Consider the following 57,671-nt stretch of genomic DNA (forward strand, 5'->3'; position numbering starts at 1 on the left):
TTAGGGCGGATTTCCCTAGTGCTGCCTGACCGAGTATAGCCCATGCGCGAAGCGATTCCAATGCGTACGCACAGAACTAGCGAGCCATTTTTTCGCGATGGGGCCAATTTGTGAAATCAGCCCACCGGGGCGACGGCGCCTTGCCAAGCAACCACTTACATGATGGTGAAATAGACGCTGGCCGCGTAGTCGAAAAGCTCCGGCGAGAGCCTTCGTTCCTGACCCAGATAAAGGCAGCGGTTTCGCACCTGCAACATCAGATCGCGCGGCTGGCAGCATCGGAAGGGCCGCTTGTCGATGTAGTGCGTCGCCACCAGGTAGTCGATCGCCGCCTTGGACTCTGCGTTCATCTCAAAGCCCATTGCCGGAGCGACAAAATCGAACAGCTTTCTGAATTGCTCTTCCGTCGGGTCCGGCACGTTGATCTTGTAGGGAATTCGGCGAAGAAACGCGTCGTCACAAAGGTCCTTGGGCTCAAGATTCGTCGAGAAAATAATGAGCTGATCGAACGGGACCTGCACCTTCTTGCCGTTCGGAAGGGCCAGGTAGTCATATCGCTTTTCGAGCGGGACGATCCATCGGTTAAGCAGCTCGATCGGCTTCATGCGCTGGCGGCCGAAGTCGTCGATCACCAGCGTGCCGCCGTTGCTCTTGAGCTGCGTCGGCGCCTCGCAGGTCTTGCTGGTGGCGTTGTACTGAACTTCGAGCGACTCCATGGTCAATTCACCACCAACCACGATGGTCGGTCGCTTGATCTTGACCCAGCGAGGGTCGAACTTGTCCTTCTTCAGGATGCTGTCCCGGTTGACTGCAATCTCCTCGTGGTTGGCGGCATCGAAGACCTTGATCACCAGCCCGTCCACGATGAGGCACCGCGGAATGTAGATTTCATCGCCGAAGCATCGCGTGATGCGCTCGGCAATACTGGTCTTTCCATTCCCCGGGTATCCATAGAGAAACATACCGCGGCCGGAGTTGATCGCCGGACCAAGTATCTGAAACATCTCCTCGGAAATAAGCAGATCGCGAAACGCCTGCTTCAGTTCCTCGTAACGCGGCGTCATGGTCGTAATGGTCTGAGCTTTGACACTCGCGATGTATTGATCGAGCGGAACCGGTGCGGGGCCTACATAGAGCGATTCGAGTTGGAATCGCCGTGCCCGGTCCCGTCCGGTGTCGGTCAGCGTGTAGTTGAAGTCGCCCATGGTCGCAGCGCCGACGTAAACGACGATCTGCTGCTGCTTGAGCGAAGCCAGCATCTGGACGACCGACTCCGCCGGAAGGCAGAGATCGGCCGAGATTGTTGCACCGGTCGCTGATCCAATCGAGGCGATGTACTTAAGAATGAGGGCCTCGACGATTCCGGGATCCAGGCCGGCCTCCTTGAAGTTCCTCGGAGGAATCGGGACGAACTTCGCTGCCGGTGCATCTTGGGAAGGCAAGCCCAGTGAACTTTGATGGCCGACCGACTGAGTCTGCGGCGACGATTGAAGCGCAGGCATGTGTGATTCTCCCAAAAGTCGACTAATTGGCGGTGATCCCCAGGGAATCGTCTCATAGGTTTGATCGGCTGACACCTCCAGCGGCTTGTGGAATGGAGGGGGTCGCCGGGCGGGTGTCCAATAATCGCGGCGTGTGCCGCCGACGCATATAATCGCGGCATGACTCAACTTGATTATCGCACTGCGGGCGAATCACATGGGCAGGCGCTGATCGTCCTCGTCGAGGGACTACCGGCTGGAATCACAATCGACGAGCCGGCCGTGAACAACGCCCTACGCCGTCGGCAGGGCGGATTCGGCCGCGGCGGACGGATGAAGATTGAGCACGACACGATCAACATCCTTTCCGGCGTGCGAAGTGGTGTAAGCATCGCCTCTCCTTTGGCCATGCAAATCGCCAACAAGGATTGGCGAATCGATCAGGCCCCGCCCATTCACCGGCCACGACCCGGACATGCAGACTTCGCCGGATCGATGAAGTGGCTGACCACCGATTGCCGGGCGACGCTGGAACGGGCAAGTGCCCGAGAAACGGCCTCGCGCGTGGCGGCAGGGGCTGTCGCCGCACTGCTTCTCAAAGAGTTCGGCATCGAATTGGCGGGATTCGTTGCCCAGATCGGCGCCGTACGAGCCTCAGTCGGCGTCAATTTGACCGTCGCGGAACTGCGATCCACTCGAGACGCGAGCGAGGTGTACTGCCCGGATGCCGCAGCGTCCGCCGCGATGATCGACGCGATCAAAAAAGCCAAGGCCGACAAGGATACACTTGGTGGTATCGTCGAGGTCCGGGCATTCGGCCTGCCGCCCGGGCTGGGAAGCTGCGCTCGATGGCAGGACAAACTTGATGGGCGCATCATAGGTGCAGTGGGGGCCATTCAGGCATTCAAGGGCGTTGAAATCGGCCTTGGCTTCGGCTGTGCGGAGCGGCCGGGCAGCCAGGTGCACGATGAGATGGACTACGACGCCGCCCAGAGACAGTCGCCGAATCTCGGCTTTGTTCGGCGATCCAACAACGCCGGTGGTCTGGAGGGCGGCATGACCAACGGAATGCCGCTCATCGTGCGTGGAGTGATGAAGCCGATCAGCACGCTGCTCAAAGGGCTGGATAGCGTGAATCTGGAGTCACTCACGGCCGAACGAAGCGACTACGAGCGCAGCGACATCTGTGCCGTTCCCGCCGCCAGTGTTGTCGCGGAAAACGTGGTGGCCTTCGAAATCGCCCGGGCATTCCTGGACAAGTTTGCCGGTGACACCCTTGCAGAAGTGAAGGCCGCGTACGAGTTCTACCTCGCCGCTGCGCGCCGCTTAGCCAGTAGCGGAAAGTAACTGACTTACTGCAGCTCTCCGGCAAAAAAAGAGAGGGTGCAGGCGACTTGCCCGCACCCTCGTGATTGTTTCAATCTTGGAACCTCGATCAGACCTACGGGGCGATCGTCACCGTCACGGTCGGCCGCATCGTCTCATCGTTCTGTTCGGCGAAGAAGAACACCTGATCAAACGTCCCGTCCAGCGACGGACCGTTGTTGAACTGGAACCGGAACGAGGAGATCGGGCGTCCCGCCGCGAGGTCCGCTTTCACCTGAGCCGTTACATCCAGTTCCAGGTTCGCATTCGCATTTACGCCCGCCGCCGGATTGATGGTCGCGATCGAGGACGCCAGCGTGCTGCCAAGGAAATTGCCCGCGCTGATGCTTGAAACGGCGTTGATGTGATCGACCGTCATGGCGCCAAACTTTCCGAACGGGTTGCCTTCCGAAATAAATCGGCGAACCTTAAGAACAGCCTTGGTCACGTTCGCGCCGGCCGGAACCTGATTCAGCACCACACTCATGATGGCCCGCTGTCCGAGGTTCGTATTGCCTTCATCGCCGGCAATGACGAAGTTGGATCCCACCATCGACAAGAACAATCCGTCGCTTCGCAGCGTGCCCGTTCGATCGAAGGCCGCATCAGCCTTAACAGTGGTGCCGACCGGTGCAGGATTGCCGCCGCCGGGAGGCGGGTTCCCCTTGTTGTTTCCGGGGGCATCCGGAGGAAGGACACTCGTTCCACATGCTCCGACGCAGAAAAGGACGCAACTGAGTGAAAGGCTCGTGAACAGGTTTTTTGAAAATCCGCGCTTCATCGAAACACCATCCCTTAACAAGAACGCGAGGAGACCCGCTGCTTGGCCGCCGGCGACTGAATGCCTGGTACCGGGCTCGTCGCCAAGGACTCGCAAAAAGGTCTGAGTCTTAGTGCGGGATGCGCGTGGTCACATACACGCGTCGTTCAAAAAAAAATCAGGGAAATTTACGCACCCCATAATTGGGGACTGGAAAAGGCTTGCCCCTTCGGCCGGATTGGCGAATGCCCCATCAAAGGAATGCGGTCAGAATAGCTCTAATCGACTGAGATCAATCATCGTCCAGGTCGTCATCGCCGTCGATCTTCGTTTCCTCGATCACCACGCGGTTGTCGTCTTCGTCCAATTTCACGCGGAGTCGCTTGCCCGGCGGAAGGGAATAGACAGTCCGAGACGTGGGATTGTTCCTAAGCTCAAACCATGCCTCCACCCGGGCATCAGACTCGCTGACACGCTCGTCAAACGAGAAAACCGTGTCATTCGCGGTGAGCTCCGTGTAGTAAATCCGCTCAGGCGGCAGACCGGGGCGGAGCTTCATGATGCTGACGGCGATCGCGTCGTCCGTGTCCGACTCGCCAACAATGCGGTACTGATGCCCGCAGCCGGCAAAGACTATCGCAAGGAGTGCTGTCCCGGTAAGTCGCCGCATGGGGGTTGTAGCCATAGTAGTTATCCGTCGCCCTAAGAATTGCCAAGTTCGTGACCCGAGTTCGTACGCCTTTCCATGTTGGGCCGTGCTTTATCAATCGCCTGCAGAAACTCAATCGTTTGCAAGAGCAGCCGGTATTTCTGAGTGGGTGTCAACGCAGCAAACTCGCGCAGCTCAGCCTCTTCCTGTTCAGTCCACTTGCGGACCGGAAGTTGAAGGTGATTGCTGTCTCGAGGTTCAATTGTCATCGAAAGCTACCGACGAATTCGTACTGCACCCCGCGTGCATTGAGCCCGTCAATGTTTCGAATAAACGAGTTCATTAGTGCCTTCACTCGCGGCGAACGAACGACCTAAGCGACTACCTTGGGCGTGGTAATTACGCCCAGTTCTTCTCCACCCACGCGACCAGTTCCTTCACGTGCGTCACGCTGGCGTCGAAGAGCTTCCGCTCATCCGCATCCAGCTTGACCTCAATCACCTTCTCCACGCCGCCGGCGCCCAGCATGCACGGCACGCCGACAAAGTAGCCGCCGACGCCGTACTCGCTCTTGCAGTACGCCGCGCAGGGCAGGATGCGTTTCTTGTCCTTGATGATCGCCTCGGCCATTTGCACCGTCGCCGCGGCGGGGGCGTAATACGCGCTGCCCGTCTTGAGGAGGCCGACAATCTCCGCGCCGCCGTCGCGCGTGCGCTTGACGATGGCGTCCAGACGATCCTTGGGGATCAACTCCGTCACCGGAATGCCCGCGACGCTGGTATAGCGCGGCAGCGGCACCATGTCGTCGCCGTGGCCGCCCATCAGCACCGCGACGATATCCTCGACGCTGCACCCGAGCTCCATCGATAGAAAAGTGCGATACCTCGCCGTGTCCAGCACGCCCGCCTGCCCGACAATCTGCTTGGTCGGAAGGCCCGTCGCCTTCCAGCAGGTCTGCACCATCGCGTCGAGCGGATTGGAGACGAGAATGTAAACGGCGTTGGGGCTCTGCTTGACCGCCTCCTCACTGACCGTGCGGACGATCTTCATGTTGGTGGACATCAAATCGTCGCGGCTCATACCCGGCTTGCGCGCGATGCCACTGGTAATGATGACGATGTCCGAGTTCTTCGTATCGTCGTAGCTGTTCGTTCCGATGATGTTCGCGTCGAACCGTTCCACAGGGCTGGCCTGCCTCAGATCGAGGCCTTTCCCCTGAGGCATCCCTTCAACGATGTCGAGAAGGACAATGTCGCCCAATTCCTTGGCGGCGGCCCAGTGGGCGCAGGTGGATCCAACGTTTCCGGCTCCGATGACGGTAATCTTCGCGCGTCGCATGGTGATGACTCCTCATAAGATGAATCTGCTTGCAACCGAAAGGCATGATACTACTCGGCGCGGGCATGGGAAAGCCGCCCGCAATTGCTGCCTAAAGGAGTGGGGTCGTGGCCGTCGAAAGCCTACACCGATTCCATTTCGTGCTGCACCCATCGCCGCGTGAGCAAGACGGTGGAGACGGTAAAGGCGATTAGCAATCCCAGAAGTGCCCAGGCCATCGCCGCCGCATATCCGAACTGACCCCGCTCAAATGCGCACTGATAGAGATAGAGTGAATAGAAAAGCAGGCTCTCCTGCTGCTGAAAGTTACTCAGCAGCATGGGCTCGCTGAAGCTCTGCATGGAGAAAATCACCCCCGTCAACGTATTGAACAGCAGCGCCGGCGAAACCTGCGGCAGCGTGATGCTCATGAATCGACTGAAACGGCCGGCGCCATCCACCATCGCCGCCTCCTCGATCGCCGGGTCTGTTCGCATGAGCGCGGCGAGGATGATCAACATGCCGCCGCCGCACTGCCAAACATTCATCAGCACCAGTGAAGGCTTGGCCCATCCGGGATCGTAAAGCCATGGAGGAGGCGACCAGGCGCCCAGTCCGCTCCCGCCCAGCGCGCGAGCAGCGCGGTCAACAATGTCGTGGAGCGCCTCAAGCCACGAATTGATCGGGCCGATCTGCGGATTGAGCAGCCACCACCAGACAAGGATCGTCGCGACGCCGCCCAGAACGTGCGGCAGATAGTAAATCGTCGCCCAGAGACCGACTTGCCTTGATCGACGTATGACCAGGGCCAAAATGAGTCCGGCCAAGAGCTGAGCCGGCACGTTCATCGCCGTATACGTCACACTGTTTAAGACAGCCTTGCGAAGACCAGGATCGGTCAACAGCCGCTTAAAATTCTCAGCCCCGACCCATTGCATCGTCGAAAGCGACCGTCCATCCCATCGCGTGCAGCTTACAACGGCGAGCACCAGCATCGGCACCGCATAAAGGAGCATCACCCCCGTCATCCACGGCGCGGCAAATCGAGCCGAGCGAGACGCTTCTAATTGCGGCAGGTGAGACATGATTTATCTCCCGAAACACCGCTGAATGTCCACATCGGTCCGAAGCGCGTCAACGACCTGCTCAGGCGTGCGTCGTGCCGGTCCGTCAAACAGCAGCGACGTCACGTGTCGCGCGATCGGTCGAGACATGGTCTCCCAATGTTCGGTGATGGGTTGCATTCGGCCGGAGCTCATCGCGTCGACAAACATGGCTGCCGGGCTTCCCGGTCCGCCGCCGGCATGAACAAATCGCTCGGCCGCGGACTTCCTCGCCGGAACGGCCCGCAGTCGTCGAGCAATTGAAGCCTGTGCCTCATCGCTCATCGCGGTCTTCAGGAATCGCCATGCAGCTTCCCTTTTTCTCGCGGAACTTTTCGTGTAAACGCACAGGGCATCCCAGGTGACGCGCGTTGCCGAGCCGCCCGGTCCCCGCGGAATCGGAGCCACGCTGTGGCGAAGCTTCAATCCTGTCTGCATGAGAAACTGCTCGAACCACGGCCCATTGATGCACATGGCCACGCGCCCCGAGAGAAATGCAGTGTCAAAGTTTTGCCCAGCGTATTCCGAGGGCAGCGGCGTCACGTGCCAACGGTGCCGAAGGTCGGCGAACATGCTCAGCGAGGCGATCGCCTCCGGCCCGGTGAAGGTCCATCGGGTCAGCGATTCATCGAGCAGCGCGGCGCCATGCGACCAGATAAAGGGCAGATAGTAAACCCATTGCGGCTGCATGAATCCGAATTGGTCGATCCGTCCGTCACCGTCGAGATCGACCGTGAGCTTGATCGCCAGCTCAACGAAGTCGTCGAGTGTCCAGTCGTTCGCGGGCAGTGCAATCGCCTCGCCTCGCGACCGGGCTGCACGATCGAAGGCGTCGAGATTACAGAACACCAGGACATTTCCGCCCATGATCGGAAAGCCGCGCAGGCTTCCATTGTGCATGAATGATGCCCTTGCAGTCGGCCGGCAGTCCTCCAGCAAGCGCTGCGCGGTTGCGTCGTTGTCCAGGAACTCATCGAGGTCGGCAAACTGCTCGCCCGCGCGCCGAGGGAATGGCTCATCCTGAAAGAGGATAATGTCCGGCGCCCCCCCGGCGACGAATTGCTGATCCAACTTGGTCGCATATCCGTAGAGCGGCAGCCACTCCCCGTGAATTCTCCATTGCGGCTCGGCCGACTCAAAACGCGCGATGATCTCATCCCACATTTGTTTGTCATCGATGGATCCCCAATAGCTGAATCTGAGAATGTCCCTGCTGGACTCCGCGGGAACATAGCGACGATATGTGTCGGCGAAGAGCCACCATGCGATCGCCGCGGAAAGCAGAACGACTGCCCATCGTCCCCAGCTCTCTTGCAGCTTCATCGCCGGCGCCTCACTGCCGTGCGGCAACTTGGGGGGGCTTGGTGGAGGCCCGCCCACCTGAGCGAGGACGAATGCGCTTGCCGGCACTGTCCGCACCCTTCGGACGCTTGGGCCTGGGCTTGGCCGGTTCGCGCTCAAGCGCGGCCCGCAAGACCTCTCCCACGTCCTTACAGCAGACAAACTTGATCTGCTTGCGGAAGTCGGCGGGAATCTCCGTGAGGTCCTTCTTGTTTCGGAGAGGTATGATGATGGTCTTGATTCCGGCGCGGTGCGCGGCAAGGGTCTTTTCCTTGAGCCCTCCGATCGGCAAAACCAGCCCGCGAAGCGTAATTTCGCCGGTCATGGCCACGTCGCTTCGGCAGGGGCGGCCGGTCAAAAGCGATACCAAGGCCGTGAACATGGCGATGCCCGCGGAGGGGCCATCCTTCGGGACCGCCCCAGCCGGCACGTGGACGTGTATGTCTATCTCGGTGAGGTGTTTGCTGTCGATGCCGTATTTCTCGGCGTTGGATCGCAGGACGCTGAAGGCCGCCTGCACGCTCTCCTTCATCACATCGCCGAGTTGTCCCGTGAGCTGAAAAGCCCCCTTACCGGGCATACTCGTGGCTTCGACAAAAAGGATTTCGCCGCCGACCGGCGTCCAGGCAAGGCCGGTGACGACGCCGGGGGAGCTCGTCCTCAGGGCAACTTCCGGTTCGTACTTGATGGGGCCGAGGAAGTCGGAAATGTCTTTCGCCTTGACGAGCTTCGGGTACTTTTTGGATCGGGCAATCAGCGCCGCCACTCCGCGGCACACGCCGCCGATCTCGCGGTCCAGATTGCGAACGCCTGCCTCGGCCGTGTAGGACTCGATGATCAATTCCAGGGCGTCGTCTGAGAACTTCAACTGACTCGCGGTGATGCCCGCATGCTCGAGTTGCCGCGGCACGAGATATTTCTTGGCGATGAACATTTTGTCGTGGCTCGTGTAGCCGGGAATCCGGATGACCTCCATTCGGTCCTTCAACGCCGGCGGAACAGCTTCCATGTAGTTGGCCGTGCAAATGAAGAACACCTTGGACAAGTCGAACGGCACGCCGAGATAGTGATCCTGAAATGTGTGGTTCTGTTCAGGGTCGAGCACTTCCAGCAGGGCCGAGGAAGGATCACCCCGGAAGTCGCTTCCGATCTTGTCAACCTCGTCGATCATAAACACCGGATTGTTCGCCCCGACCTTACGAATCTCCTGAATGATTCGGCCTGGCAGCGAGCCAATGTAGGTCCGGCGATGGCCGCGAATGTCCGCCTCGTCGCGTACCCCGCCGACGGACATGCGAATGAATTCTCGACCCAATGCCCGGGCAATTGATCGGCCCAGCGACGTCTTACCCACCCCCGGCGGACCGGCAAGACAGAGTATCGGCCCACGCCCGCCAGGGTTGAGCTTGCGCACCGAGAGATACTCGAGGATGCGCTTCTTGACCTTGTCCAGGCCGAAGTGATCTTGATTCAGAATCTTCTGGGCCTGGCTGAGATCGAGCTTGTCCTTGGAGGACTTGGACCACGGAAGTTCGCAGAGCCAGCGAAGATAATCCACCGAGCCGCTGTACTCCGGCGACGCCTGGTTCGTCCGCGCAAGCCGTTCCAGTTCCCGGTCGGCCTCCTTCTGCACCACCTCCGGCATCTTGGCCTCGGCGACGGCCTTGCGCAGCTCATCGAGTTCCACCTGGCGGCTGTCAGTCTCGCCAAGCTCCTTTTGGATGGCCCGCATCTGCTCCTGGAGGTAGTACTCCCGCTGAGTTTTGTCGATCTCGCTTTTGACTTGCTCCTGAATCTTCGATGAGAGTTCGAGAATCTCGATCTGATGGGCAATCGCTCGATTAATCTTTCGCAGCCGGTCGCGCACGTCAAATGTCTCGAGGATCTCCTGCTTCTCGATCGCGTTGAGAGATAGGTTCGCCGCGAGAAAGTCCGCCAGGCTGCTCGGCTTGGTGATGCTGTTCAGTATGACCAGGGCTTCTTCGGGTACGCCCGGCGTCAGTTCGATGACCCGCCCAGCCTGGGACTTCGCCGATTCGATCAGGGCGTCCATCTCCGTGTTGGCTGGGTAAGTGTCCTCCCTCGTATGTGCCCGGGCGATGAGGTAGGGGTCGGTCTGGGTGAATTCCTCAATGCCGAATCTAAGCAGGCCGTGGACAATGATGGACTGCTGCCCCTCGGGGACATTGATCAACTTGAGTATCGTGACGACCGTGCCGACACGGTATACATCGCCAATCCCCGGGTCTTCTTTGGTTGCGTCACGCTGGGTAACGACGCCGAGAATCTTTGACCCGGTAATCACCGCATCGATCAGTTTACGCGACTTGTCGCGCCCCACGGTCAGCGGAACGATGGTCCCCGGAAAGACGACCATGTCTCGAATCGGCAAGACGGGAAGGAGCTCGGGAATCTCGATCGGTCGATCGGCGCCGGGCAAGTCGGCCGTGCCGTCGGCAACCGCGCCGATCGCCACGTTGATCGCATCTGACTGCGATTCAGGGTCGCTCAGCAGCCGATCCAGTTCGTCGTTATCCACGCTCATCAATTTGCCTCAGTCCCCTTCCCATGACGGACCGCCAGCCTGCGACATCCGCAGCCGGAAAGCAGGTGCAGTTCACGCCCTCTTGGGAAGCGTCACCCACAGCAGTCCTTCACGGTATTGGGCGCTAATCTCGTCCCGATTCACCGCGGCGGGAAGCTCGACCTGGCGACAGAATACGCCCATGTCGATTTCCATCAGGTGAACGCCGCTGACCTTCTGGCCGTGAGGCGGCATGGGTGCAGTACGTTCTCCACGGATAACGAGGGCCTTGTCCTGTACGTCAACGTGGATGCCGTCGACTTTCATCCCCGCCAGATCAATACACACAAGAAACGAGTCGGCTGACTCGTAAATGTTGAGATTGGGTCGCCAAGCGTCGGTGGGGCAGTAACGAATGTACTGTCCGCTGTAAAGCTCTTCAGCGGTGATGCTCCCGCGAATAATGAGGCGACCGAAGTGGCTGCTGTCGCTGGTACTCTGCGTCATCGCCGGCCTCAGTGAGAAAAGATTCAACTGGGATCGAGTCTAAGTTGGATACGTCGATCGGTCAATAATCGGAATGGTCTCGGCATGAGCCGCCGTCACGTGGCAGCGTTCAAACCGACTATTCTGCCCAACTCGGCTCGCAGCGCCCCCGAATCCGCTCCGCCGACGGAGATGACACCGTCAAATTGAGCCGCGCCCAGCGCGACAAACGCGGCGCTCAAATCTTTTGACGTCGTCTCAACCGAGACGTGCTTCACGCGGTGCCCGAGCAGCGCAATCCACTCCGTCGCGGTCTCCGGCCCTTGGTCCTCGGAGGTCGTCATTGAGACGCCGACAAATGGCGAATTCACCCAATCGACAAAGTTCCTCGCTTCGCCCGCCGATGTGAACGCCGGCGATCGGCAGAAGTCGCAGGCGACGGTAACGCCGCGATGAAGCGCGCAAAACCTGATCTGTGAGAACGCATCCAGTAACTTTGCATAGGCCTCATCTCGTGGAAGCCGGGAGGCATCCTTGCGACGAAACAACTCAGGCGGAACGACAACAACCGAGGCGCCACACACAACCGCGGCATCAATCGCCCCACGAATCATCGCCGCTGCCGACCTGCGTGATTCTTCGGATGGATCACCAAACGAGACAACACCGTCGCAGTCGATACGTAGGGCGCCGATCCGAATAACTGCCCGGTCGGCCGCTTCGCGTAGAGCGTGCAGCTCATGATCAGGGGAGCGCTCTTCCTGCGAACCCTTGCCTGCGAAAGGGAATTCTACCGCCTGGAATTGCGCCGCCGCGGCCCTTTCAAACAACGCTGCTGCTGGCTCACCGTCGGATGCGCGAAGGCAAATTGTTAACATCGATTACTTCACCTTCGCAGACAAGTTCCCGGGTTGCCTCGGCTCGCGTCGCGCGACAGACTCGGCCGACACCCTCATTTCCATCCAAGTGCCCGGGCGACGCCGTCATAATAGAACGCCGCCGCCCCGATTGTCCCGGCCAATGTAAGAACGGCCAGGCCGATCTTGATCCGCCGCAGGCTGCGATCAAAACGCGCACACTCCGACGGGCTGGCCGCAAGTTTCTCCAGAAGCCTGCAGCGTGATTCAATGCTTCCGTGTCGCCAGCTCGGCGCGCTGCGCGGAATGCCGTTCAGCGCGGCGATCTTCAAGAGCGTCTTTCCAAATAGGTGCGCGGCGGAAATGCAAATCCCGCTGGTCTTCGCATCGCCATGCACGGGACACCATGCACGGCAACTCGTCACGTCAGGCGTGACGCAGCGAACCCCGAACAAGTCCGCCTGACGCTCGAATCGCCGGGACAGCCAGCCAAAACCGAATAGCCAGGTAATCATGAGCACCACAAGTCCCGCCATCTGAAGAGCGCCCGAATCCCTGACAATGTTCGTGACCTGAAGGAGTATCACGAATCCGCCGGAGACATACATCGAGAGTGCGGCAAACGCTCCGAAAAAGGGCAGATGCAAATGCTTGACGTGGCCTGCCTCATGACCGAAGACCGCCTCGATCTCCTCGTCCTTCATCGACTCCACCAGTGCGTCGGAGACCAGCACGTAGCGAAGCTGCGGGATAAACCCCATCACCGCGGCATTGACCGTCAATCCATGCGTCCGCCAAAGGAGTATCTCGCGATAGCGAAGTCCGATCCGCTCGCAGATTTGCTCAAAACGATCCCGAAGCGGCCCCGCTGCCAGCGGCTCCGTGGACCACAGGTACCGAAGCATCACCGGCGCAGCTACGAGAACCACAATCGACGCCGCGCCGAGAATCGCATCCGAAAGCCACGGCAATCCCGTCGACTTAAACAGGCTCATGCGATATTGCTCGGTGTAATGCTTGGCGAACACGATGAATATCATCGGCGCCGCGATGACCAGTATCTGATGTCGATATTTGTCGAACAAATACGACCCAAGAGATTCGTCCGGCGTTCCTTTCCGCTCTCGATCCATGGTCTGCTCGCTCGACCCAGGCGACAGTGACGCGTACTTCAACCGCAGCTCCGCCGAGTACCAAATAGTCCACACCAGCGTCAACGATGAGAAGAACGGCATGAGCAGAAGCAAGTCCCCGACGAGCGGAAACCGGTCGAGGTTCCAGGTATCTCGGATGAGTCTGGCCCAGGGCGTGCATACCATGGTTACAACGAGGGCGACGGAGATCATCCCCATCAGCCAGGTCTGCGCCCGAGAGAATCGCCGAACGGCCTCGTCATGGTCGGCCGAAGGTCCACTTAACCGATTCATCACTTCGCGGCGAAGCAGTAGGGCGGCTCCGGCGACCAATAACACCTGACCCAGCGCAACAGCCAGAACGGCCAAAGTCACGGGCCAATCCGCGGGATTGCGGCCCGAAAACAGGTCCAGCCCCGGCGTCGGGAGGTCGTTGCTGAGCACCAGGGCAAACGCCATAATGACGACAAAGTACATTGAAACCTGATCTTATATAGCGGGGTATGATACATCGTGGGGACAGGCACGCGCCTGAGCCGGCCTCGGCCATTGAAAGTCGAAAACGACGACGGCCAATGGCGAATCATAGCCCCGGACGGAACCATGGTATGATGTCGCCTCGCGCGAAAAACTCCAGCGCATTGACCTAAGGAGACTTTGCATGTTTCATCGAATCACCCTTCTTGTCCTTCTGCCGTTGACCTTCTCGACGCTCTTACACGCACAGTCAACGGGTGTCGAGCAGCAGGAGCAGGACGCGCAGAAGGCTGAGGAACTCAATCAGAAGAGACTCATGCGGTCAAGAAACGACCCCATGGCGCTACTCGACCTGTTCACCGAGGAGCTTAACCTCGACGAGCCCCAGCGGCAGGAGACGAATCGACTGCTGGGCGAGAATAGACGGAAATTGCTGGAGGTTCGCGCCTCGTTCAAGCCGCCGGCCGAGGGCATGGACCAAACCCGTGCTCTTGTCGAGAGGCTTCGACTGGCCAAGCAGGCCGGCGATGCCGAGGCGGTTCGGGTGGCGACCGATCAACTACGCGAGATTCAAAAGCAGCGAGAGTCCGAACTCGCGCCCATGCGAGAAAAGATGGCCGACATCCAGCAGGAGCTGCACGATCAGATTGCTGCATTACTGCGTGACGATCAGAAGCAGAAGTTCGAGAAGTTGTGGATGGAGCGCATGGGCCAGAATGCCGCCTTCCGCGGTCGGGTCCGTTCGCCCCAGGCCCTCAAGGCCATGGTCGATCGACTACCGGGGTTGACCGAAGACCAGAAGACCCAAATCGACCAGCAATTCCGAAATTATCATGAGTCCGTCAAGGACCAGCCGAGTTCCAGCCAGGCAAGAGAGCAGTCCACCAAATTGCTCTACGACTCAGTGATGGAGCTGCTGACGACGGAACAGCGTGAAACGATCACCCAACAGATGGCCGGCCGAAATCCCAATTCGCCCGACGGCGACGAATCGCAGCCGTCCACCGAGACCGGCGAAAAGAAGCCAGACTAGCAGTTGCGACTCGGCCTAAGCCCCCGAGCGAAACGCCTCAATGGCTTCGATGACGCCGGGGCGATTCTGCACCTGAAATGTCTGCCCATCGATTTGCCATTTGCCCGTCGGTGGTTCTGCGCGAGTTGATAGGTAGGCGTATTCCGTCGAGCCCAACCCTCCGCCGGGGACATAGGTTCCAACTGAGTTGACGTCAGCCCAGCGAAGTTCGCGCCGAGTAAGCAATGTACGCCATCGCACGCCTTCTTCGTGAAGTTCGATTCGGCGGACATAGCCTCGTAGGAATGCGATGAGCGTGATCAGAAGAACGCCGCCCGCCGTGATGCGAATCCAGTTCGGCGTGTCGGTGACGAGAAGAAACACCTCCAGCAGACAAATCGGTGACATCACTAGCCAATAGACGCCGACCGGCGTCCGGAGGTAGGGCCAGCTTCGACGGTGCGTGTTCACGCTCCTCCTAATGTTCGTAATAGGTATGCGAGGGCCGGCCCATCAGGATTTGCTCCTTGCCCCAGTTGGCCACGGCACGAAAGGCGTCCGAGGCGATAAAGGCGTCAAAGGCCTCGCGGTCGTTCCATTCCGAGAGGATCACGTAAAGCTGCGGATCGTCAATGTCGCGACACATCCTCGAATGCGTGTGCCCGGGCAGGTCCTTCATAACCGTGATGACTTTGCGGAAGGCGGTCTCAAAAGTCGCCTCCTTGCCCGGAATCACCTTGTAGTTCATACCGATTGTGACCATGGCTCTCCTCACTGCTTCCCGCGAATATGGAACGCGATCCTTCATGGTAGGGCCGGCCGACCGATCCGCAAGGCATGAGGCGTCCGTCGCCCGCCCGCCCTTGACGCCGGTCATTCGCCTTGCAGAATGCGACTTGCTTTCGAATGCGGCGCTCCTTCATGATTCCCCCTGACCCCATGGCGACTCATCTCATCTCCTTCGCGGCCGTTAAGTGGGACTTCCCGCTCATGGGCCGCACGCGAATGCTGACCGAGGCCTGGAGCAGATCCGGACAGCCCACCACATTCGTTGAACCGCCGCATTCCTATCGTAGCTATCTTGCAAAGCTGCTTCGAATGCCCGGCACGCGGCCCCCGCCGTTTGTGATACGGCCGGGCCCTGCGAGATACCCCGTCCGCTGGTGGACGAGGATGTCGCCGACGCGATTGCGGAAGATGATGCGCGATGGTGGAGTCAGTCTGCGCCGTCAGCTTGATCGGCGATTGAGCGTGGCGGACGCTGCCGCGATTCTGATATCACCCGTCTGGACACCGATGATCGAGGCAGTCGGGTTCGGCAAAGTGATCTACGATTGCATTGACAGCCTGTCAGTGCACGCGCCCGATCCTGCGATGCGGCGGATTCTCGTGGACTGGGAACGAGACCTGGTCAATCGGTGCGATGCCGCTGTCGTGACCGCCGAGGTTCTCGCCGACGGCCTGCGAGCCATACGTCCCGACCTGCCGATCGAGTTGATCCGTAACGGCGTCGATGCCCAGGCGTTTATTGAACGCGCTGCCGAATTGCCCCGCCCGCAGGATGTACCGCGGGCCCAATCGCCGACGGTCGGTTTTGTCGGGGCCCTTTACGAATGGATCGACTGGGAGCTGATCGGCCGCGCGGCGGATGCCCTGCCCAATCTGCAATTCGTCTTCGTCGGGCCTCACAATAATGCGTCGGCGGTGTCCGACCTCTCGAAACGCCCGAATGTCCGCGTCCTCGGACCTCGTCCATATGAAGTCATCCCAGCATACGTCGCCGCCTTTGATGTTTGTTGGGTGCCCTTCAAAGTGGGGGAGATCACCGCCGCCGCCAATCCAGTAAAGATTTATGAGTACCTCGCGCTATCCAAGCCCGTCGTGACCACCACCGTCGCAGATCATGATTCATTCGCTGGACTGGTCCGCGTCGGCCGCGATCATGACCAGGTCATCCAACAGTTGCGCGATGCGATTGCCTCAGGCCAGCCTGATTCTGACGCATGCAAGGAATTTGTCCGCCAGAATTCATGGGATGTCCGTGCGGGACGATTCCAGCAATTTGTCAAGGAACTCCGGCATGCCCGCTAGGCGCCGGCGGAGTTGCCGCCCGGGCAATCTTCCGCGAAGATTGGGGGCGCGCCGAGAATTCGGCAGACATTGGGAGAGGTGTCCGAGTGGCTGAAGGTGCATGCTTGGAAAGCATGTGTACGTGTAAAAGCGTACCGGGGGTTCGAATCCCCCCCTCTCCGATACATCAAGTTGGTCCGACTGAGTAAGCCCAGCGTTCTGCTGGGCTTACATTCATTCCGCATGCTGTTTCTTGAACCTCCTGGTGCAAAGATGATGCACACCTCGTGCTGCGCTACTTGGCCGAAGACGTGGGCACGCGTTTGGATGAAGTCCTCGATGCGATTATGAGAATCTGTCACATCGACGGAGGAAGCAGTCAGGTTCTGAGTAACATCAGGATCTGAGTAGCATGCGCATGATGGTTGTCATCGCGTTTCCGGCTGGTGAGATTGCTGTCATGACCGGCTGACATTCGTCCTGCCGCGCCTCATCGGCGACGGCCCGCCTTCTGCGTCTGTAAAATTGTGCGGCCCTCCAGCTTGTCGAGGATCTCCATGAATCGGGGGCGGTTACGGTAGTTGGTCCGAATGTCGGTCAGCAGCTTGGTCCATTCGGTCTCGCGCCCCAGCGACTTCAGAATCGGACGCATTTTGCGAAGGTAGCCCGCACAGGCTTCGTACGCCGAGGTATTTGGCTGCTTCAGATTCGAGTCAAGTCCTCGGCGATAGATTTCCAACGCTCGATCCGGATAGGCAGACACAACCGCCACCGCCACACGGTCAGAATAGTGCGGGTACCCGTGCGCTGCCCATTCGCCCCAGCCATGGGCTGAGCCTCTCGCGGCAGCGCCCATTTTCTCGTACCACCTGAGCACGTCGTCGGGTCGCTTTCCGGCGATGGCCATTTCCAGCAGCACATCATAATGCGGGCGCGGCGTACCGCGCGGAATACGGTCCGACCCCAAAGGCGGCGTCAGATAATCGGGCGTCGGCAGCGGCCAAGCCGAATCAACGGCTCCCCTCGGTTTGCCCTTGTCACTGACCGACCAGCGAACCGGCGGTTGTCCTGATTCCAAGAATGCGACAGCGGCGGCGCGGACAGGTTCGCCACACTTAGCCCTGTCGGCGGCGGCGACGAGTTCTTGGAGCCCCGCCACGCTCGGGCGTTCGAAGAAATCGCGAGCAGCATGAGCGGCTACGATGTCCCACCTCTTTCGGCGGCGGGCCAGTTCACACAACGTCTTGAGCAGCGAAGAGGCGATGCCAGGCCATTTCTCCTGCGTTTTCTCAATGCCCTCACGGGCCCATCGTTCGGCATCTTCGAGGCGACCCTGTTTGAGCACGTACTTAACCAGCCGCTCATAGCTATGCGTCACCCGGGCTTCGGTTTCGTATAATGCCAGGAGTTCGTCATCTCGCCCGGCGCGCTCGAGCGCGCGACCCAACCAGCCACTGACATTGTCTCGCTGATAGTTGCGGGTGAAGTCGTCCCCACCCCTCCCGGCAGGCATCTTCCTCAACCGTTCAGCCAGCCGATCGGCGACGATGGACCAGTCCCCGGGTTGCCATTCGGCACCCAGAACCACGGCGGTGGTTTCGCCCACGATTCCATAATCGTCATGCAACTCAGCCTCTATCGCCTGGAGAATCTTGTCCGCTGCCGGGCGTTTCGATTTGACCAGGGCGTTAAACACGACCGCCAGACAATCAACAAGCTCCATCGACGTTTCGCCTTCGTCGTCCGACTGTTCCACCTGATCCATGCCCCGTTGGATGAGTTCGTCTGCCAGGTCTACCACCTCATCGTGATGCCCCAGTTCATTCAGCCGCTCCAGCTTATGTTTCAACCGGCTATAGTTAGGCGTGTGGCCTTCATTGCTCCAACGATTCCGCCAACCGATCTCTCCGGTCACGGCGTACAATTCGCGCCGGGCCTGATTCACCAACCGGCCGACATCGCCCTTCGCCAGCGCGATGCGCTCCTGAAATTCCTCCCGCAGTTCGGGAAAACGCTCCACAAACGACCAAACCAGCCTGGCGAGTTCAACCTGGCTCTTCGTTTGAATGTGTGACTGGATCATCTCATCCCACTGCGCCCGGGTTCGAGGCTTTTCGTCACCGCCGCGGCTGCTCTTGGAGGTTTTTCGGGCCGGACGGTCATGCTCCGGGGTCTCGAATTCGTCGTCGAAGTTGTCTTCCTCCTCGTCCAAGTCATCTCCGAATTCGTCCAGGCCTGCATCAGTTCCCGACAGCCGTTTCCATCGCGGATCATCGGGGTCGGCGACCGGTACCTGATTCCCGTGGGCCATCGCGTCGAGAATCGCGGTAACGACGGCAACGGCGTGTTTGCAGGCCACTCCGAGGGGACAAGTGCACTTCGATTCAATGCTGTGCGAACGACCCTTGCCCTGCGTGAGCCAGACCGCTGTGGTGTAGCGGTCGCTCCCTATGACGGATGCCAGGAGCCGTCCATCTTCTGCCCGGACCAGGTCTTTGACCCGACCCTGCCGCTGGTACGCCCGGCCACGGGACACGCTGCGACTGCCGGCCCAAAGATCCAGATCGTCCCAGGTTAGCGAACTCCACGTCGTCGTTGCTTCACGTGTCGCGACTCGATCCGTGTGAGTGTTCTTTCGTTGGCGCCCCATTGAAATCCCTTTCGCATCATCCAGGGAATCGCCACGGCGCTCGGCTGCTGACGGAGCGATCGCCACTGGTGCCCGGCAAGTCGCATAACACTCGCTTGTGCGACGGCACATCATCGTAAGGATGACCACAGACTTGTCCAGAAAGGATCAGATTGCCGGCTCCATGGCCATCTTCCTTTGGGATGGATCGCGAGCATGCGAAGAAACGGCGGTGCCCTATGAAAGCAGTTCCCGCGGTACCGTCGGTGCCCGATCGGAGCTTGCGCACGTTTTGTGCACACGAAAAACGCCGTTTGCGCGATTCGATCTCGCCTGTTATCTTGTAATCAGATGACTGGCGGTGCGTAACCTGCTGGTATCTGCGGTCTTATGCACGGCTTGATGGTTCGCTCGAAAACGCACGGAGAAGGACCCCAGAGAATGTCTCCCTATCCGATTCTATTTTGACACAGGTATAGACACTTCTAGTGGGGAACCTCACCCTCCAACCTCCCCGACGCCGACAGTTTTGTCCACTCCTGCTACAATACGCTGACCCCCGCCGGGTAAACCTCGTACCAGGGATGGCTACACCGATGCATACCACGACGCATTCACGATTCGCCACGATCCTCGTCCCAATGGTCACGTTTCTCGCCGGCGGCTGCGACGTCAATGTTACACCTCCCGCCGAGGCCGTCCTCTTCGGCACCTGGCTCCTCGGCTCCTCCGACTCCGGACAGAACGGCAAGGTCTACGTCTTTGACGCCGCCGGTAAACTCACGGAGATCCGCACGACCTCCGGCAATACCACGCTCGTGGAGCGCAACGTTCACGGCGCCACGCAGGTTGTCGGCATGAACGTCAGCATCCGCACCAAGGGAAATGTCATCTTCGAGGGAACCCTCAACGACACCTTGAATCTCATCTCCGGTATGCTGCGATCGGAGTTCACCATTCCCTTCACCAACAACGTTATCTCCACCGATTACGGCGCCGCCACATTGACCAAGCAATGACGCACCACGCCCTTGGCAGATTCGTCCTTCGCCGGATTTGCCTGCCCCTGTTCCGCCGGGCAATATACCCGCTCGGACGTAATGTCCGAGATAAGAGTGAACTCAGCCATGACCACATCGACCCTGCAGCCCGGCAAGAAAGTCCGCGTCATCCAAACGATTCGTACGCGCGAGGAATTGTGGCGGACCCAGGTCGAAGGGGAGGTTGTCACCTTCGATCCGCAGCCGACCGGCAGTTGGTTCGCCCACGGCAAGAACGACAAATACTGGCTGCCGCGGCTGCGCCTGAAGCGCGCCGACGGTGAGATCGTTGACCTCGTCATCGACGACGAGTCTGAGATCAGGCTCCTCGATTAGAGCCGCTCCTCCGATGCATCCGATCATATAATTCACAAGTCAAATAGCCGTTTAAACGCAATAGCCCCATGGCTTTGCGTTCGCTTTGGCGGTCGGCCGCCGCCCGGTTAGGATGGGTTTGTCTTAAACGTGAAATGAGGTCTCCCCAGCGTGAAGCTCCAGGTTTTCAACGAATACAGCCTCTTAGAGGTCGTCTTGGTCCACCGCCCCGGCGAGGAGATCGACCGGCTCACCCACGAGAACATGAAGGCCTTCCTTTTCGAGGACATCCCCTTTCTCGCGCGGATGCAGGACGAGCACGACGAGTTCGTCGATGAGATGCGCGAGCGCGGCGTGAAGGTTTTTCATTTGGCCAAGCTGCTCCGCGAACTGATCGACACCCAACCTGACGTTCGGCGAAAACTCATCGACCAGGTCTGCGCCGCCGAGCGGGCAGGCGGCATCGCCGCCGACCTCCACGATGTCGCGAAGTTTCCCACTGACCTACTCACGAGCATCCTCTTCCGGGGAGTGACGCACAGTGAGTATCAGGAAATCGTCGGAAAGCCCGCGGCCAGTGCAGCGATGGGCGGCCAGTTCATCCTTCGCCCCGTTCCCAATGCCTACTTCAGCCGCGATCCCGCCGTCGTCATCGGCAACTGCGCGGTCTCGTGCAAGATGCACTACGTCGAGCGCGTCCGCGAGACCATCATCACTCGCGCCGTTCTGGAGCATCATCCCGAATTCTCCGTCCACCGAATCGTCTATGGCGCCTCCGATTCTCCGCATGATGACCGTCCGTTCACGGTCGAGGGCGGCGATATCATCGTCCTCAATGAAGAGGCCGTCCTCGTCGGCGTCAGTGAGCGCACCCGGCTGGAGACGATCGACATCCTCGCCAAGCGCATATTCAGCGAGACGCGCGCCAAGCGGCTTTACGGCATCCCCATCCCCACCGAACGCACCTTCATGCACCTCGACACGGTCTTCACCATTGTCGATCGCGGCATGGTGGTCTGGTACGCAGGGGTTATGGATCAGATCAAGTTCATCAACCAGTTCCAGCCCGACGGCGGCGGCGGCGTGCTGCAAAAAGTGGAAGAGCGATCACTCCCGACCATTCTCAGTGACGAGTTCGGCTGCGAAGTGACCATCATCCGCACCGGAGGCGGCGACGCCCACTACGCCACGAGGGAACAGCGAACCGACGGCACCAACATTCTCGCCATTGCCCCGAGGGTCGCCTGCACCTACGAGCGCAACACCCGCACCATCGCCGCCATGGAAAAGGCCGGCGTTGAAGTGGTGAGGGTGGTCGGCTCGGAACTGGTCCGCGGCCTGGGCGGCCCGCGGTGCATGACCATGCCGCTTCGCCGCGCGGGAAGCTAGCGGTCTGTCTCGCTGGATGCCCCGAAACACACAATCCCCCCCGCGATTCGTAAAAATAACGATGCCCGGTTGGCGTCGTGCCAACCGGGCATGTTTAGCAGAAAAGGAGCAGGAGTAAGGACAGTATTCCATACGCCGACCGGTCTGGGCCGGTTCGGGGGAAAATCTCTTTTTTTCTACCTCTGGCTGCCGCCCACCCGGTAGCTGCGAAACTGACGCTGTGGATTGTTTCGCTCCAGGGCCTCGTTTCCGCCGAAGTAGTCGCGGTAGTACTCGACAAAATAGGTCTCTTCCGGGGCCTCGTAGGGCCCATCGGTCGCCGGCCAAGGGCTGCGGGCCAGGCGGGTCGCGCACGGGGCCGACGGCTCCCTCCCCAAAAGAAGCGTCGGACTCACCGAGGTCATTCTCGGACACTGCGGACTACTGGAGCACCCGGCGGCGATGATCATCGCGGCCAGGAGGGCCAGTGCTGACAGACATCCAATCGACCTTGCCATCTCTCAATCCCCCCATCGCTCTCGCCGGTACAGAGGGGCAACGACCGTGCCGCGGGGGTTTGGACGGTCGCGCGCATTCGTCGGAAATCATCGAATTGCGGACGTTCGAAGCGCAACTCGCGCGAAGTGCGGCGATTAGCTTTTTGGCGCCGATCGCGCCGGGTCCGCAAATGGGTTCCGGCTGTGACGCCTGGTGAAGGCCTGCTGCATGGGCCGACTTCGCGGCTCGTAGCGGACAACGCCTCTGGTGCAACGCCGTCGGCATCATGGGCCCGCCGCGTTGCCCGGCCGCATCAATTCCGCCGCTCTCTCCGCCGCCAGGCCCCGTTCTCAGACAGCGCCGGCGAGGTGAAGCATCAGCGCCTTCTGGGCGTGCATTCGATTTTCGGCCTCGTCGAAGATCGCCGAATTCCTGGTCCGCGTTGCGTCGTAGGCGATCTCGTCGCCGTAGTGCGCCGGCAGGCAGTGCAGCAGCACGCAGTCCGGGTCGGCCATGCCCAGCACCTTCATATCAATCTGATAGCCCTTGAAGATGCGCTTGCGCTCCTCGGCCTCGGCCTCCTGGCCCATGCTGGCCCACACGTCGGTGTAGAGCACGTCGGCCCCCTTCACCGCGCCGGGCATGTCGCCGCTGACGCTCACGCTGCCGCCCATCTTCTTCGCGATGGCCTGGCTCTCCTCCACCACCTTCGCCGCGGGCTTATACCCCTCGGGGCTGATGATGGTCACGTGCATGCCTGACATGGCGCCGCCGAACATGATCGAGTGGGCCACGTTGTTACCGTCGCCGCAATAGACGAACTTGAGCCCGGCGAGCTTGCCCTTGCGCTCGATGACGGTCTGCAAGTCGGCGAGAATCTGGCAGGGGTGCTCGTAGTCAGAGAGGCCGTTGATGACCGGGACGCGGGAGGACTTGGCGAGGTCGACGACGATGTCGTGGCCGAAGACGCGGGCCATGATCATGTCGGCCATGCGCGAGAGGACAATGGCGATGTCCTCGGTGATCTCGCGCTTGCCGATGCTGATGTCGCTCGGCGAGAGATAGATCGCGTGGCCGCCCATCTGGGTCATGCCGGCCTCGAAGGAGACGCGCGTGCGCAGGCTGGGCTTCTGGAAGATCATGGCGAGGGTCTTGCCGGTGAACTTGGTGGCGAACTCGCCGGGGCTTTTTTTCACCTTCGCGGCGGTCTGGAGGATGGTGGCCAGCTCATCCGGATTGATGTCGGTCATGTTCACGAAGTGTCGGCCTTTAAGCGGGCTGGGCATGGGTGGCTGTCTCCTGGTATGAGCCGTCGGGTGGCGGTGCTTTTTGTTTCTCCAACTTAGCGGCGGATATGCTACGAAAAGGGCGCCGGGCAGTCGAGCGGGGAGGGCAAATCGTCCGTCGGTGAACAGTTTCCGAAGGTGAAAAAAGGGGCCGAGGGGTCCAGGGGCCAAGGTGCCGAGGGTAAAGACCAGCGCGTTGCTCGCGCGCAAGTCGTGCAAAATCGAAGGTGACATAAGGTGACACAGTGCTCGGGGAAATCGTGCCAACGCTTGTGGCGGGCATGGGTTGGGGCGCTTGGAGTTTCCGGCGGTTTTTGGTGAAAACGTCGAAAAGTCGAAACGTCGAAAAGTCGAAATTTGGAGGATCTGACGTCCGAAGCTCGGGGACTGAGGCGCGAGGCTGCAGGCTGTAGGAGAATGCGTCGGAATATCGGCATGGGGCTTGGAGGGCGAAGGGGCCGAGAGGAATGCTGAGGCGGCGGCAGGGATTGCGTTGGCGCTTGGCGATGAATGCGCTGTGGCAACCGGCGTTGCTGGTACCGCTTGCTGACGCGCGCGGCTCGGATTGGGGGCGGGATGGGCGCTGGTCTATGCATAGCAAAGGAGACACTCATCGCTTGGTGCTCATCGCTTTATCATCATCGCTTTATGCTTGCGCACTCATCGCTTATGGCAGATTGCGCGTTGATGCAGCGTTGTATATCAGGAAATGTTCCTTGCGATTCACGTCCGGCAGAGGCGCCGGACGCTACGCAGATGCGCAAGCCGCTCTAATGCTCATAGCTTGATACTTGCTCACTGTCCGCGCCTTGGAAGGGAGGCTGGATTGTATGATTCATTGTGAGAGATGATCGGCGTGAAGTATTGTGGCAGATTGCGCGTTGATGCAGCGTTGTATATCAGGAAAAGTTCCTTGCGACTCACGTCCGGCAGAGGCGCCGGATGCTACACAGATGCTCAAGCCGCTTTAGCCTGTTTTTCACTCGGTCGTCTGGGTCCCTGGGGGTCGCCGCTTCCTGCGGGCGAGACGTCCGCACTGCCCGAGCGCTGCAGATACGGTACGATCGAACGAAATCCGCTTTAGAATCTGTTAGCCTGAACTCGATTCAATCTTTGGATCTCGCCGGCCTCGCCCCATTGAAGGCAGAGCAACCGCAAGGAATGATCGATTCGGTTTAGGCGAAAGAATGGCGCAGGACGAGGTCTATCGCCTGATCTTCGCACGGGCATCGCAAAGTCCGTCGAGAGGGCAACTCTATCCCATCCTCCTGACGAGAATATCGATCGGAATGATCATCAGTCCCGCGATAAGCAGCCACGACCAGAACGGCACCCAGGATGACGTGCGTCGTGCCGAGAGCGACAACCTGGCCGAACCTACATCCATGACTTCGCCGATGCGTCTGTCCTCAACGTGCCGAAAGAACTCAGCGGATGGGCCGAGGGTGCGGAACTCCGGCGAGTAGCTGTATACGAATCCATAGGTCGTCGGTTTCTGCTCTTGGGCGCCGGACAGCATGCACACAAACTGTTGATCGCGGCCATACTCAAGTTTGTCGAAGCGGGCCTCGTGTACGCCCGGTCCGACGCGGGCCGCTTCTACTTTGTGAGGGCGCCCGCTTGAGTCCATGGCGAATAGCTCGAGGTCCACGTCATTCACGAATGCCCCGGAAGCAGTATGCGCATCGATCTGTACGACGACCTGGTCATCTTCTAGTCGATGGGACATCTCGATCGAGATTTTTCTGGACAGATTCTCGCCGGTTATGCTGCGAACGAGTTGGCTCCAGAAGCGAGCGAATTCGTCCCATTGAATCCAGTCTTCGGCCCAACGGGGCTTGGTGTCTGAAGTGAACGCCGCCGTACGGCCGAGTCCGAATCGCCATTTGGCGAGGATCGGATCGCCCGAATCAGACGCGAGGAGCAGATTGGCTCCCGGTTTAGCTGTGGTCGCGACATAGCCCGAGAGCAGGGGGAGTTCGTCCGTGTCGATTTCGTCGAGGCATGCATCCTTGCCCACGGCGACCGGCTGGACGAGTTGCTCGACCAGCATGCTGTTGGATGCACGAAGCGCTTCGCGCGTGAAAATCTGGGGGATGCTGTAGAAGTCGTCGGTAAAGTAGGCGCGACCGCCTCCGGCAGCCGCGATGGCCTCCATGAGGCGCATATCGGCGTCCCCTCCGATACCAACTGACGACAGGGTGATGCCATCTGCGCTCATCGCCTGTACGAGTTCTTCGTACCCGTATCCCTGAGTCTGGCCGTCTGACAGGACAATGACGTGTTTTTTTCGAGCGTTGCTCTCGATGAGTCGCTGGTGAGCATCTTCGAGGGCGGGATAGAGAAATGTGCCGCCGCCGGCATCGAGACCGGCAATGCTCGAACCGATCGAGGTTCGATCTCCGGCGGATGTCAGTTCGAGGATGACGCGTGCTTCTCCATCGAAACCGATGACTCCGATCTGATCGCGTGGATTGATCGCCTCGGAAGTCGCCAATGCGGCGCGCTTGGCAAGTTCGATCTTGACGCCGGACATGCTTCCCGATTTGTCGATGACGAGCATGATCGCGAGTGACGGCCGGGTCATGTCCTTCTGGATCGGCATTTTTACGGGCAGCAATTCTTCGACGGGCGTTCCGTAGTAACCGCCGAGACCAAAGCTTTGATCGCCGCCGAGCATGATGAAGCCGCCGCCAAAATCGCGGACGTAGCTGCGGATGATCTTCATTTGCGGGTAGGTGAGGCGATCGGCCGGCACATTCGACAGAATGAAAGCATCGAAGCCGAGGAGTGAAGAAATGTCCTGCGGGATGCCTGTGGCGGGTCGGGCCTCGACTTCCATGCCTTCGAGCTCCAGGGCACTCTTGAGATACGGCATCTGGTTTTCGTTCGAGTCCACGTATAGAACCCGAGCCTGTCCGGGAACGACAACCAGAGCGCGGGCGGTGTTGTTCTGCAGTTTGGTGTCGTCGCTTGCCTTGATTGAGGCTTCAATCTTGTGAAAGCCCTTGTCGCGGAAAAACATTCGCGGGACCCGAACCGTGGCCTCGCCCGGCGAAACGACGATGTCCTGCTCGTGGACCGCGACGCCGTCCTTGAAGACGCTCAGCCGCGCCGTCGTCTCGACGCTTGAAGCAACGCGGACTTCAGCAGTGAACCCTTGATTCACCTTTACCGACTGCGGCAGAACAACTTCGGCAACAGCCACTTCGGGAGGAGGCAACTTCCCGAGCTTGACCGTGTTGATTTGAATCCCCGCCGTCGCAGCGACGTCCAGGGCGTTTTGCCAACGGCCGAGATTCGCCTGGCCGTCGGTGAAGGCGTAGATCGTCTTTCTCTCGCCCGTGACGCCGATATTCGCCGCCAGCGTGAGGGCGCTCTCCAGGTCTGTCTGTTCGCCGATCACCTCGTCGCGGAATTTTTCGATTGAAGCGATGCGGGCCTCAAGCTTCTCAAGGGGGACTTTGTCCGGCCCGGTCTGGCCTGAGATAAGGCGCGTCCGGTCTATGTAGAGTTGCGGCAGAAGGGTTGAATAATGGAGCTTGTCAGAGGCATCTTCCGGCCATTGCGACCAGCCTTGCTGGGAGAGAATGAGCGGTTGCGGCGTGCGCCCAAAGGCCACCATGGTGATGCGCGTGTCTTTGTCGGAAGACACGGCCTCCTTCGCGATGCGGTCGATGTCCTGAATGGCTGCGTCGAGGTTCTCCAATGTGACGCTCTGCGAATCATCCAGTAGGAATACAACGTGGTGGTGATTGGAGTGACTCAAATAGGATGGCCTTGTGATGGCCGCGAGGAGGCACAGCATACACAGGGTGCGCAGAAGCAAGCTTCCCCAGCGCGCGGCAGGCTCAAGCTGCGCGTAGCTTCTCCGCGATTGCCACGCAAGGTGGGCAAGCAGCGGGGCCAGCAGGAGCCAATACCATGCCGCTTCAAAACGCATTCTTATTCAGTCCAGCGATGGTGATAGGTCAGCCATTCGATGCCGATCAATGTCGTCGCCGCACAGGCGAGCGCCAACCAGGGCATGGCGCCAAGCAGGCGTCCGCTGAGCACGAGTTTTTGCTCGAAGGAGGAGTCCGGCCTGGCGGGGGCAATGCGACTCTCACTTTCGTCCGCCAGGTTTACCGCGGTGTAGGCATCGTCGCCGCCGATTTGAAAACGGATCGGTGCGGGACGGGCAGTGCCGGCAAAGGTGAACCGACGGTTGGTGACGTTCAGCTCCGACGAAGCGACGCCGCTCTGATCCAATTGAGTCGCCGTCACATGTGTGATTGCGTCCGGGAGTTCGCGCAGGGGTTCAATCGTCTGACCGATTCGGTACTGATCGAGGACCCAGGCGCTTCCTTCACCGCTGAGGAAGGAAATGGCATTTCGCAGCATGAGCGGGAAGGCGACGCGAAACGGGAGATCGCTCTCCATGACGTCAAAGGCGATGCACAGTGAGGTGCGGTCCGGCTCCGAGACCAGGAAAACGAGTGGGTCGCCGGTTTCGGATTGGGCGAGGACCTGTGCGCTTTCGGGGACGTCCACGCGAACGGCCCGAGCAAGGCCCACGGCTCCGAGGTCGAGGTATTTTGTAATCTGATGGTCACGATCGGTGATGGAGAGGGAAGGGCGTTCGAGCCGGCCGATCGACCTTGCGCCGAGCTGCTCAGGCCACTGATTTACAAAGACAAACCGCCCTCGATCCGGCAAGCGCGCGGGCTTGCAATTGTTGAAGATTGCGACGTCCGGCGAGAACGAGCTGGTGGCATCGTCGAATTCTTCCGGCGAGAGGACGCGGCTTTCGGCCTTATCAACCAGGGAGTCCATCGCCAGAATCGCCTGTTCGAAGAAGAACGACTCGTCGGGTGGGGCCACGAGCGCGACACTCGCCTCGCGTATCGGAGGCAGGACGGCGAACGCCTCATTATCGAGCGGCAGGGCGTCTTCGCGATCCAGATAGGCGCGCAGCACGCCGCCCTGCGGGGCATTGATTGTGATTGTTCGCTCGGAACTCGTTCCGGCGTCGATCGTCATCGGCTCGATGGAAGTGATTGAACCGTCCAGCTCGAAGACGATCTTGGTCTCCACACTTGCGGCGGATCCATTCGTCGCACGTACGAAGACATGATGCGTCAGCTCGTCTCTTTGGGGGCGTACCGCGAGTCGCGTAATGCCGAGATTGTCATTCGTCTCGCCGATCGGCCAGTGCACAATCTTGTCGTTACCGGCGATCAGCTTCTCGACGACGCCGGCGCCGCCATCCGAAATGACGACGATACAAGGTCGCTCCTTGCCGGTGAGCAATTGTGAAGCCAGCTCCACGGCGGTCTTGACATCGGAAGCGCCAAAGCAGGGCGCGATTTGCGTTGCCGCGTCGCGGACGGCCTTGCGATCGGTGGTCCACGGCTGTCGGACTCTGGGACGTATCGACGACTCGATCAGTAGCCATTCATCCATCACGGGTCGCCGGGTCGTCAGCTCGTCAACCGCCGCCAGCGCGAGCGACAGGCGCGTGGATGGGGGGTTGTCGCCCGAGGCTTCACGAGACTGCATGCTCGCGGAATTATCGACGATGATGACAATCGACTGCGGTTTGATTCGACCGAGTGACAGCACGGGGTTCGACACAGCGAGAATCAGGCACAACACAATGAGAAGCCACAAGGCGAGGGACAGCCAGCGTTTGAGTCGCTGAAAGAGCGATCGTACCTGCGTTTTTCCCGCCAGCTCGCGCCAGAATTCGATTGCGGGCACGGTCTGGCGGCGGCGTTTGATCTTCAACAGGTACATCGCCACGACGGCGGGGATGACCAGTGCAAGCCAGAGGCCGGAAGGCGCGAGGAGGTTCATGACAAGAGCCCTCCTCGTTGCAGAATATCACGGATAAAATTGTCGAATGCGGTATCGCTGCGCGTTTGGGCGTAGCCGATGGCGTGCCGCATGCTGTATGCGCGAAGATCCTTTCCAAACCGATCGTATTCCTGCTTGTATCTGCGAAGCATGGAATCGGTGATTGTCAGGTCCTCGATTTCTGACGATTCGCTGTCCTGAAGTCGCAGTTCGCCGCGGATGGGGGGGTCCAGTTCCCAGGCCGATGTCATTTGAATGACGTAAAGCTGGTGTTTGAAGAATCGCAACTGGTCGAGAGCCCGCCGCGCACTTTGAAGCCCGTAGAAATCCGAGAGGATCACGATCAAGCTGGGGCGTCGTACGCGGGAGACGAAGGCTCGGGACATGCTGACGAGATCGGTTCGACCGTCCGGTCGCAATTGTTGGAGATACTCCAGCAGGCCGAAGACTTTGCCGCGACCGCGCATTCTGGTGCGACCGGTCTTCAGATCGGCGGAAAACGGCACGACCCCGGCCGAGTCCATGTTTGACATGCCGATGTAGGCCAGCGCGGCGGCGATTCGCCGGGCATGGTCGAACTTACTCGGCTCGCCAAAGGTCATGGAGCCGCTGCCGTCAAGGAGTATCCAGAGATCGAGTTCCTCCTCCTGGCGATAGAGCTTGATGACCAGCTCCCCCAGTCGGGCGTAGACAGCCCAATCGACGGTGCGAGGATCATCCCCTGGGCTGTACTCACGGAAATCCTTGAACTCGATGCTGGCGCCTTTCTTGACGCTGGCGCGGAGGGCCTGTTGCCGGCCAAAGATCAGTCGCCGCGCAATCAGGTCGAGGTACTCGAGCTTCTTGAGGAAGTCCTTGTCGAACAAGGCGTCAGCCATGGTGTAACCGCCGGGATGAAGTCATCGCGCGGCCACAGCGGCCGGCTCGGAAACGAGTTCAAGGATGTCGAGGAGGATCGCGTCTGTTGAGACGTTTTCAGCCTCCGCTTCGAAGTTGCGAATGATCCGATGGCGCAAGGCGGGTCGGACGATTTCACGAATGTCCTCGCAACTGACGTTATACCGGTCGGCCATCAGGGCGCGGACCTTTCCGGCAAGGATCAGCGTCTGCACGCCGCGCGGACTGACGCCATAGCGAACGAACTGACGCACCATCGGCGTCGCCTTGTCGTTGTCAGGATGCGTCGCGAGGGCGACTCTTGCCGCATAGCGCTTCACGAAGTCCGCGACGAGAACCTGCCGAACCGTGTGCTGCATCTGTGAGATGTCATCGCGTGAGAGTGCCGGCTGAATTTCCACGAGATCGTCGCCGGTTGTGCGATCGATGATCCCCAGCAGTTCCTCCTCGCCCTGCGGCATTACATTCACTTTGAAGAAGAAGCGATCGACCTGGGCCTCGGGCAGAGGATACGTGCCTTCCATCTCGATGGGGTTTTGCGTGGCCAGCACCCAGAATGGGTCGGGCAGAACGTGCGTCGTTCCTCCGACGGTAACGCGCTGCTCCTGCATGGCTTCGAGAATGGCAGATTGTGTCTTCGGCGTGGCGCGATTGATTTCATCGGCCAGGACGAGATGGGCAAAGATCGGCCCGGGCTGAAAGCGAAATTGTCGGCCCCCGTGTTCGTCGTCGTGGATGATGTTGGTGCCGGTGATGTCGGCAGGCATGAGATCGGGCGTGAATTGTATCCGGCGAAACGAGAGATGCGTGGCTTCGCTGATGGTTCGGACCAGGAGCGTCTTGCCGAGACCCGGCACGCCTTCGAGCAGGACGTGGCCGCCGGCGAACATCGCCGTGAGAACCTGATCCACAACGTCGGCATATCCGACGATGCGCCGGCCGATTTCGGCTTTTAGCCGATCGAAGTTTTCTTGAAATAGCACAACGCTTTCGCGACTGATGTCATGTTCCATGCGTCACCCGGGAAACGGGGCCCAAGGGGGTTAACAGAATTCAAACGCGTTTTGGTTTAGTGCAAGATCGAGAGCGGTGTCTCCGGGGAGGGTCTAATCCTCCGAAGTCGGCTCGGAGGCACCATCCGCCGGTTGGATCCCCTCAAAGTATCGCCGCAGGTATTCACGGTAGGAATGCGGGACGGATTCGATGGCAAGGTCGGCTTCCGCCTTCTGAACAAACTCAGCGTAAACTTCCTTGTAGGGCATGGCGCTCTCGACCCGCTCATCCTTGGAGACGACGGAGAAACTCGTCTGGCGACCGCCTTGTTCCTTGATTTCCGCGAGGGCCGGCGTTCGCTGGCCGGCAGCGCGGTTCATCTGATTGGTGAGCCAGTTGTCGGCCGTACCCCAGCCCGCCTTACTGCCGCCCTGCTTGTTGCTGCGCCGGACAAAATTACCATTACTGCACGAGGCGCACTTGCCGCACTTGCCACTCTTGCAGGTGCTGCAACTCTTGCATTCATTAAGGCGGCGCTTCAGCGAATCGAGCATGCTGCAGGCTTTGCACGCCTTGTCGCACTCCCTCAGATTCTCGGCGTTCTTCCGTAGCATGCGCGACAGCTCATTCATCGTGTTGGAGAGCTTGCTGCTGTTCATCGACGATGCAGCCGTTGCGCACTGCTTACATGCATGACTGAGTTCATCGTGGGATTGGGTGGCTTCCGCCAGACGATCGAAATCTGAAGCGGTCGCTTCGAACTCTTCCGCGGAGAGCTTCCGGGAGCCGTCGCCGATCTGCTTCGAGAGCGATTTGAGCGCCTTGGCGGCCTTCGAGTAGTTGCCCGATTTCAACTCCTGGGCGAACTGCTGCAGGGCAGCGGATGATCGCACCGCCTTTGAAGCCTGGCGCATCGAAAGATTTCGGCCCGGCAAGTTCCGTCGGCGCTCGTCCAACTGTGTTTGCAGTTTGGCGATCTGCTCGAAGACCTCCTTGACCTGCGGCTTTTTCTCCAGCATGGAGGCCAGCTTTTCAAATTCGCGGCGGAGTTCCTCTTCTTCCGGCGTTTCGGGCTTCGGAAGCTGATCCAGCTCTTCTTTAAGCTCATTGTGCAGTTCGCTCCACTGGTCCGCCGTCACTTCCGGCGGGGTTGTCGGCGTCGCATCGGTTTTGGGAGCGGGAGCCAGCCAGAGGAACAACGCGAGTGCCGCGGCGGGCAGAGGGAGGAGTCTCAGTTCCCTCGGTGCGCGAATGGGCAGGGCGTTTTCGACGGGTACATCGTGAATCGAGGCAATGGCGTCCTGTGTCACCAGCTTCACACGCGCTGACCGGTGGTGCTCTCTTAGTTGAAGCGCGCTGGCGAAGCGATCCTCGCTGTTTGATGCGCGGTCCATTGCCCGGGCGATTCGGAGACTATCGACTCGGAATATGGCGCCCATGATCGCACCGACGGCGCAACCCAGCGGTGCGAAGGAGAGGACGGCCCATGGCGAGAGCCACGGCGCTTCCGCAGTGCCTAGAAATATGCGCGTCGCACCCAAGATTGCCGCCGCAGCGGCACCGTACAGCAAACCCAATGATGCGAACTCGACGACGTGAACAATTCGCTGCCGACGGCGCAGGGCTTCTAGTACCTGCTTTATTGAGTCTGTTGGTGTTTCGATAGGGCTCATTCAAGCAACTCCCCGGCCTCCTTGGCCAGTTTGTGATTCGGACTCCGCCAGATCGCCTGTCGCAGCAGCGATGCCGCCGCCAGCTTTTCGCCCGCGTGATGTGCAGAGATGCCGGCCTGAAACATTGTCATATTCGAGCTTACCAGAGACGGCACGCTGAAGTTCATTTGCCGCGAGCGATTGCGCGCAAGATCATTCAGTTCACCGCGAGCAATGATGCCGCTGTATAGCCTCCAGGCGTCGTCGTATTTCTTGAGCTTGAACAGATATCCGGCCTCCTTCAGACCTGCTGGGTCGATACTCGGGTCGCGCCGGCGCGCCTCGCAGAACGCAGCATAGGCGCGTTCCTTATCGCGGCCCATGGCTTTCGTATTGTACAGTCCCTCGAGCTTGAGATAGGGGTTGGCTGCGAGGGGCGAGTTCCGGGCTTCTTCCTGCCAGTATTGCTCGACTTGTCCGGCAATCTCGCGGCCTTCCGCCGTTTGACCGCTCCGGGTGAGATAATCCGCCTTGGTTGAAAGGAGCGCCATGCGTTCCGAGGCGGCGGCATCCTCTTTCAGCCGTTCGATGGATGCGTTCACAATGTGGGCCGCGCGGTCAAAGAGACGGTGGCGTGCATAGGCTTCTCGGATCTCATCGACCGTGACATCTTCGGGGCGAACCTGGGGATCGAAACGGACACCCAATGTCGTCGCGAGGGCGGAGATGGTGAAAGCATTTCGGATACCGGAACCGCCAGGAAGAAAGCTACGCTGTGGAAACATCATGGGGAAGTACATCCCGCTGTAACTCATCGAGCTATACGATCTTTGGATATTGCGGAAACCGCGTGAACCGAGAGGTTCCAGGAGTGCTTCATCAGGCCGAAGTTTGGTGGGCGCCTCCATACGACAATTCGCCAGCAACTCAGACTCAAGGGCATCCGCCTCGGTCGCCCTGCCCTGATGTGCGAGGAGCATGAGTCTCATGAGCTTGGCGTCGTTTTCGATCTGCGCTCCCATCGGTTCGATCAGCAAGAGCAATCGCTCGATGCGATCAAAATCCCCGATTTCGAAACACGAACGGAAGTAATCGGTGAGCAGCGGCGACTTGAGCAGATCCTCTCCGGTCGAGGCTTTTTCGATGAGTGTGATGATTTGCGTGGGTTCGCGCTTCGCTTTATGGAACGCGATCAGTTGTCTGATGGTATTGGACGCCTCCCAACCGGGGCCGATCTGGGCGGCGAGAGAAAGGAGCCTGTCCCTGGCCTCTGGATCGATCATCGCGAACCGCCAAAGTTCGTTCGGCGGGCCGACGAGTTCAGAGGTCAGTGCGTTATCATCGGATTCTTCATCTTTTTCCGGGAGGGTGAAGAACATGGCCGATCGAATGGTATTTGCGATTTGATCGCCCATGCGGTTGTAGCTGTACCATCTCCAGTTGTAGGAATTGCTGTTTCGGTTTGAGGTATTCGTCTGCTCCTTGCGCAGCTTCATGACAAGTTCGTCCACCGCCTTGTCTCGCCACTTTCGGGCTTCCGCCTCCTTTCCGACAGCCGCGTAGGCCTCGCTCAGCGGATACTGCATATCCGGTGAAATTCGACTTCCGAGGGACTCGAGTGATTCGATCAGCGGCTCGAAGGACCTGTATTTGAGAAGCATGTCATGGTCGGCGGATCGCCAATCGGCATCAAAGGTCGTCTGAGCAGGATTATTTCCGCCGAACGGATCGTTATAGTAGTACGTCGTTGTACCGCCCATGACTGAGATCGTTCTGTATGAGCCGGAATTGCCGGAGCCTGCCGTCTGCGCCTCGGCCTTTGCATATCGTTCCTGTAATTGCAATCGCCGAGTCACGGCTTCGGGGTCGTTCGAGCGACATAGCAGAGTCAACTGCAATTGCTCATGCGATTTCCAGAGTTCCTCATAAAACCGCGGGCCGGGCATGTTGTTCTGTCGTCCGCCCGGTTGGATTACCTGTTGCAGCAGACTCGAGAAGGACATCGTCAGGCCGAGAATGCCCGACGCATCGAGATCGCGGGCCTGCATGCTCTTGACCCATTCACCGGTTGAGTCGCTGATCGAAGGGGCGGGCGGGCGCTGCCAGACTTGATGCCGGCGCTCCGCCAGCCAACTGACAAAGTCTTCATTGGTTCGGACAGCCGCTTCGATGTTTCCGGCAAGCAAGCTTGCAAAGACGAGTCCTCGTCGTGCCCGGTCGTTGGCGGAATCAGCGTCAACCGCAGCGGCAAAAGCCTCGACGCCGGCATCTGGGCCCCGTTCAACGATGGCGAGCATCGCCCGATCCTCACGACGATCGGGCTCGAGCTTGGTCTCGGCTCCGGCCAACTTTGCCTGTTCGAGAATCGTTCGCAAGGCAAGATACCAAGGCGAATTTTCGTCGAGTGCAGCGCTGTCCTGCCAGAGTTTTTCGAGCGCCAGCTCGGCGGCGTCCGACCACCTCGAAGATCGCATGTAAAGGCGGCACAATACGCTTCCCGCCGGGTCGGTCAGTTTGCCGCGACGATTGCACCCCTCCAGGAAGCTAACGAGCCGATCATATTCATGCATCGCGACGAGGAGGCTGGTCAATTGCTCAGACCATGAATCGAGTTCCTGCGCGGCGGATCGCTTCAGGTGCTCGTCGATGAGTGACAGGCATGCATCCTTGTCGTCCTGCATCAGCCGCAGGAACGCTTCGCATAGCCGCATCTTTTCGGCCGCCTCCGGCGATTCCTTCTTTAAGGAGGAGATGACCTCAAGGGCGTCCTTCCATTCTTCGAGCTGCATGCAAGCGTGGAGCAATTCGGTGAGGATGGTCTCATCCGTCGGCCGAGACGCGCGCCAGGCGGTCAGCGCTTCTCTGGCCTCGGTCCATCGTCGATCCCTGATGAGCAGGCTCAGCACGAGCTTGGACAGTCGCTTGTCATCGGGGTTGGCGGTGGCCTCCTTGCGGAGTTCGGTAAGCGTTTCGTCGAGCAGTCTTCCGCGACGGAGGACATCGTGCAGAGTTCGGGAACAATTCTGTTCCTGGTAGTCTTCAAACTGATTCTCGCGACCACTGTTGTTGAAAATGGCATACATGGCGGCGAACGGGCTGCTGTTTATGTTCTGATCGCGAATGCAGCGATACTGTCTGATCAGCAACTCACTTGCTTCATTCGCGCGCCCCCGATCCGCCAGGACTCCCGCGTATTGAACGACTGAATCACCACTGTCCGAGAGGATCGAGGCAAGTTCGAGGAGCTCGGTGGCGCGGTCCTTCTCGTCCTGACTCCACATCAACGAAGCGATGGCCGGCAGGGTCTGTGCGGCAGAGCTATCGCTGCCGATCAGGTAGAGATGCTCAGCCTTATCGAACTGCTTGAGCTTGACGTAGAGGAGCGCGAGTTCTTCGACGCCATCCTCAGGACCTCCGTAATAGTTATCGAAATAGTAGGATGACTGGTAGGACGGCGACTGTCGACCCGACGCGAGACGTGACATCATTGATTGTTTGACGCCGGCTGCCGCTTCCTTGATGTGCTTTCCCGCGAGGACAAGCGCCAACTCATCGCGATGCCTTGGCAGTGAAGTGCGTTCCAGTCGGCGAACATAGTCCTTGGCCCGCGCCGCTTCGGCCCAGTCTCCCTTTCGCTCGTTGACGATGGTCCAGAGCTTCCAGACCATGGGCTCATACGGAGTGTCGTCGAGCCGCTGGCGAAGAATCGGCTCGGCGTCCTGCCAAGATCCGCATAGAACCGCGACAGCCAATTTTGCGTCGGTCGCATCGGTGTCGGCGGGCTTGTTGAGGCGTGCCGCGATCTCCGGAATTCGAGCAAGTTCCGCGGCGTAGCTGGAATAGTCTTCGCCCTGATCCGAAGGGACGCCGTAACGGCGGCGCGGAATGAAGTTGTACGGATCGTTCTGCTCTTCGCGATTCTTCTTGGGAACATATCGGCGTTGGAAGACCTCGCGAAGGTGATCGAGCGACTCTCCGTAGTCCTTTTTGTGGAAGGCGAGTTCCACGAGCTTACCATGAGCTTCGCTGTTATCCGGTTCGAGCTTGATCGCGGCGCGATATTCAGCCTCCGCCCGATCGAAGTCTTCTCGATTCTCAAACCGTGAGGCCAGCGCGATGCGGCTGGACGCTTTTTTCAGGTTCATCCTCTCCGTCCAGACTTTTTCAGCAGCGTCCTTGTCGGCCGATTGCCACAGGAGGTCGCCGAGTCTTTCACGCAATTTTTCGGTATTGGTCGTTTGTGGTTCGGACGACCCGCCGAAAAAGGACATCCTGTTGCTGGACCCGGACTTGACTTTTTTCTCCGAGGCCTCGATCAGTTCTCCGTAGGCCGCAATGAGTTGGTCCGGGACAGCCAGGCCTTCAAGCCATTGGACACGCTGCTGCAACACCTGTTGCCGGAGCGATTTTATTTTCGCGGCCTCATCGAGAACGGTGAAAGCGTCTTCGGTGCGACCTTCCTGGTAATACAGATTTGCCAGCGCCGAGTGGCTTTCCCAATCGTTCGGATTCTTCGATATCCGCTTTCTCGCGAATTCGGCGAAGCGCTCGATGAGCCCGGTTCTGCTTGCAAAGGCGGAAAGTTGGGCCAGTCCACCGCCGTCGCCCGAGTCGTATCCAAATGGGCCGGCGCTTTGCGCATCACCCAACTCGGCAGCGTCTTCGAGACAGTCGAATGCCTGCTCCAGCTGGTTGTCGACGATCGCCAGGAGGGCGCGGAATTGCAGAAGGGCCGGCGATTTGACCTTCTGCTTTTCGAGCGTTTCCTCGACGATTTTCTTCGCTTCGGCTTCCCGGCCGCGAAGGCTGCAGATCGCGGCGTAGGCGATCTGCGTTTCGTCCAATTTTTCGTCAACAATTCGACGATATGCCTCAAATGCCTTGTCCTTGTCGCCGGATTTCCAGTAAACATCGCCGAGCTTGCAGATCATCGTGTTTCTCGGCGACATCATCAGATACATACCGGCGAACTGCGCGGGAATGCCGGGCGGCATCTGCGGCTTGGGCTGCTGTTCGATCCATTTTGTCGCCAGTTCGATGGCCCTGGCGTACTCTCGGCGCTCGATGGCCTTGTCAATGATTCGGGCGGCCAGCGTCTGATCGGACGCACCCTTGGAGGTGAGTTTGTCCAGAATCTTCTCCGACTTGTCGGCGCGACCCAGCCGATCGTATAACTGCATGAGGAGCTTGGCCGGCTGGGGGTCCTCCGGATTTTCTTCATGCTGCTTCACGAGTCGAGCCTCGACTTCATCAAGGAGCTTCGGCCGAATCACGAAGAGCGGCACGAACGACTCAAAATAGTTCTGTTGCTGATCGAATGCGGAGTAGAGGCCGGCCATTCCGGCGAATTGTGTCGCCTTGCGAGCGCCTTCCTGCACGGCTTCGAGAATTTTTTCGGTCGCGGCGTTCAGATCGCCCTTTAGGACGAGCGCGCGAGCGATCGCCTTCTTGCTTGGATCATCAGAGCCCCACATATTGCCGCTGTGGCTTTTGCCGGATAATTCAAACTGCTTTACCGCCTCGTCGTGACGACCAAAATAGTGGAGCAGGAATCCGACGCGCTCGTAGCTTGAAGGGTCGCGTGGGTCCACGACGTCCTTCAATTCCTCGAGGGCCTCATCGGTCCGGCCCACGGAGAGGAGCTCCTCCACGAGGCGTCGCCGGGTTTTTCGCTTTTCTTCATCGTCCTTGGTCCGTTTGATCTTCGTTCTTATTGCCTCGATGAGCTTGTCCATGTCGCCGTTGATCGTGTAGATCTCGATCAGCAGATCATGCAACCCTTCCAGGTGTGGAGCCTTTTCCTGAACCACGGCGAGCATCTTCAGCGAATCGTCGAGCCGCATTGAATAGAAGAACGCCTTCGCAAGACGCAGTCGCTCTTTGGCGTTATCCGGGTCGCGATCGACCGAGGCCTGAAGTGTTTCGAGCGTGTCGATCGCCTGCTGGGCGGCCTTTGGTTCAAGGGTCTTGAGCTTGTCGCGCACGCGGGCCAATGATCCCAGCCCCGCCAGTCCGCGACGGAGCATTCTGCGGTAAACTTCCGCGGCCAATGCTTCCCGGTTATTCGCTTCAAGGGACTCGGCAAATGCCAACTGGACGCGCTCCTCCGTCGGGAGCTGCACGGCCAAAGACCTTAAGACCGGCAACATCTTCTTCGTGAGCTGGCGTTCCTGCACGATTGCGAGTATCTGATCGCCCACTTGCTTGCGATCTCCGCCGGCAAGCCCGAGGGCGCGCTCCATCGCGTCACCCGATGCGATGACGTTGTCCAATGAGAGATAGAGCTGGGCGATGCGCATCCATGAGGGCCATCGCTCGAGGGGATTCTGACGCGAGCCGTACCACCACGTGTTTCGTCCCCATCGAATCTGCCACTCCCATGAATCCTGCTGTGTCGACGACAACACCTGCGGAGGGGCAGGCGTCATGTAGATCGTACGGAGCACCCAATCTCGCGCCTTTCTTGCAAGTCGCTCCTTGGCCTGCAGTGCCTTCTTCTGCCACTCGATCGCCTTGGCGTACTCTTCCTGTGCTTCGGCGACCTCTCCGAGCGTGAGCAGGAGTCCCAGTTCGTCGGGGAAATCGGTGAGATACTGCTCATAGGTTTTCTCGGCTTTGGGCCAATCGCCGGTCTGATCGCAGATTTCGGCGAGCTTGCATGTGTGCATGAAATAGGGAACGCTTCCATTGAACACGTCATCGCCGCCGCGCAGAAACGTCTCGCGAGCGGAATCGAGGCGTTCACGGAAGGTCTTCTTCAAGTCGTCGTACAGTTTGTATTGTTCTGCGACCCGGCGAGCCTTCCCGGACTGTTCCGTTTCACGGAGAAAATCATACAGCTCGACGAGCCGGTCTTGCCCGGCGAAGGCTTCCACGATCTTATTGAAAGCAGAGTCGATTACATTGCCCTGGCCGTACCATGTCGAATTGAGCGATCCGCCGTAGATTTGCTGCATGAGCGGATCGGCAGCGAGGATGGAAGCGGCCTTGAGGGCCTTGGAGTAATAGGTATACGCCAAATCATTCTGATCGTGCATCTGCGTGATGCCCGCCAGCATCGTCCACGCATCCGCGTCAGCCTCACGACGTGGCTCGAGCTGCTTCCAGATCTCGCGGGCCTTCTCGATGCGATCGGTTTTCGCGTAGATCGTCGCCTGCGTCAGACGGGCGCGGAAATAGCCCATCACCTGCGCGAAGCCGGTGAAGTCCGACAACATGCTCTGGCCGAGTGTCCATTTGTCGGCGATGTCACGAAGCATTTCCTCTGAGACGCGAAGCTGGAACTGGACCGGAAGCGTGCGCACAAAATCACGGCGTACCCGCTCGATCATTTCGTCGCGGACTTGCTCTCGCTGCCTTGCAAGCAGGTCGACGAGGGCGTCAACGTGCGGTTCGGCGGCCTCGAATCGCTCCGCGCGGGCCAAAGTATCGACGAGGATCGAAAGGGCGACCACATCGTCCGGATTGGATGAGACCGACTTTTTCAGCAGTTCGACTGCTTCGTCCGTCGCTCCCTGTGATTGTCGAATGACTGCGAGTTCAAGCTGCTCGTCCCGGCTCAAGGCCCCCTTGTCCGCATCCAAAACTTTCAGACGCTGGTCGCGCAGGCCCGGCTTGCTGCCGATGAGCTGGTACTGACGCACACGCATGTGGTCTCTTTGCGAGCATTGACCGAGCCAATCCTGGTGTTCCAATGGGAATTCGGCGGTCTCCAACTCTTTCAACAGGCTGAGCGAGAATTCCGGCTTGCCGAACTGCTCGGCGAAAAGGTCAGCTGCACGCTGTTTGAGCAAGGCGTTGTCGGGCTGGGCCTTCAATTGAGCCTTGAGGACTTCCTCCAACTCCGCAAGTAGTCCGTTTTCGGTAAAGAACGTAATGCCTCGGTCCAGGTTGCTCCTGGGAGACCCCCCGGAACTCCACGACCACGCAGATTGGAGGCTCATCATCCAAACCGGCGCGCCGCCCATGCTCGACATCCTGCCCGCTCCGCCGCTCTTCTTATCCTTCTTTTCCGTAACGGCGGAACTGAACAGTCGTGCGGCGATCTCCGCCGCGCCGGCGCGATCGCCCCGGTCGAGGCATGCCTCGGCCACCTGTTGAATGTTGAAAATGTTGTCCGGTTCCAGATCGAGCAGCCGCTTGGCGGCGGCGAGCGATTCGTCCACCTTGCCCGCCGCCTGCAGCGTAATGACGAGGTTGCGATGCAGACCGAAGTCGTCGGGCTTGAGCCGAATTCCCTCGCGGAGGACCTCAACCGCATCATCGAGCAGTCCGTTGTTCTTCATCAAGGAACCGGCGTACAGCTTGTGGTCGATCTGGCGCCAGACGTCACGGGCCTGATCGATTCGGCCTGATTCGCAGTAGGCCTTGCCGAGCTCCCCGAGCGCGAAATCGCGATCTACGTTGGGAAGTCGCACGACGCCTCGATAGGCATCCACGGCATCATCAAATCGCGCCAGGCGGCGCAGCACCTCGCCGCGGACGAGTTGAACTTCCGCGTCGCGCGGGTGGTGACGCAGAACCAGATCAAGGACATCCATCGCCCGGTCGTACTCGAATTCACGGATGAGCAATTCGGCCAGCATCCTGGCGGTCTGCGTGTCGTCGGGGTCCGCCTCTACTCGCGTTTGAAACTCCTGCAGAATGTCTTCCACGGAGCCGAGTTGCGAGGCCGTCTCATGAAGCTTGGTCATCGCTTCGAGAGCGACTTCGCGATCCGTGCGCTGAAGCGCCGCCGTCTTGTAGGATGCGAGGGCGTCCTCCAGTCTTCCTGCTTCTTCGAGGGCCTTTCCATAATCAAGTTGGGCTTCCGGAGCATTCGGCCGAATCTTCAGGCTCTGCTCATAGAGCGAAACGGCCTTTTCGATTTCGTCCATCCGGGCAAGCTGCTCGGCGACCGTCTTGAGCACCGATGCATTGCCCGGGGATGCCTGCACCATCCGATCGAATACCTCAATCGCGCCGGCCCTGTCGTTGTAGCGAAGCTTGAGGTCGGCGATGGCCTGGTAGTACTGTCGCGCGCGGACAGGATGCGTCTCGCCGAGTTTCTGGTACACGGCAACCGCTTCATCGATGTCGCCCACCGCTTCATGGAGCCTGGCCATCTGCTGCATAGCCTGTTCGTGAACGGGCTGAATCTTGAGAACGCGCGCGAGGTAGGCTCGCGCGTCGGCGAACTTCCGATCGAAATCGGCCGCGCGGGAAAGTATCATGAGCGACATCAAATCGTCCGGATCGGCTTCGAGCTTCTTTGACTCGGAATCCAAAAGGGACTCCAGTTGACCTGAAGAGGCGTACATGCTGACCAGCACGTCCATCGCCAGCGCCTGCTGCCCGGGATTCTGAATGAGGTCGAGGGTCTCCCGACGCACCTTGAGCGCTTCGCCGACCTGTCCGAGTTGCAGGAGCACGTCTGCCCGGGTGAATTGGTGAGCGACGTCCTTCTCGTCAATCTCACACGCTCGTGTGATGGCTTCCAGCGCCTCGTCGTTCATGCCAAGATTCAGCAAGGACTGGCAGCGCGAGGCATGAAGGGAAGCGTCATCCGGATTCGCGGAGGCTATGCGTTGAAGCACCTCCACGGCCTTCGTCTTTTCTCCTCGATAGAACCAAAGCCGGGCGAGCGCCGTGTAGCCCTCGGGCTCGCGGGGGGCCAGTTTGATCGACTGCTCGTAACACTCGATGGCGTCTTCGTCGAGATCGTACGGCTCGAACAATCCGCCGAGTCGATTGGCAAGCGCAGCATCGGTGATCCCGCTGTTGAGCACATGCTTCCACTGATTCCGGGCCGCCTCCAGTTGGCGGTTGGCGGCGAGAAACTGGCCGAAGGCGATGTAGAGTTCCACATCCTTGGGATGCTGTGAGATGATGCGCTCGTATTCACTGCTGACGCCTACCGCGTCATCCAGGCGCTGAAGGAGCTGCACGCGTCGTTCGCTGAGCACGGGGTCCTTCGGGAAGAGCGTCACCGCCTCTTCAAGCGCCTGCTTCGCGCCTTCGGCATCCTGGGCGGCCATGAGGACATCCGCGAGGAGAATGCGAATGCCCGTTTGCTCCGGAGTTCGTTCGACTTGTGTTCTGCAGTATTTGACGAGGTCTTCCAGACGCCCGGACGCGCGGTAGAGGGTCACGATTCGGTCGTGCAGCTCCCGCTGAAGCCAGTGGCCGGCCGAAAGCAGTTCCACCGCCTTGCAGTATGCGTCGATCGCCTCTTCGCGCCGGTCAAGGCGCTCGAGGCATTTGCCCATTTGCCGAAGCACCTCGCATCGCTTGTCGTTCTCGCCCGCAACGAGTTTGAGAATGCCCTGGTATTCGTTGACCGCTTCGTCGAACAAGTCTCGCTGGGCGAGACCGTCGGCGATGCGCTTTCGGTGGAGGTAGTTGTCGGCGAACTCTTTCGACAATTCGGTCAGCGTCGAGGCCGCCTTGTCGCGTTTGCCGTCGCGCAGATACAGGTCAGCCATCGCGTCAGCCAGTTTGAATCGGTCGGAGAGCGTCTTTGCCTGTTTCCGGGCCTCGTCGAGCATGGCGATCGCGGCTTCAGTTCTGCCGGTCTGCTGAAAAACCTCGGATTTGAACACGAGAAATTTCGAGCGATCGTCGGCTGACGCCGTCTCCGGGAGATCCAGAGATTTGATGAGCTCAGCCGCTTTCTGTGGTTTCGCGGCGCGAAGATAGACTCTCGCAAGCACAAGCCTCACGGGGAGGCTGTCAGGGAGGGCGTCCATCCGTTGCTCATATTCCTTCACCAGGTCCTGCAGCCGACCCTGATCCACATAGTGCTTCACGAGACTAGAGAAGGCCTGTCCATGCAGCGGCCGCTTCTCAAGAACGGTGCGAAGGCGGGCGATGGCTTCTTCTTCCTGCAATTTAGCCTGCGATTCTCGCTCCTGTCGCTCTGCATCCTTTTTTGCTTTGGCCTTGGCCTTGGCCCTGGCCGCCTTTTTCGACGGCTTAAGCGACTTTGCTTTTTTGGCTTTGCGCGTCACGTCTGTCGTGGAAGAGGGTTGGGATGTGCCACCCAACCCAAGGCCGGACGGCTGGCTGGTGGCTGTCGAATCCTGCGGCTTGGCTTCCGCGGACATGCAAATCAGGAACAGAACGAGAATTGCTAAATGAGCAGGCATGCGATGGTCTCCTCCTACTCTTAATACCTCGCCTCGGCGGTCGTCCCGCAAATGTCGCACGTTGACTGAAGCAAACCAAAGCGAACAGATCGCCCTTTAGCCCGGAACCGGTCACAGAAGGCGACCGGATGCCCTATTGCCCAGCATTATACGAACGAGACGGGCATGGGAGTTGCACAATTCCGTCCGGCACAACGGGAATTATGCGAATTCGAGGCCCGATTCGCGACCATTTTCGTGGCTATCAACAAGGAATGAACAAACTTTTCTCAATGAAGCACATCAATGAGTCGAAGCCCGTTAGGCCGATCGCGGACGATGACACGCTCCGTGCGGAAGCGCAGCGATCCATGAAACGTCCCACGGAATCGCCTAGTAAAACGTTTGAATGACAGGGTCCAGGGGGTTAAAATGGTCGATAGCTGAGATGAAGCGACCTTGAGACGCCTGACACCGGGCGGTCTGACCACTCCTGAACTCAACCCCTTTGGTGCCGTTTGAAGATACTGACCATTATTCTGACTGCTCTCGCCGCCTTTTCGATGAATTGTACGCCGGCGAAAGCTGGTACGCCGATTGTTCGCGACATTCGCGAAGAGGTCTTTTACCACATCATGCCGATCGCTTATCGCGATTCGAACAATGACGCCCAGCGGTTCGGGGATTTCGGGGGATTGACCGCTTCGCTCGATTACCTTGAGGGGCTCGGCATTACGGCGGTGTGGTTGAACCCGATCTTTCCATCGCCGGCGTATCACGGGTATCAGCACGGCGCGGCGGATCAGATTAATCCGTGGTTTGGGGATGAGGCGGGGTTCCTGGCGTTTGTGGATGCGGCGCATGCGCGGGGCATCAAGGTGTTCCTCGATTTCGTGGTTTACGGGATCAGCCATCAGACGGCGTGGTATCAGAACGCATCGGGTAACCCTGCGAGCCCTTATGACAACTGGCTGGCGTTTACGAATGGGTCGAACACCAGTTACCTCGGCTCGACTTACAACACGTGGAACGGCAGCAGCGTCGGCTTCATTCACTGGAACCTGAACGACGCGAATCCGTTTGACATGGTCACCGAGTGGGCGAAGCACTGGCTGGACCCGAACAACGACGGCGATCCGTCGGACGGGATTGACGGATATCGGCTCGATCATGTTTGGCAGCGATACGGCAGCGGCCCCAATGGGTGGGGCTACAACATGGATGACTTCTGGTTTCCGTGGAAGCAGGCGCTGCGCGAGGTGAACCCGCATGTGTTCACGTTTGCCGAGCAGGCGGACTGGGGCATTACGGGGGTTGAAATGCTGCTTGGCTTCGACGCGGGGATGACGAAGCCATTTGAATTCGCGGCGCGCGATGCGCTTTCGAACGAGACGGCCACGCCGCTGTATGACCGGATGACACTGACGACGGCGAACGTGCCGCCGGGACGAGCGGCGATGGCGATCATCGGCGATCACGACGTGGACCGGCTGGCTTCGACGTTCGGCGGGAGCCTGGCGAAGGCGAAGCTGGCGGCTGCCATCCTGATGACACAGCCGTACACGCCGATGATTTATTACGGCGACGAATTGGCGATGCTGGGGGTGAAGGGGAACTTCGGGAGCGACGCCAACGACATTCCCATGCGCGAGCCGTTCAAGTGGAACGCAGTGGCGGGCCCGCCGATGTCGAACTACTGGATTCTCAATGCCGGGGCGTACAACGGTCGCTACTCGCAGAACAACGACGGCCGCAGCGTCGAGGAGCAGGAGGGGGTTCCGGGATCGGTGCTGGAGACTTATCGCACGCTGATCGCGACGCGGAAGGCGAGCGCGGCGCTGAAGTACGGGACTTACATACCTGTGACGTCGAACACGACGCGGTCGTGGGTGTTTCTGCGGCATGCGGTGGGGGAGCAGACGCTCTTGGTTGTGACGCGGATTCGGAATTCGTCATTCAACACGACGCTCAATCTGTCCAATCTGCAGATTCCCGGGGGGAGCACGACGGTTCAGGATGTTGTGACCGGCGACGTGTTTACCAATCTGACGGACGCGAACAAGGCGGCGTACACGATCAACATGCCGGCGTATGGTTATAATATTCTGGCGATCAACGCGACGCCGATCGGGCCTGCGCCGGCCGAGTTGGACGGGCTGTTCATTCCGCAGAAGCTGGGGCCGGTGAGCATGGTAGCGACGCAGACGACGCCGACGGGGCTTGGGGATAATGCGTGCGAGCTGGATCAGATGTTTGTGCGTCTGCAGGCGAACGGACTACGCGTGAGTTTGACGGGGAATCTGTCGGCGAACGGGACGGCGATGGCGCTATTGATTGACAGCATTCCGGGCGGACAGAATGTGCTGAACACCAGTACGCTTTCGCCGCCGCCGGCGGGGCTGCAATTGCTCACGGGTTTGCAGCTCGATCCGGGGTTTGCGCCGGACCAGCTTTTCTTCATCAATTCGCCGTCGGGCACGATGTATGTGGATCAAGTTGCGCTTCCGACGGGTGCGCCGGGTGTGAAGACCTATCGCGGGCAGGGGGTGGTGGCGAACGGATCGGCGCTACTGAGCGGCGGGGTGAATCCCAACGGTCTGCAGGTCGGCATGCACAACGGCAATGCGGCGGGCGTGACCGAGCTCGACGCGGCCGGGGCGGAGACGGCGACGAGCGGCTTCGACATGCTGATTCCTTATGCCGACCTCGGCATCGCGGGGACGGCGGGGACGACGCTGCGACTGGCGGCTTTTGTGGTTGAGGGCGGGGGATATGTGAGCAACCAATGGCTGCCGTCCGTGCCGACGTGGCCGTCGGATCTGGGCATCGCGCCGGACATGACGTCGCAGGCGGGTGATCAGTATGTTGAGGTGATCATTCCACTGCGCGGGGACGCGAATTGCAGCAGCGGGATCGGGTTTGATGATGTGGCCGCTTTCTCGCTCGCGCTACTGGACCTTGGGGAGTATGGATCGCAGTATCCGGGGTGCCCGGCAACGAGCGCGGATGTCAACGCGGACGGGTATGTAGATGCCCGAGACATCGATGCGTTTGTCGGATTGCTGCTGGGGAATTGAGGCGGCGCGAAAGGGCGCTTGTCAGTCGCTGAGGGCGTCGTCGATCGAGGCGGCGATGTCGAGGATCTGATCGAGGCGACTGCCGGTGATGATTTCCGCCACGCCTGGGCGGAGGCCGACAAGCCAGAGCTGGCAATCCCACTTTGAGACATCCTGATGGAGTTTGAGCAGGGCGCCGATGCCGGCGCTGGTGATGACGGTCACTCCGGAGAAATCGAGGACGAGGCGCTGGGGCTTGTCGGAGATGGCGCGGGCGAGATGGGCGCTGAAGTCTGACGCCTCGGCGAAGGTGATCTGACCGGAGACGGTGACCACGGTCGCGCTCGAACTGGCGAGAGTGCTGCAGGCAAAGTCTGACACGCGCGATTACCTCTCGGGCCAAAGTGGTGAGCCGTTGATTTGCTATTTGTCTTCCGTTGCGTCGACGGTCGATTCTTCCGGGTCGCCGACGATCTTGCTCTTGACCTCGCCGCCGAGGCCGAGGCGTAGTTCGAGGTGCTTGCCGGTGGCGGAGCAGGTCATGTGAATCGTGGTCTCGGGCATGTCCAGCACGTGAGACTCTTTGCAGGCGGGGCAGTCAAATCGAACTTGCATCAAACTTCTCCGGTGGCGGCCCAAGTGGCTTGGGCTGTTTTCTAAGGGCGTGGAGGATAGTCGAAAGCAAGCACTGCTCGCAAATGTGCCGAGCCCGCCTCGTCCACCGGACTGAAGCGTGGACCGGTTGTCCCGGTCCACGCTCAACCACGGCTGCGCGCGGAGAGCCTCCCTCCGGCGATTGTGGGCCGCATTCAGTATGGGATTGAGAAAGCGTTGTGACTATGCCCGCTTGCCATCCTGCGGCTTGATTGCCGTGTCCGAACCACCTGAGGCGGACGTCCGACTGTCGCCTCCGGCAGGAGACACGTCGCCGCGTTTGAGGCCGGGCAGGCCGCGGATGATTTCCGCTAGGTCGGCTCCGGTGAGGGCCTCGATGATGGGCGGCAACTGCGAGATGATGTCGGTGACATCCTTGGTCAGTTTGCTCGCACCGGCCCCGTGCCCGTCGCCGCCGGTGGAGACAATGGTGATCTTGTCCGTTTTTGAAAGCGGTCCGGCGATGGCCTGCGCCAACTCAGGGAGCGCCTTGACGACCATCTCCATGACGGCTGCCTGGTTGTAGCCCTGCCATGCTTCGGCTTTTTTCTCCATGGCCAGGGCCTCGGCTTCACCTTTTGCGCGGATGATCTCGGCTTCGGCTGTACCGCGAGCCCTGGTGGCGGCGGCCTGACCTTCGCCGATGGCTCTTTCCTGGGCGGCGCGGCCCTCGGCTTCAGCCTGCAGTCGTGCTTTTTCGGCGAGGGCCATTGCCTCGATGCGGAATCGCTCGGCTTCGGCTGAGGCTCGGACTGTGGCCAGTAGCTCCTGTTGCTTGCGAAGAACTTCCTTCTCTTCGAGTTCGACACGCTTCTCGCGTTCGATGATCTGGACTTTCATCTCTTCGACCTTGACCGACTGGGCCGTTTTGTTCTTTTGAAGATCATAGGCGAGGTCGCTTTCGGCCTTTCTCAGGTTGACAGACGCCTGATAGTCCGCCCGCTTCATTTCATAATCGCGCTGGGCCTCGGCAATCTTGGCGTTGGCAACGAATTCGGCCTCTCGGGCGAGTTGATTTGCCTGCGCCGCCTTGATGTCGGCGTCACGCTTGGCTTCGGCTTCGGCGATGATGGCGTCGCGCTTGACCTGCGCGGTGCGCGGCTTGCCGAGTGCGTCGAGGTAGCCTTCGGCGTCCTGGATGTCTCGCAACGTAAAGCTGTCGATGGCGAGGCCCATGTTGGCCAAGTCGCCGGTTGCCACTTCCTGGACCTTTGACGCGAATGCGTCTCGATCCTTGTAGATTTGCTCAACGGTCAGGGTGCCGACGATGGCGCGGAGGTGGCCTTCCAGGGTCTGCCGCGCAACATCCATGATTTGATTCGTCGGCATCGACAGGAATCTCTCGGACGCCGTCTTGATGCTCACTTCGTCGCCGTGAATCTTGACCTGGGCCGTCGCCTCGACGTTGATTGATACGCCTGTTGCCGTGTAAATCTTTTCCGTGGTGACATCGATCGTCATCAACTCGAGTGAGATGATTTCGCCGCGTTCGACGATCGGCCAGACGATGGAGCCGCCGCCCTTGCACACTCGAGGACCGCTGGCGCCCCTTCGACCGAAGATGATGATCGCCTGATTGGGACCGACTTTTTTGTATCGCCACGAGTAAAAGAATATGACGGCGAAGAAAAGCAGTCCGATGATCATGCCGACTGCGAGCCAACCGCTGACGGTGGGGGCAGCCTGTGCGAGTAGCGAAATCGTTGCAGACGCATTCATTATATAGTCTCCCTACGGTCTCCGACCCGTTCTACGAACGTGACTGATCACTGCACGGCGCAACCGTGCAGACGTTCTTATCGCTGCGCGTGATGACGACGCGATCGCCAGTGCGAAACTCATGCTGGGTCGCACTTCTGGCAGCGCGTGTATAGCGCATGCCGCGGACAATATAGGCGATGGTGCCGAGGCCTTTAGCGCTGATGGCGCTGAGCACCTCCGCTTCGAGTCCAATTTCGTCACCGGGCCTGGGCTCATTACCGCCGTCGGCGCCGGCGTAAATAATGCCGACCGCCTTTCGCAGGACGAGGCTGACAGCGATACCTGCGCCGATGGCGGGACCGAGAGAAGCGCTTCCCCAATGGGATTGCCACTCGGTGAGCATGAGACCGACCAGGGCAAAGCAGACGAGGAAGAATGCGAGCATCATCGGGCTGAGTATGCCGGGTGCGCTTCTTGCGCCGCTGTCATGATGCGACGAATCATGTCCTACATCGTGACCGCTGTCCGCGGCGGCATCGACATCGCCGTCGGCATCGCCGCCCAGTCCGCCCATGAGCAGACTGCCGATCAGAACTGTTCCTCCAAGCCCGAGTGCCGCCCAATAGGTGTGAACGACCGAGACCGCCAGGAGATGAATTCCGTCCAAAAGCTCAATCGGTGCCGCGGACACGTGCCCTACCCGCCTTTCCACCCCCTGACAATTATGGCGCAACGCCTTGACATGGCCATTATAAACGGGCTCGCAGATTACACCGCATGCCGCCATTGGAAGCGCGACAGGCGGGCATGTGAAGGAGGTAATAGATGAATCCGCGCGCCGGCGAATCGTTGCTGCCAACCAGATGGCACTTTCTTTCTGTCCTGATGTTTGAGGGTACCGAGGCCGCCGCGATCACGAGGCGCGTCCGCCACAAGGAAGCAGGTGCTGCGATTGATGAGTTTGAATTGTTCCCTCGAATGATCTCATTCACGAAAAGCCCATATGGCTAGGAACAAGCCGGCATGGCGAAGGGGAGTGGAGATCGGCATCGTATAGTGACGAAATGCTGTTTCAGAAGTACGTTCGCGAGTCGTATGTATGCTCTAACATATTGGCAATACATAGGTTACGAATTTTCCGTCTATTGTTTTCTCGTTTTCTAGGGGCTCTGCGGGGATTTGGGGCAGGAAAAGGAATCGCCTCCGGCAGAGTATTCACAAAACCCTTGCGGAGCGGGAACTAGTTGCTGTAGTATAAGTTATGGTGTTTTCGGCCGTCGCGGCCGGGAACGTCGATTCGCCTTCGGGCCGGTCAGACGGGCTTGAGAGTTCTACGGAGATTGGCCGCCCCCATGGGCTCTTTTAGTTTTCGCAAAGCATTGGCCTCGTTGAAGTAGGGACAAAAAATGACCACTGTCACCAAGAAGGACTTGATCGACAGGATCGCCGATCGTACGGGCAACAAGCGTGTCGTGGTCAAGCGGATTATCCAGAGCTTTCTCGACGATATCGTCGAGGAGCTGGGCAAGGGAAACCGGCTGGAATTTCGAGACTTTGGCGTGTTTGAGAGCCGGGTCCGCGCTGCGCGGGTCGCTCAGAATCCCAAGACGCTGGAGCGCGTTGAAGTGCCGGAAAAGCGAACGGTGAAGTTCAAAGTCGGGCGGATCATGAAGATGAAGCTCGGGCTGGAATCGGAATCTCCCCGCAGCACCGGTCGCTCGGTCGGTCCGCAGCCCAAGCTTGGTTGATGGTCCCGTCAACCGGGGTGAAACCGGCCGGTTTCACCCCTGCGATCCCACTAAGATTGCAGCGGCAAAATTTGATTGACGGGGGTCCCATTCTGAAGTACGCTTAATTGAGAATGAGTCTCAGTTGCGCGGCCCCGGCTGGGTCGGTTACCGCGCCGGAAAGGTTTGTTTTGTGGTAGCAGTAGTCGAGACAGATCAGTTGTGTCGTTCGCTGGCGAGCTTGAAACCAGGTGACCGGGGGCGAATCACCGCGCTTTTGGGTGAGCCGTCAGTTCGGCATCGACTTCTTGAGCTTGGGCTTACCCGGGGAACGATCGTCGAAATGATCCGCGTGGCGCCGCTGGGTGATCCCATCGAACTCCAGCTTCGCGGTTATCGATTAAGTGTCCGCAAGGCCGAGGCAGGGGTCGTCCTGCTCGAATCAGCCTGATGCCCGCGTGAAAGACGCCGCCCACACGTCACTTCGCATCGCCGTTGTCGGCAATCCCAATTCCGGCAAGACCACGATATTCAATGTCCTGACTGGTTTGCGCATGAAGGTCGCGAACTATCCCGGCGTCACGGTTGAACGGCGCGAGGGAAAGTTAATCGGGACGGACTCGACGCTCATTGATCTTCCCGGGGTTTACAGCCTTTCCGCGAGATCACCGGATGAGGAGATTGCGCGCGACGTTCTTCAGGGGCGGATCACCGGCATTCCCGCGCCGGACGCCGTCCTGATTGTGGTCGATGCGAGCAATCTCGAACGGCAGCTTTACCTCGCCACGCAGATCATTGAATTCGGCCGGCCGGTGGTGATTGCGCTCAACATGATTGATGAGGCGGAGAAGCGCGCGATTCAAGTTGACGCAGGCAACCTATCGAGATTGCTCGGCGTTCAGGTTGTCCCGACGGTCGCCACGACGCGACGCGGAATCGACGCGCTGCAGCACGCCCTTGCTTCGGTGTCGTCATCGGCCGTGCAGACTGAGCGCAGGTTTGCCCTTCCCGCGGGCTTCGAGGAGGCCATCGCACAAATCGCCGAGGGCCTGCGGGACAGTGGGGTTATTCCCGAAGTTACTGTTCGTGCCGGCGCGCTGTTGTGGTTGATGGATTATCTCTCGGGTGATGTGCCCAGTCGCCGTTCGGCTGAGCGGTTTCTCTCGCGACTTGCGCCGGAGCATTCTGAAATGTTGCGGCGTGAGGCAGATAAACTGGGAAAGGTTTTGCCCGAGGCGGCGAGCGTCGCCATTGAGGCTCGTTACGAGTGGATCTCCGAAAACCTCCTCAAAATCCAATCAGTGGAAACAGTCGGGTCTCCGACGGCGCGACCGGGGGGTCGCAGCGATCGAATTGATCGAATCGTCACGCACCGCGTGCTTGGCCCGGCGATCTTTGCAGCGGTGATGCTCCTGCTTTTTATGGGGATCTTCGCCGGGGCGGAGCCGTTGATGGGGCTCATTGAGTCCGGACAATTGGCCCTGGGACAGGCGATTTCCGCCCAACTTCCCGAGGGGGTACTTCGATCGTTGCTGGCGGACGGAGTGATTGCGGGGGTGGGGGCCGTCCTCAGCTTTTTCCCGCAGATATGCTTTTTGTTTCTGTTCCTCGGGGCGCTGGAGGATAGCGGCTACATGGCCCGGGCGGCGTTCATCATGGACCGGGTCATGGCGAAGGTGGGGTTGCACGGGAAAAGTTTTATTCCATTGCTATCGAGTTATGCGTGCGCGATTCCGGGGATTCTCGCGACGCGGACGATTGAAGATCGGCGCGATCGCTTTACGACGATCATGGTCGCCCCGTTCATGAGCTGCTCGGCGCGGCTGCCTGTGTATCTCATCGTGGTCGCGGCCGTCTTCGCGGATCGCACGATGCTCAAGGCGGTGGTGATGTTTTCGATGTACGCCTTGGGGACGATCACGGCGCTGGTGCTGGCGATGCTCTTCAAACGCACGCTGTTCGCAGGGCCTCGGCCGCCGTTCATCATGGAGATGCCGCCGTATCGGCTTCCGAGGCTCTCGGCGCTATTACGCAGCACGTGGGATCGTAGCAAGCTCTTTCTGACGAACGCGGGGACGGTCATTGTCGCCGTGTGCGTTGTGGTGTGGGCGTTGTCCTATTTTCCGCGCACCGATCCCTCGGAGTTTTCCGAGAAGGCTCAAGCGAGGCTTGCGACGCTGGCTTCTGATTCCGCCGGGGGGGATGTCGAGGCGCGGGCGGCGGATCGCGAGCAACTCATTGCTTCTGAGCGGCTTCGGCACAGCTACATCGGCCGGCTGGGCAAGTTCATCGAGCCTGCCATCAAGCCGCTCGGGTTCGACTGGCGCATCGGCATCGGCATCATGACCTCGTTTCTTGCGCGAGAGGTGTTCGTCGGGACGATGGGGATCACTTTCGCGGTGGGGCAGGCGGACGAGAATTCGGTGGCCCTGCGCGATCAACTCGCCGCGGCGACATGGCCGGACGGGACGCTTGTGCTGACGCCGGTGACGGGGATCAGCCTCATGGTCTTCTATGTGCTGGCCTGTCAGTGCGTGAGCACCCTGGCGGTGGTGAAAAAAGAGACGGGCTCGTGGAAGTGGCCGGCTCTGATGTTCGCCTATATGTCGGTGCTGGCGTACGCGGGATCGCTGGCGGTCAATCAGATCGGCCGCATGATTGAGTGACCGGGCGGACCCGTACCGGGCACGCGAATTGCGGGTCAACCTCTGGGACTAGAATTGTCCAAGAGAGGTGACGCCATGAAGGTACTGATCCTCGGGGCGGCAGGCCGCGATTTCCATAATTTCAATTGCTGCTATCGGAATAATCCGCAGTATGAGGTGGCCGCCTTCACGGCAACGCAGATTCCCAATATCGAGGGCCGCAGCTATCCGAGCGAACTGGCCGGTGAGTTGTACCCGAAGGGGATTCCGATCTTTCCCGAAGCGGAGCTGGACTCATTGATTCGCAGCCACGACATCGACCTGGCTGTTTTTTCCTATTCCGACGTGCCGCATACCTATGTCATGCACATGGCATCGCGCGTCAACGCGGCGGGCGCGAGCTTCGGCCTGATCGGTACGAAAAAGACGATGTTGCAGTCGAAAAAGCCGGTCGTCGCCCTGTGCGCCGTCCGGACGGGGTGCGGCAAGAGCCAGACCACGCGGTTCGTCGCAGAGATCCTTCGTTCGATGGACAAGCGCATCGCGGTGGTGCGGCATCCGATGCCCTACGGCGATTTAAGGAAGCAGATTTGCCAGCGCTTCGGCGAGCTTGCCGATATGGATCGATTTGACTGCACGATCGAGGAGCGCGAGGAGTACGAACTGCATATCGGCGCCGGCAATCTGCTCTTTGCAGGCGTGGACTATCACAAGATACTCGCCGCGGCGGAATCAGAAGCGGACGTCATTCTCTGGGACGGCGGCAACAATGATACGCCGTTCTTTAAGCCGGACTTACTTGTGACGGTTGCGGACCCGCACCGACCGGGACACGAGGCTGCGTATTACCCGGGCGAGACGAACTTCAGAATGGCGGATGTGATTCTGATCAACAAGGTGAACACGGCGTCGCAGGATGGCATCGCAACGATCGAGGCGAACGCCGGGCTGATGAATCCCAAAGCTCGAATCATGTACGGCGATTCGACCATCATCTGTAAGGACTCTGGGCGCATTCGTGGAAAGCGCGTCCTCGTTATTGAAGACGGGCCCACGCTTACGCATGGCGAAATGCGATATGGGGTAGGTTACATTGCGGCGCAGCAATTCGGAGCGGCAGAAATTGTCGATCCCCGCCCATACGCCGCAGGCTCGATTAAGCAGGTGTTCAAGAAGTTCTCCCATCTGACCGACGTCCTGCCCGCCATGGGTTATGGTCCGTCGCAAATCGCCGATCTTGAAGCGACCGTCAACGCGACGCCCTGCGATCTGGTCCTTGTGGGCACTCCGATAGATCTGACCCGGATCATCCAGATCAATAAGCCCACGTTACGGATCGGATATGAACTCGCCGGCGAGGCCGCCGGGGCGCTTGAGTCAACGATTCGGAGCCACAGCAAACTGTCCTGAGCCCCAGGGCCTCACTGGTCCTCACCCATGGCTGACAGGCGGTCCTCAAGGCATGATCCGCCGAACTCTTTCCTTGTGGTTCACATGAAGGATGCGTTATCCTCACGGGATCGGAGGGTGGTTGATGGCGGAAAAGGTCTCACTACGGCGGAGCGTCCGGCGGTTTTTCGATGGCTATCTGACCGCGCTGGGCGCGAAAACACCATTTGCCCGACTTATCCAGCAAGCCGTGGCCGACGCATCTGTCCGTCGGAAGCTCGTCGATTCGCCGCAGACCACGCTTGCCGAGGCGGGGGTCATCATGCCTGACGGACTTGACGTGCAAATCGTCGAAAACAGCGATCGGGTGATTCATCTTGTGCTGCCGCCGCTGGTTTCGGCTCAGGCGCAGAAGGGAGGCCACGCATGAAGGCCAATCCGCTGCAGCGCGTGATCGAGCGATCCTGCACCGACGCTACCTTCCGGGCGGCGCTGATCGCGCGGCCGCGCGAGACACTGGTCGAGGCGGGGATCGAAGTTCCGCCGGATGTGGAGATACGCGTTCACGAGAACAGCGAAGAGCGGATGTTCATCGTGCTGCCGACGGCCGGGGAATCGACGCTGGGCGGGACGCGGGCGAAGCTCCCGGTGGGGGCGGTGGCGAACCTGCCGGCGGGTATTTCGATGGAATGGCGCGAGACGCTTAATCTCCCGCGGCGGACACTGGTGGTTCGCGGTCAGATCAATTCGACCACGTCGCCGGCGTTTCGGCGTGAGCTTGAGAACGCGTTCTTCGACGTCGATCTGGATATGTCGGGTGTCGAGCACATGGGGTCGGCGGGGCTCGGTGCGCTGGTCGCGGCGCAGCAGACGCTTCGCGGTCGGGATTGTGCCATGTTCCTGCGGCTGGTTCCCGAGAACATCACGCACCTGCTGGAGATGTCGGGGCTGCTCAATCTGTTCGATATTCAGGGGGTGGAGGAGTATCGGCAGCTCTTTCCCAAGGGGGCGAAGACGCTCTTCGGGGGAGTCAGTCCGACGAAACCGATTACCGATCAGAGCTGAGCGCGCGATCGCCGCTGTCGCTCCAGGTAGAGCATGACCACTGCGATGTCGGCCGGGGTGATGCCGCTGATGCGCTGGGCCTGGCCGATGGAGCGAGGGTTGATTGTGGTCAGGCGCTCGCGGGCCTCGAAGCGCAGTTCGCGCAGGCTGGAGAAGTCGAAGCCCTCGGGGATGCGGAAGGCTTCGGCCTTGCGGTGCTTTTCCACTTCTCGTAGTTGTCGCCGGACGTAGCCGTCATACTTCGTCTCAATCTTCACGGATTCAATGGCCTGATCGACCAGTGATTCTCCGGCGGCGCGAAGGTCGTCGGTCATGGCCGCCTTGCTGCGGGCGACGAGCGTGGCCATCGCGTCGCTTTCATTTCCACCCCAATCGAGATCGGTGCGGCCGAACCACTCGGACATGCTCTTGCCGTCGATGCGATGGGTGCGACACCAATGGTTCATCGCCGCGATGGTGGCCTGCTTGGTTTCGAAGCGGAGCCAGCGGGCTTCGTCGACCAGACCGATCTCGCGGCCGAGCCGGGTCAATCGGGCGTCGGCGTTGTCGCTACGCAGGAGCAGGCGGTACTCGGCGCGGCTGGTGAACATGCGATAGGGCTCGATGGTCCCCTTGGTGACGAGGTCGTCGATCATGACCGCGATGTAGGCCTGGTCGCGGCCGAGCACGATGGGCTCGCGCTCCTGGAGGGAGAGGGCGGCGTTGATGCCGGCCATGAGTCCCTGACCGGCGGCCTCTTCGTAACCGCTGGTGCCGTTGATCTGTCCGGCGAGGTACAGGCCGGCGACGGGCTTGGTCTCCAGGGTCGGCCTGATCTGGTGGGGGGGTACATAGTCGTACTCGACGGCGTAGCCCCACTGGAGAATCTTGGCGCGCTCGAGCCCGGGAATGCTGTGGACCATCGGCTCCTGCACGTCGGGGGGGAGGCTGGTGCTGATGCCGTTGCAGTAGATGCGCTCGCTGTCGTAGCCCTCGGGCTCCAGGAATATCTGGTGTTCGCTTTTGTCGGCGAAGCGGACGACCTTGTCTTCGATGCTGGGGCAGTAGCGCGGGCCGGTGGAGGTGATCTGCCCGCTGTACATGGGGGCGCGATCGAGGTTTGCCTTGATGAGGTCGTGGGCAGTGGGACCGGTCCAGGTGATCCAGCAATTGACCTGGCGTGCGTCGATGCGGTCATTCATGTAGGAGAAGGGCGCGGGCACGCTGTCGCCGGGTTGGACCTCGAGTCGATCGTAGTC

40 protein-coding genes and 1 tRNA gene (1 of these 41 running past the window's edge) are annotated in these 57,671 nt (G+C 59.7%); 15 read left to right on the plus strand and 26 right to left on the minus strand.

Annotation, left to right across the window (positions count from 1 at the left end; all coding sequences use genetic code 11):
• Positions 1-155 precede the first annotated feature (155 nt).
• Entirely contained in the window at positions 156-1,448 is a 1,293-nt protein-coding gene (locus HS101_13560; GenBank protein ID MBE7507292.1) for an AAA family ATPase, read from the minus strand.
• Positions 1,449-1,661: 213 nt separating this feature from the next.
• Here HS101_13560 and aroC point away from each other — a divergent pair, with 213 nt between their 5' ends.
• Complete coding sequence (aroC, locus tag HS101_13565) at positions 1,662-2,828, plus strand: chorismate synthase (protein MBE7507293.1); 1,167 nt, start codon at positions 1,662-1,664, stop codon at positions 2,826-2,828.
• Positions 2,829-2,922: 94 nt separating this feature from the next.
• Here aroC and HS101_13570 read toward each other — a convergent pair whose 3' ends face one another.
• The 9 genes from HS101_13570 to HS101_13610 form a co-directional block, all read right to left on the minus strand.
• Entirely contained in the window at positions 2,923-3,627 is a 705-nt protein-coding gene (locus HS101_13570) for a hypothetical protein (GenBank protein MBE7507294.1), read from the minus strand.
• Between the two features lie 271 nt (positions 3,628-3,898).
• Positions 3,899-4,291, minus strand: a complete 393-nt coding sequence (locus HS101_13575) for a hypothetical protein (protein MBE7507295.1) — start codon at positions 4,289-4,291, stop codon at positions 3,899-3,901.
• A gap of 363 nt (positions 4,292-4,654) precedes the next feature.
• Positions 4,655-5,593: a malate dehydrogenase gene (gene mdh / locus HS101_13580; GenBank protein ID MBE7507296.1), complete on the minus strand. Its 939-nt coding sequence runs from the start codon at positions 5,591-5,593 to the stop codon at positions 4,655-4,657.
• A 122-nt stretch (positions 5,594-5,715) separates the two neighbouring features.
• Positions 5,716-6,657: a sugar ABC transporter permease gene (locus tag HS101_13585; GenBank protein ID MBE7507297.1), complete on the minus strand. Its 942-nt coding sequence runs from the start codon at positions 6,655-6,657 to the stop codon at positions 5,716-5,718.
• Positions 6,658-6,660: 3 nt separating this feature from the next.
• The gene (locus HS101_13590) at positions 6,661-7,998 is read right to left on the minus strand and encodes a sugar ABC transporter substrate-binding protein (GenBank protein ID MBE7507298.1); all 1,338 of its coding nucleotides are present in this window, start codon (positions 7,996-7,998) and stop codon (positions 6,661-6,663) included.
• Between the two features lie 10 nt (positions 7,999-8,008).
• Positions 8,009-10,561 carry an endopeptidase La gene (gene lon / locus HS101_13595; GenBank protein ID MBE7507299.1) on the minus strand — a complete coding sequence of 851 codons (2,553 nt, stop codon included), beginning with the start codon at positions 10,559-10,561 and terminating at the stop codon, positions 8,009-8,011.
• A 72-nt stretch (positions 10,562-10,633) separates the two neighbouring features.
• On the minus strand, positions 10,634-11,047 hold the full coding sequence (locus tag HS101_13600; protein MBE7507300.1) for an Hsp20/alpha crystallin family protein: 414 nt from the start codon (positions 11,045-11,047) through the stop codon (positions 10,634-10,636).
• A 95-nt stretch (positions 11,048-11,142) separates the two neighbouring features.
• On the minus strand, positions 11,143-11,904 hold the full coding sequence (locus HS101_13605) for a TIM barrel protein (GenBank protein MBE7507301.1): 762 nt from the start codon (positions 11,902-11,904) through the stop codon (positions 11,143-11,145).
• Between the two features lie 74 nt (positions 11,905-11,978).
• The gene (locus tag HS101_13610; protein MBE7507302.1) at positions 11,979-13,493 is read right to left on the minus strand and encodes a M48 family metalloprotease; all 1,515 of its coding nucleotides are present in this window, start codon (positions 13,491-13,493) and stop codon (positions 11,979-11,981) included.
• 184 nt (positions 13,494-13,677) lie between these two features.
• On the opposite strand from HS101_13610, the gene HS101_13615 reads away from it, so the two are divergent.
• Positions 13,678-14,526: a hypothetical protein gene (locus tag HS101_13615; GenBank protein ID MBE7507303.1), complete on the plus strand. Its 849-nt coding sequence runs from the start codon at positions 13,678-13,680 to the stop codon at positions 14,524-14,526.
• A 15-nt stretch (positions 14,527-14,541) separates the two neighbouring features.
• Here the strand turns inward: HS101_13615 and HS101_13620 are convergent, their stop codons facing one another.
• Both HS101_13620 and HS101_13625 read right to left on the minus strand, forming a co-directional pair.
• On the minus strand, positions 14,542-14,976 hold the full coding sequence (locus tag HS101_13620; protein MBE7507304.1) for a hypothetical protein: 435 nt from the start codon (positions 14,974-14,976) through the stop codon (positions 14,542-14,544).
• 7 nt (positions 14,977-14,983) lie between these two features.
• The gene (locus tag HS101_13625; GenBank protein ID MBE7507305.1) at positions 14,984-15,268 is read right to left on the minus strand and encodes an antibiotic biosynthesis monooxygenase; all 285 of its coding nucleotides are present in this window, start codon (positions 15,266-15,268) and stop codon (positions 14,984-14,986) included.
• Positions 15,269-15,444: 176 nt separating this feature from the next.
• On the opposite strand from HS101_13625, the gene HS101_13630 reads away from it, so the two are divergent.
• On the plus strand, positions 15,445-16,596 hold the full coding sequence (locus HS101_13630) for a glycosyltransferase (protein ID MBE7507306.1): 1,152 nt from the start codon (positions 15,445-15,447) through the stop codon (positions 16,594-16,596).
• 72 nt (positions 16,597-16,668) lie between these two features.
• Positions 16,669-16,757, plus strand: a tRNA-Ser gene (locus HS101_13635).
• Between the two features lie 308 nt (positions 16,758-17,065).
• On the opposite strand, the gene HS101_13640 is transcribed toward HS101_13635, so the two are convergent.
• On the minus strand, positions 17,066-19,225 hold the full coding sequence (locus HS101_13640) for an SWIM zinc finger domain-containing protein (GenBank protein MBE7507307.1): 2,160 nt from the start codon (positions 19,223-19,225) through the stop codon (positions 17,066-17,068).
• 575 nt (positions 19,226-19,800) lie between these two features.
• On the opposite strand from HS101_13640, the gene HS101_13645 reads away from it, so the two are divergent.
• The 3 genes from HS101_13645 (at position 19,801) to HS101_13655 (ending at position 21,948) form a co-directional block, all read left to right on the plus strand.
• A complete protein-coding gene (locus tag HS101_13645; protein ID MBE7507308.1) occupies positions 19,801-20,223 on the plus strand; it encodes a hypothetical protein in 423 nt (140 codons plus the stop codon).
• A gap of 108 nt (positions 20,224-20,331) precedes the next feature.
• On the plus strand, positions 20,332-20,580 hold the full coding sequence (locus HS101_13650; protein ID MBE7507309.1) for a hypothetical protein: 249 nt from the start codon (positions 20,332-20,334) through the stop codon (positions 20,578-20,580).
• Positions 20,581-20,730: 150 nt separating this feature from the next.
• Positions 20,731-21,948 carry a hypothetical protein gene (locus HS101_13655; GenBank protein MBE7507310.1) on the plus strand — a complete coding sequence of 406 codons (1,218 nt, stop codon included), beginning with the start codon at positions 20,731-20,733 and terminating at the stop codon, positions 21,946-21,948.
• 176 nt (positions 21,949-22,124) lie between these two features.
• On the opposite strand, the gene HS101_13660 is transcribed toward HS101_13655, so the two are convergent.
• From HS101_13660 to HS101_13695, 8 genes are all read right to left on the minus strand, one after another.
• Positions 22,125-22,445 (minus strand): hypothetical protein, encoded by a 321-nt coding sequence (locus tag HS101_13660; GenBank protein MBE7507311.1) that lies wholly within the window; start codon positions 22,443-22,445, stop codon positions 22,125-22,127.
• Positions 22,446-22,775: 330 nt separating this feature from the next.
• Positions 22,776-23,711, minus strand: coding sequence for an ornithine carbamoyltransferase (argF, locus tag HS101_13665; protein MBE7507312.1), 936 nt, complete (start codon positions 23,709-23,711; stop codon positions 22,776-22,778).
• Between the two features lie 1,255 nt (positions 23,712-24,966).
• On the minus strand, positions 24,967-27,654 hold the full coding sequence (locus HS101_13670; protein ID MBE7507313.1) for a VWA domain-containing protein: 2,688 nt from the start codon (positions 27,652-27,654) through the stop codon (positions 24,967-24,969).
• 2 nt (positions 27,655-27,656) lie between these two features.
• Positions 27,657-29,549 carry a VWA domain-containing protein gene (locus tag HS101_13675; GenBank protein MBE7507314.1) on the minus strand — a complete coding sequence of 631 codons (1,893 nt, stop codon included), beginning with the start codon at positions 29,547-29,549 and terminating at the stop codon, positions 27,657-27,659.
• A complete protein-coding gene (locus tag HS101_13680) occupies positions 29,546-30,427 on the minus strand; it encodes a DUF58 domain-containing protein (GenBank protein ID MBE7507315.1) in 882 nt (293 codons plus the stop codon). The genes HS101_13675 and HS101_13680 overlap by 4 nt, the downstream gene beginning before the upstream one ends.
• A 21-nt stretch (positions 30,428-30,448) precedes the next feature.
• Positions 30,449-31,459 carry an AAA family ATPase gene (locus HS101_13685; protein MBE7507316.1) on the minus strand — a complete coding sequence of 337 codons (1,011 nt, stop codon included), beginning with the start codon at positions 31,457-31,459 and terminating at the stop codon, positions 30,449-30,451.
• A 93-nt stretch (positions 31,460-31,552) separates the two neighbouring features.
• Positions 31,553-33,112 carry a hypothetical protein gene (locus HS101_13690; GenBank protein MBE7507317.1) on the minus strand — a complete coding sequence of 520 codons (1,560 nt, stop codon included), beginning with the start codon at positions 33,110-33,112 and terminating at the stop codon, positions 31,553-31,555.
• The gene (locus tag HS101_13695) at positions 33,109-44,217 is read right to left on the minus strand and encodes a tetratricopeptide repeat protein (protein ID MBE7507318.1); all 11,109 of its coding nucleotides are present in this window, start codon (positions 44,215-44,217) and stop codon (positions 33,109-33,111) included. The genes HS101_13690 and HS101_13695 overlap by 4 nt, the downstream gene beginning before the upstream one ends.
• A 542-nt stretch (positions 44,218-44,759) precedes the next feature.
• On the opposite strand from HS101_13695, the gene HS101_13700 reads away from it, so the two are divergent.
• Complete coding sequence (locus tag HS101_13700) at positions 44,760-47,273, plus strand: hypothetical protein (GenBank protein ID MBE7507319.1); 2,514 nt, start codon at positions 44,760-44,762, stop codon at positions 47,271-47,273.
• A gap of 21 nt (positions 47,274-47,294) precedes the next feature.
• Here the strand turns inward: HS101_13700 and HS101_13705 are convergent, their stop codons facing one another.
• The 4 genes from HS101_13705 to HS101_13720 all read right to left on the minus strand — a co-directional run bounded on the left by HS101_13705 (position 47,295) and on the right by HS101_13720 (position 50,298).
• Entirely contained in the window at positions 47,295-47,633 is a 339-nt protein-coding gene (locus tag HS101_13705; GenBank protein ID MBE7507320.1) for an STAS domain-containing protein, read from the minus strand.
• A gap of 42 nt (positions 47,634-47,675) precedes the next feature.
• Positions 47,676-47,867, minus strand: a complete 192-nt coding sequence (locus tag HS101_13710) for a hypothetical protein (protein ID MBE7507321.1) — start codon at positions 47,865-47,867, stop codon at positions 47,676-47,678.
• A gap of 222 nt (positions 47,868-48,089) precedes the next feature.
• Positions 48,090-49,625, minus strand: coding sequence for a flotillin family protein (locus HS101_13715; protein MBE7507322.1), 1,536 nt, complete (start codon positions 49,623-49,625; stop codon positions 48,090-48,092).
• A 31-nt stretch (positions 49,626-49,656) separates the two neighbouring features.
• On the minus strand, positions 49,657-50,298 hold the full coding sequence (locus HS101_13720) for an NfeD family protein (GenBank protein ID MBE7507323.1): 642 nt from the start codon (positions 50,296-50,298) through the stop codon (positions 49,657-49,659).
• A 134-nt stretch (positions 50,299-50,432) separates the two neighbouring features.
• Between HS101_13720 and HS101_13725 the strand changes: the two genes are divergently transcribed.
• The 7 genes from HS101_13725 (at position 50,433) to HS101_13755 (ending at position 56,433) form a co-directional block, all read left to right on the plus strand.
• Positions 50,433-50,618, plus strand: coding sequence for a hypothetical protein (locus tag HS101_13725; protein ID MBE7507324.1), 186 nt, complete (start codon positions 50,433-50,435; stop codon positions 50,616-50,618).
• Positions 50,619-51,013: 395 nt separating this feature from the next.
• Positions 51,014-51,355, plus strand: a complete 342-nt coding sequence (locus HS101_13730) for an integration host factor subunit beta (protein MBE7507325.1) — start codon at positions 51,014-51,016, stop codon at positions 51,353-51,355.
• A 211-nt stretch (positions 51,356-51,566) separates the two neighbouring features.
• On the plus strand, positions 51,567-51,785 hold the full coding sequence (locus tag HS101_13735) for a FeoA domain-containing protein (GenBank protein MBE7507326.1): 219 nt from the start codon (positions 51,567-51,569) through the stop codon (positions 51,783-51,785).
• A gap of 7 nt (positions 51,786-51,792) precedes the next feature.
• Complete coding sequence (gene feoB / locus HS101_13740) at positions 51,793-54,000, plus strand: ferrous iron transport protein B (protein MBE7507327.1); 2,208 nt, start codon at positions 51,793-51,795, stop codon at positions 53,998-54,000.
• Between the two features lie 75 nt (positions 54,001-54,075).
• The gene (locus HS101_13745; GenBank protein ID MBE7507328.1) at positions 54,076-55,389 is read left to right on the plus strand and encodes a GTPase; all 1,314 of its coding nucleotides are present in this window, start codon (positions 54,076-54,078) and stop codon (positions 55,387-55,389) included.
• A 124-nt stretch (positions 55,390-55,513) separates the two neighbouring features.
• A complete protein-coding gene (locus HS101_13750) occupies positions 55,514-55,798 on the plus strand; it encodes a hypothetical protein (GenBank protein ID MBE7507329.1) in 285 nt (94 codons plus the stop codon).
• Positions 55,795-56,433, plus strand: a complete 639-nt coding sequence (locus HS101_13755; GenBank protein ID MBE7507330.1) for an STAS domain-containing protein — start codon at positions 55,795-55,797, stop codon at positions 56,431-56,433. The genes HS101_13750 and HS101_13755 overlap by 4 nt, the downstream gene beginning before the upstream one ends.
• Here the strand turns inward: HS101_13755 and mnmG are convergent.
• Positions 56,424-57,671, minus strand: partial view of a tRNA uridine-5-carboxymethylaminomethyl(34) synthesis enzyme MnmG gene (gene mnmG, locus HS101_13760; GenBank protein MBE7507331.1) — the 3' portion only. The gene runs 684 nt beyond the window's last position; only the last 1,248 of its 1,932 coding nucleotides appear in the window; its start codon lies off the right edge, out of view — the gene reads right to left on this strand; it ends in the stop codon at positions 56,424-56,426. The genes HS101_13755 and mnmG overlap by 10 nt on opposite strands.

Source organism: Planctomycetia bacterium (assembly GCA_015075745.1).
Lineage (GTDB): Bacteria > Planctomycetota > Phycisphaerae > UBA1845 > UTPLA1 > UTPLA1.

Bases quoted from the DNA above. Each gene is read 5' to 3' on its own strand.
- HS101_13660 (MBE7507311.1), bottom strand. From the start codon at position 22,445: ATGGCAAGGTCGATTGGATGTCTGTCAGCACTGGCCCTCCTGGCCGCG.
- HS101_13610 (MBE7507302.1), bottom strand. From the start codon at position 13,493: ATGTACTTTGTCGTCATTATGGCGTTTGCCCTGGTGCTCAGCAACGAC.
- HS101_13710 (MBE7507321.1), bottom strand. From the start codon at position 47,867: ATGCAAGTTCGATTTGACTGCCCCGCCTGCAAAGAGTCTCACGTGCTG.
- HS101_13700 (MBE7507319.1), top strand. From the start codon at position 44,760: ATGAATTGTACGCCGGCGAAAGCTGGTACGCCGATTGTTCGCGACATT.
- HS101_13645 (MBE7507308.1), top strand. From the start codon at position 19,801: ATGCATACCACGACGCATTCACGATTCGCCACGATCCTCGTCCCAATG.
- HS101_13575 (MBE7507295.1), bottom strand. From the start codon at position 4,291: ATGGCTACAACCCCCATGCGGCGACTTACCGGGACAGCACTCCTTGCG.
- HS101_13750 (MBE7507329.1), top strand. From the start codon at position 55,514: ATGGCGGAAAAGGTCTCACTACGGCGGAGCGTCCGGCGGTTTTTCGAT.
- HS101_13670 (MBE7507313.1), bottom strand. From the start codon at position 27,654: ATGCGTTTTGAAGCGGCATGGTATTGGCTCCTGCTGGCCCCGCTGCTT.
- HS101_13615 (MBE7507303.1), top strand. From the start codon at position 13,678: ATGTTTCATCGAATCACCCTTCTTGTCCTTCTGCCGTTGACCTTCTCG.
- argF (MBE7507312.1), bottom strand. From the start codon at position 23,711: ATGCCCAGCCCGCTTAAAGGCCGACACTTCGTGAACATGACCGACATC.
- HS101_13585 (MBE7507297.1), bottom strand. From the start codon at position 6,657: ATGTCTCACCTGCCGCAATTAGAAGCGTCTCGCTCGGCTCGATTTGCC.
- HS101_13605 (MBE7507301.1), bottom strand. From the start codon at position 11,904: ATGTTAACAATTTGCCTTCGCGCATCCGACGGTGAGCCAGCAGCAGCG.
- HS101_13695 (MBE7507318.1), bottom strand. From the start codon at position 44,217: ATGCCTGCTCATTTAGCAATTCTCGTTCTGTTCCTGATTTGCATGTCC.
- HS101_13715 (MBE7507322.1), bottom strand. From the start codon at position 49,625: ATGAATGCGTCTGCAACGATTTCGCTACTCGCACAGGCTGCCCCCACC.
- HS101_13685 (MBE7507316.1), bottom strand. From the start codon at position 31,459: ATGGAACATGACATCAGTCGCGAAAGCGTTGTGCTATTTCAAGAAAAC.
- HS101_13725 (MBE7507324.1), top strand. From the start codon at position 50,433: ATGAATCCGCGCGCCGGCGAATCGTTGCTGCCAACCAGATGGCACTTT.
- HS101_13745 (MBE7507328.1), top strand. From the start codon at position 54,076: ATGAAGGTACTGATCCTCGGGGCGGCAGGCCGCGATTTCCATAATTTC.
- HS101_13640 (MBE7507307.1), bottom strand. From the start codon at position 19,225: ATGGGGCGCCAACGAAAGAACACTCACACGGATCGAGTCGCGACACGT.
- HS101_13600 (MBE7507300.1), bottom strand. From the start codon at position 11,047: ATGACGCAGAGTACCAGCGACAGCAGCCACTTCGGTCGCCTCATTATT.
- HS101_13570 (MBE7507294.1), bottom strand. From the start codon at position 3,627: ATGAAGCGCGGATTTTCAAAAAACCTGTTCACGAGCCTTTCACTCAGT.
- mdh (MBE7507296.1), bottom strand. From the start codon at position 5,593: ATGCGACGCGCGAAGATTACCGTCATCGGAGCCGGAAACGTTGGATCC.
- lon (MBE7507299.1), bottom strand. From the start codon at position 10,561: ATGAGCGTGGATAACGACGAACTGGATCGGCTGCTGAGCGACCCTGAA.
- HS101_13590 (MBE7507298.1), bottom strand. From the start codon at position 7,998: ATGAAGCTGCAAGAGAGCTGGGGACGATGGGCAGTCGTTCTGCTTTCC.
- HS101_13675 (MBE7507314.1), bottom strand. From the start codon at position 29,549: ATGAACCTCCTCGCGCCTTCCGGCCTCTGGCTTGCACTGGTCATCCCC.
- aroC (MBE7507293.1), top strand. From the start codon at position 1,662: ATGACTCAACTTGATTATCGCACTGCGGGCGAATCACATGGGCAGGCG.
- HS101_13755 (MBE7507330.1), top strand. From the start codon at position 55,795: ATGAAGGCCAATCCGCTGCAGCGCGTGATCGAGCGATCCTGCACCGAC.
- HS101_13630 (MBE7507306.1), top strand. From the start codon at position 15,445: ATGGCGACTCATCTCATCTCCTTCGCGGCCGTTAAGTGGGACTTCCCG.
- HS101_13625 (MBE7507305.1), bottom strand. From the start codon at position 15,268: ATGGTCACAATCGGTATGAACTACAAGGTGATTCCGGGCAAGGAGGCG.
- HS101_13650 (MBE7507309.1), top strand. From the start codon at position 20,332: ATGACCACATCGACCCTGCAGCCCGGCAAGAAAGTCCGCGTCATCCAA.
- HS101_13680 (MBE7507315.1), bottom strand. From the start codon at position 30,427: ATGGCTGACGCCTTGTTCGACAAGGACTTCCTCAAGAAGCTCGAGTAC.
- HS101_13690 (MBE7507317.1), bottom strand. From the start codon at position 33,112: ATGAGCCCTATCGAAACACCAACAGACTCAATAAAGCAGGTACTAGAA.
- HS101_13730 (MBE7507325.1), top strand. From the start codon at position 51,014: ATGACCACTGTCACCAAGAAGGACTTGATCGACAGGATCGCCGATCGT.